Source organism: Leptospira inadai serovar Lyme str. 10 (genome assembly GCF_000243675.2).
Lineage (GTDB): Bacteria > Spirochaetota > Leptospiria > Leptospirales > Leptospiraceae > Leptospira_B > Leptospira_B inadai.
Map to the genome: position 1 here is coordinate 480,001 of NZ_AHMM02000015.1, position 57,671 is coordinate 537,671.

Here is a 57,671-nt window from a genome sequence, read left to right on the forward strand (position 1 = left end):
TTCGGGACGCCATATCTTTGGCTTATCGCGCACTGAGTGATTTTAATATCCAAGGTGTCAAAACGAACAAGACATTTCTTCAGAATCTTCTTCTGTTGCCGGAGTTGGAAAACTACTCCGTTTATACCAGGCTAGTAGACGAAATCTCCGGATCCGGCATATTCGAAGGTTCTAAAGTTCATAAAGAGTTCTCGTTTTTATCGGATAAAAACGGATCGATTCCGGAAGCGATCGAAATAACGGAAGCTCCATTAGGAACTCTGCAAGTTCCTTCTACGATTTCCGGACGTTTGACGGAAATTTGCGTCGCCGAAGGCGATATGATTCGAAAGGGGCAAAAAATCGCGATTATTTCCGCGATGAAAATGGAGCACGTACTTAATGCCGAGGTTTCGGGTCTGGTGGAAAGGATTCCGGCTTCGGTAGGTTCCATCATCGCGGCGGGGCAATCTTTACTTTTTGTCAGGCCCTTCGAAGTAATGGACTCGCCCTCGGAAGGAGAGGGTAGGATGAATTTGGATTCGATTCGATCCGATCTCCAGGATCTCTTGAATCGATTGTCGTTAAACGAAGATAGTTTTCGACCTCAAGCCGCAGGAAAGCGCCATAAAAGAGGGCAAAGAACCGCTAGGGAGAATATTGCCGATATCTGCGATCCTGGCACTTTCGCGGAGTACGGCGCGTTGGCGATCGCGGCGCAGCGTCGCAGACGATCCCTGGACGAATTGATCAAATTGAGTCCAGCCGACGGTTTGATTACCGGACTTGCTAACGTAAACGGGAAAATCTTCGACTCACATAAATCACGATGTGCGGTTTTGGCATATGATTACACCGTCTTTATGGGAACGCAGGGAGCGATGAATCATAAAAAAACGGATCGTTTATTGAAGGTTGTTAAGGAACTTAGACTTCCGTTGGTCTTTTTTACCGAAGGCGGAGGTGGTCGTCCCGGGGAAGTCGATATGCCGGCGGTAGCCGGTTTGGATTTGCACACGTTTCGTCAATATGCGAGTTTAAAAGGAATTGCTCCTCGCATCGCGATCACTTCCGGTCGTTGCTTTGCGGGGAACGCCGCTTTATTCGGTTGTAGCGATATCACTATCGCAACCTTGGGATCTAATATAGGTATGGGCGGACCAGTTATGGTCAAAGGAGGAGGTCTTGGCAGTTTCTCCGCCGAAGATATCGGCCCGGTCGATATTCAGACTAAAAACGGAGTAGTGGATATTCTCGTCAAAGACGAAATAGAAGCCGTTGAAACTGCAAAAAAGGCCCTGTCCTACTTTCAGGGAGATATTATAAATTTCTCATGCTCTGATCAGAGAGCTTTGAGAACGGCAATTCCTGAAAATCGATTACGTTCCTACGACATTCGTTCTTTAATCAAGATTCTCGCAGATGACGATTCTTTCTTAGAACTTCGGCAAAAATTCGCCGGGGGGATGGTCACGGCTTTTATCAGAATCGAAGGCAGGTCGCTCGCGCTTATCGCTAATGATCCTACTCATTTAGCCGGGGCGATAGATGCGGAAGGTGCGGATAAAGCTAGCGACTTTATAAAACTTTGCGATTCTTTTAATATACCGATATTATTTCTTTGTGATACTCCAGGATTTATGGTCGGTCCTGAAGTGGAGAAGAACGGCTTAGTGCGTAAAGCTGGACGTTTATTCGAAGAGTCTGCCGCTTGTAAGGTTCCGATTTTTACCATCGTTCTGAGGAAAGGATACGGTTTGGGCGCGATGGCAATGGCGGGAGGTAGCTTTCATGCTCCGGTTTTTACGATTTCATGGCCTTCCGGCAAATTCGGAGCGATGGGAATCGAAGGAGAAATTCGCACAGGATTTCAGAAGGAACTTGCTGAAATCAAAGATTGGAACGAAAGACAAAAATTATTCGATCGCTTAGTCGACGAAGCATATGAGAGAGGAAAAGCGATGAATATGGCTTCCTATTTGGAGATAGATGCCGTAATCGATCCGGCGGATTCCAGAAAATGGATTTTACGCGGATTGAATTCCATTCCAAAAGTCTCTTAACCCGGGACAATAAATTCAAATTCGGTTTTTCCCTAGAAAATAAATTATTTTTCTCACCAAGGCTAAAAAATTAGGGTCTTCTCTTTTGGAAATTTCTTGATTCCGGCAAGAGGAATCCGTATAATACGCAACCGTAATGGAGGCTTCCATGCCGCATAAATTTGGCCCAAAAATTTTGATTCTTTTGGCTATAATTAGCTTAGTTTTTTCTTTCACTTACGTTTCCGCTCAGGTCTTTAACATCGGCGGGACATACAAAGTTTCAGGAACGAATCCGAACGGATCAAAGTACAGAGGATCGGTGCAGATTCGACAAAACGACGATGGGTCGTATAATTTCGCTTGGACCGTCGGCAACAGTTACAGCGGAACGGGAACTCTCGACGGAAATGTTCTCACAGTGGATTGGGGAGATACGTATCCGGTGATCTACACCGTAACAAGCGGAGGGGCTAGACTTGAAGGGACTTGGGGAGACGGCACAGGGACGGAAATTTTAACTAAGTAATCCAGGATTGACTCCGAGATTACGAAGTCTCTTTGTGGCAGAGGTCAGAGGACAGAGGACTGAAGCTGCTTGATGTTGGGAAGGCAGCCGTGACAGAGGAAAATCCACTAAAACACAAGAATCTTTCTCTAGTAAGTGGAAATTTCGTTTATCAATGTTCTGTCCTCTGCAGAAGACAGAAGACAGTAGTGCTCGAGGTTGGAAAAGTTAGAGAAGCAGAGGAAAGATCCCCTGTGCACAGGAATTTTTCTTGAAAAACGTGGAAATTCCGCTCACCAATGCTCTGTCCTTTGCAGAAGACAGTAGTGCTCGAGGTTGGAAAAGTAATAGAGGTAGAAGAAAGATCTACTATAACGCAAGAATCTTCCTCCAGAACATGGAATCTCCGTTTATCAATGTTCAGTCCTCAGTCCTCTGAATGTCCCTCTGTGAACCGTAGAGTAGAATTTACTTAAAAAACCCCGCCCTTTGGGTGGGGGCCGGAGCGAAGCGGTGGAAAAATTCCTTTACCACAAAACGATCCTCCTGACAAGAACTTTTCCAAAAAGAATTTAGTAGGAGCTCCCGCGCAGAGGACTGAAGCTGCACGATGTTGGAAAGGCAGCAGAGGTAGAGGAAAGATCTACTATAACACACGAATCTTCCCCTAGAACAATGGAAACCAGGCTCACCAATGTTCTGTCTTCTGTCCTCCGTCTTCTGTTCTCTGAAAAGCTGCTATACAGCGGAAGACTATGGAGTTAATTCGAATGCAGTTTGTTCGATTGAAAATTTGACTTCACTTTGTTTAGTCACCCTTCGGGAATCTCGCTCTTTAAGTGTCGCTCGATTGAGTAGCGGAAGACTATGGAGTTAATTCGAATGCAGTTTGTTCGATTGAAAATTTGACTTCACTTCGTTCAGTCACCCTTCGGGAATCTCGCTCCCTAAGGGTCGCTCGATTGGGCAGTGGAAGACTCTGGAGTTAATTCGAATGCAGTTTGTTTGATTGAAAATTTGACTTCACTTCGTTCAGTCACCCTTCGGGAATCTCGCTCCCTAAGAGTCGCTCGATTGGTAACGGAAAACGCGCATAATGCGGCTGTAGCGTGGGGGAGACTTCCCCCGTTTGAGTCCCCTGTTTACTGTTCCTTGCAGATTATGATTTAAGTTACTTTTTCGAATTCAATCGGCTTCCGTCTGGATCGTGATTTCCGCGGTATTCCAGTCTTCGTCACGAATTTCAGTATTAATTTTTTTGATACCTCTTGAAATTACATCGAAGGGGTTCATTATTCTTCCGAAAGGAGTTCCCGGGACAGGAGTGGAATCGAAGAGATTTAAACTCTTTTTCGATGCTATTGCCTTAATCATGTCCGAGCCGAACGGTTCGCCCGCAGCCAAAATATATCCCGATTTTCCGTCGGGAATGAGAATAGTTTCTCCAGCTTTCGCGAAATTAGAGGGGGAACTGTCGTTCGGAAAGAGTAGGATCGATTCTCCATCGCTTTGTAATAATATTAAATATAAATAACAATCTTCCGAGACCCTTACTTCGAACGAGACAGGGTCGTTGTTTTTATACAGCTTTCTCGAAGAGCTCAAGCTTACTTTTATCGAGCTTTGCTTGGGCCGAAGTCCGCTTAGATTTCTGAGTAAAAGGTTTCTGGATAAAAACTCCACCAATTCCTGAAAAACTTTTTGAGAGCCGCCTTCGGAAAAGGACCGGTTAAAATCGATCTTGGATGTCTGCACGTCGACTAACTCCAGCGACCATTTGCGACCCGATTCTTTAATCTGAATCAGTTTTTGGGCCGATAGCAGCCTTCCGATTTTCGGAGCGTTTTCCTTATCGGCGATTCCTTCCAGGCTAAGAGTTATTTCATTCAGCGCCTCGGCGGTTTTTTTTCTGTCAATTACGATCACCTTTCCCGATTTGATTAACAAATCTTTTAGTTCTTCTTCGAGCGGCATGGCGCGATCGGAGGAATCCAGGATGGCTACCCGATATTTCTCCAAAAATTGAACATTTGCGTTTGTCGTATAAATTTCTTTGTTTTGGACCGTGGGAGCGGGGAGGGTCGCAGCGACCGTCGCACAGGAAAATTGGAATGCAAGAGAGAATCCGATAGCCGCGATCCGATTCAATTTGATAAGCGAATACCTCTCGTCGGCAAACTCCCTTATGGAGTCGGAGATCGAGAGCAAACTACCCATGATTGTTCTCCTTTTACGACACCGCCAAAGTGTCACACACTTCCGAATATATCTCATCCTAAGACCTAAGCTGAAAGGTAATGATTCCAATTTGTTAAAAAATTTCCAGTCCGGTATTTACGAAATAGCATCATCTAGTTCACTTTGAGCTACTCTTTTTCATGCGAAGGGAAAGAATTCGTCCGGCAAAATCCGATTATGAACTCCATCGGTGAGAGGGTCGTTCCTTTCCGATTTTAAGAAAGGACGAAGATTTACTCGCTCCTTTTTTTCGAAGGAGCGAGTCGAAAGATATCTATATTGCAAACACCGTTTGTAAAAAGAAATAGGATGCGTCCGGTTTCCCGGTATAAACCGAAGGAGTAGTGGAAGTCGGAACCGAAACATGCGCGTTTCGAATGGAGTCACCTGCGCGAACGAACGCGATGCCTCCCCATACGGAAACGTTTTCCCAGGGAGTTACGATATAGATTAAATCCAACTCCGATCCGATCTTTTTTCCCAAAGGTTGGGATGAATAGTTGTACTTTTGATTGTTGGAAAAATCTTCCGTACTACCCGCCAAACCGCCGGTAACGATTCCGTTATTATTATAATAAGCATCCTGAAGTTTCGCTTTATAATAAAAATGAGGATTGAATATGAACGTTCCCCATTTTCCGGTATTCCATCTGATGTGAACGGAATAATCCTTTGCGTTCTGCCAAAAGAATGCGCCTGCGATACCGTTTCCGCTATAGGGAATGAACCCGGTCGCGATTCGTCTCGTCGGAAACGGAGCGTTCCAGGTTCCTACAGTCGAATCGCTTCGGTTCGGATCGCCGGAAGCATATACGTATTGGATGCCGACTCTTACATCCTTGCTAGGACTCACTCCTGCCTGCAAAGTGAGGAAGTGGGCGTTATATTTTTGGTTTTCATTTTCGATCAAAAGATTCTTGTTATTAAATGCGTTGATCGCGCCGGCGCCCGTACTGCCGTCCGTCGCATTTTGAAGCCAGCTTGTGCCGACTCGTAGGCCGTCGTATCCTCCTTGCCAGGCGGCTTCGATGGTCCAATCGAATACTATTCCTTCGGGAAGAGCGTTGTTTTCGGTTCTATTCGTTAAACGAAAACCGTAAGTATTCTGTTGATCGGTCGGTTTATTTGTCGCAGTATTATTGTTAGCCGGATTATATTTTTTTAAAACCGTAAAATCGTATATGTCCAAGGCTAACCAGCTTGCGAATTTCGTAAAATTGTTGGCTCCCACCAAATAGGTATTCGGAAGCGAGGTATTCGCACTTACTAACCCGGAGGAATTGTACTGCGCCGTTACCACGCTTCCGAATGCATCCAACGTATTGTTCGCGTATTTTCCGGTGAAGCGGAGCCCATCCGTCGAATTCCCGATCTGATTATCGTTTGCTGCACCTAATATTCGTCCGTCTCCGAAATCGATGATCTGTCGTCCCAGGCGCAGTCGTAGGGATTGGTCCGGCTTACGAATGTCGAAGAACGCTTCCCGGAAGGAGGTGCTGTTGAGAACCGGGACCTGATTTTGAGACGTCTTAGTGGTATCATAAACCACGCCACCGTTCGTGCCTAATTCGAAACGGGAAGTTCCGGTATATGCCGGAGACTGTTCTCCTCCCCATACCCGGGAGTCCTGCAACGTCGCCTTAAATATTACATATTTATTAATATCTGCGATAAGATAAAATTGGGTCTGTCCGGTAAATACGTTAGAGTTATCCGCGGTCGTCTTATTAAAATCCATGTTATTGATCGACTCATATCTCGGTCGAACGGAAAAGCCTACTCTGAATCTGTCCTGGAGCCAGAGGTCCGAGTTGGAGCGGATGATCTTGTTTTGCTCGGGGGTTACTTGAAGGTTTCTGATATATTCACCTGGGATATTTCCGACCAAGGGACTTTTATAGATTTCTTTTTCTTTAGCGACGGCCGGGTTGCCATTGCCGTTGCTTTCCGCGCTATCTTGCGTAGGCTTTGCTACCTGTTTTTCCGGTGCCGGGGAAGGGAAAAGTGCCGGGTCCACCGGTTTTTGTTCGGAATGAATCCCTGGATCCAAGGTAGGTTGTCCCTCGGCCTTTGTCTGAATCGGAAAGGAGAATACGGCAAATCCGATCGCGAAGCCCGCTAATTTTAGTCCATTTTTCGACATTATATTTGCCTCCTGCGAAAGTATAACAGAAATATATGCGTAAATTAAATCAATTATTTTAATATATTGAATAAAAATATGATAAAACAGAAATTCTGTTCAGGCCTAAGAAAATCCGAAACACAATGGATACCCGTCTGGACGGGAAGAGGGAAGTTAGGCGACATGAAACGCTTACTATTTTTCTTTATCAAACATTTCTGAACGGCTTCGATTTACTAAACATATAAATAGTTTCCTTCTTGTTCAAAAATTATATAATGTGCAGATTGGTTGAATGCCCAAAGTTTTCGAAAGAAACGGATTTAAGTTCTTCTTTTTTGCTAATGAGGGCAATCCGAGAGAACCAGTTCACATTCATGTAAGAAAGGGAGAGAAATTAGCTAAATTCTGGTTAAAGCCGAATGTTTTATTGGGTGATAATTACGGCTTCAGTTCAAAAGAATTAAATTGGATTGAAGAAGAGATTGAAAAGAATTTAGATATAATTCAAGGTAAATGGAATGATTTCTTCGGTATCGGAAGCAAAAGCCCAAAAGATTTGGTTTGATGAAGATAATCTTTGGCTATCTCTCTATGATGGTAGAACTTTATCAGTCCCTCTTGCATACTTTCCTCGATTAAGAAAAGCCAGTAAAGAGCAGCTACAGAAGTTTGAAGTTAGCGGGGGAGGAATAGGGTTACACTGGGATGATATAGATGAAGATATTAGTGTCCCTGGCTTGCTTCTCGGCTATGGCGATCTTACTCAACGGAATAAGAGTGCATAAATTCATCCTATCTAAGCGTTTCACGGTCGCCTAACTTTCGGTGCTTCCGCGTCGCTTCGAGATCGCTAACGCGACTCTCGCTTGGGCTACGCCACATTTTGCTTTGTCACTCGCCTAGCTAGGCAGTCGCGCGCCAAGCGCTTGTGCACTCGCGAAACGTCGGAACACCGTGGCCGAAGGAAGAAAAATTAGGGCCGAGAGGGTCCGCTCTTATTTAGTACTATAGCGGGATCGATTTAAATGGAAAAATCTTCGACGTATACTTTCGCGTTTCGAATCCGAAGATAAACTTTCTCGCCCGGTAGTAGATTGAGTTCGCGGAAAGTGCTTTGGTCCAGAAGAGATTCGATCAGAGAGCCGGAATCTAATCTCTTTAGTTCGACTCGAACATTTCTGCCGGTCGAATGAATGTATTGAATTTCGGCGGGAATTCCGTTTTCGGCCAACCGTAGGATTTCCACATCGTAGGGACGAACGTAGGCGACCGCCTTTGCGTCTTGGATTTCGGAATGTTCGGGGGACTCGACGTGCTGGTCACCGATTCTAGCCTTTCCGTCCTGAACTCTTCCATGAAAAAGATTTACGTCCCCAAGAAAGTGAAACACGAACGGATTTTTAGGTTTGTTATAAACTTCATCGGGACTTCCGATTTGCTCGATCTTTCCCGCTCTAAGAATAACGATCGAATCGCTTACTTCCAAAGCCTCTTCCTGATCGTGGGTGACGAAGACGCTCGTGATATGGATCTCGTCATGAAGCCTTCGCAGCCAAGTACGAAGCTCCTTCCTCACTTTAGCGTCCAAGGCTCCGAACGGTTCGTCCAAAAGCAGGTACTTAGGCTCGATCGCCAATGCTCTTGCTAATGCGACTCGTTGCCTTTGACCTCCCGATAATTCGGAAGGAAAACGGTCGTGAAAATTCTCCAATTGGACTAGCTTTAAGAGACGAAACACTCGATCGCGAATTTCCACTTTGGAAGGTCGGGTCGCTCTCGGTCGAACTTTTAAACCGAATGCGATATTTTCAAAAATTGTCATATGGCGAAAGAGGGCATAGTGTTGAAAAACGAAACCGACTCCGCGATCTTTCGAATTCCTATTTTTCGTTTTCTCTCCGTTAAAATAAACTTCTCCCTCATCCGCCGCCTCGAGTCCGGCAATGATTCTGAGCAGAGTAGTTTTACCGCTTCCCGACGGTCCTAATAGCGCGACTAAATCTCCTTCCGGAATCGTCAGGTTAATGTCTTTTAAGGCTTGGAATTCTCCGAAACGTTTGCTCACATTGCGTATTTCTATGGACATTACTTTCTCCTTAAATGACCGGATCTGTGACGGTCGATGCATTTGCCTCGGACGTTTTTCCGGCTTCGGGTTCGACTGGATCTTCTTCGGGAGGTTCAATCGGCTTCGTTCGTAAATTCTTTTCTAAAATCGTCTTCACCAATAATGTAAGTAAAGATAGAAAGACGAGGAGAGACGCGGCCGAGAACGCTCCGACCGAATTGAATTCGTTATATAACATTTCTATTTGAAGAGGAAGCGTGTTGGTTTTTCCTCGAATATGTCCCGACAGAACGGACACCGCTCCGAACTCGCCCATCGCACGCGCATTGCAGAGAATGATTCCGTAGAGTAATCCCCATTTGATATTCGGAAGAATGATTTTAGCGAATAGTTTCGGAAGGGAGGCTCCCAATAGAATGCCGGCTTCTTCCTCCTCTTTACCCTGGGTCTGCATCAAAGGAATCAATTCTCTGGCTACGAACGGCAAGGTGATAAATAGGGTCGCTATCACTAAGCCAGGCGTGTTGAATACGATTTTAATTCCGTATTCGCCCAAGGTATTTCCGAACCATCCCTGTCTCCCGAATAGAAGCAGAAAAATCAAACCGGAGATAACGGGCGAAACCGCAAACGGAGAATCGATGACCGTTAATAGCGCGTTCTTTCCCGGAAATTCGAATCTTGTGATTAAGAAGGCGGCAATAACTCCGAAGAACGTATTTAAGGGAACGGCTATCCCTGCGACTTTCAAAGTCATTAACCAGGCGGAAACGGTATCGGGATCCTGCAAGGCGGTAATGTAACCGTCGAACCCGCTTGCGAAAGCTTCCGTAAAAACCGTTACGATGGGTAATACGAGAATCAATCCCGCTAAAAAGAAGGCGGCGCCGATTAGAGTGATTCGGATCCAAGTAGGTTCTGTTCTCATCCTAATCTCCCGGAAGACCTACTCTGGAAAAAATTAATCGTAAACATTATAAAAAAAGAAAGTAGTAACATCAATAAAGCGATTCCTGTCGCCTTCGAATATTCGTACTGCTCCAATTTTGTGACGATCAAAAGCGGAAGGATTTCCGTTTTTCCGGGTAAATTTCCCGAGATAAAAACGACCGACCCGTATTCACCGATTCCCCTCGCAAATGCCATCGAGGTTCCCGCTAAAAGAGAGGGCCAGAGTTCGGGAAAAAGAACCCGCGTAAACGTTTGTAGACGATTCGCACCGAGGCAGTACGCGCTTTCTTCCAACTCCTTGGGGAGTTCCTCCAAAACCGGCTGAACGGTTCGAACGACGAAAGGAAATCCGATAAACACCAGAGCGACTACGATGCCTAGAGGAGTATAGGCTACCTTGATCCCAAGCGGATCCAAAAATCTTCCGATCCACCCGTTCGAAGAATAAATCGCGGTGAGAGCGATCCCTGCGACTGCGGTAGGAAGAGTAAACGGAAGGTCGACCAGTGTGTCTAAAATTTTTCGACCCGGAAATTCGTATCGAACCAATACCCAAGCGAATAGAAAGCCGACGAATAAATTGATTATCGCGGCCGCGGTTCCGGCGCCGAAGCTTAACCATAATGCTTTTTGTATTCTATCTTCGGAAAATACCGCGATTAGACCCGACCAACCCAGATTTGCGGATTTGAAGAATATGGCGGAAAGCGGAATGATAACTAATAGGCTGAGATAAAATATTGTCGTACCTAGAGTGAGGCCGAAACTAGTTTTAGAATAGGGGCGAATGATGACTTTCAATTTCAGATTCCGCGGTTTAGGGAGTTCCCACCGACGATTGTTGTAAGAAGAGGAAATTCGTCAAACGAAGAGCCGTTTTTATTCGGCTCTTCGGCGCGACATTACTTCTTTGCGTCGTTATAGATACTATCAAAGACTCCGCCATCGGCAAAATGCTTTTTATGCGCCGCTTTCCAAGAACCTTCCAAATCACGAACATCGAATAGTTTTAATTTCGGAAATTTAGATATGTTGGCCTTTAACACCGCCTCATCGGTCGGTCTGAAGAAATGCCTCGCGATCGTTTCTTGCCCTGCCTTCGTGTACAGAAAATCCAAATAAGATTTGGCGATTTCCTTGCTTCCTTTTCTCGCGACCACTTTCTCAACGATCGCGACTGGAGTTTCTGCAAGAACACTCGTACTCGGATAAACGACTTCGAATCTGGATTGACCGCCGTTTGCCTTACGTGATTCGTCCAAAGCTAGTTCCGCTTCGTTCTCCCAAGCGAGAAGGACGTCCCCGATTCCTCGTTGAGCGAACGTAGTCGTGGATCCGCGTGCCCCGGTATCCAAGACGGACGTGTTCCTATACAAAGATTTTATGAAATCCTTCGCTTTTTCTTCCGATCCGTATTTCTTCTTTGCAAATCCCCAAGCGGCAAGGTAATTCCAGCGAGCTCCGCCGGACGTTTTCGGATTCGGAGTTATCACTCCGATACCGGGTTTTACAAGATCGTCCCAATCTTTCAGTCCTTTCGGATTTCCTTTTCGGACTAGAAAAACGACTGTGGAATAGTAGGGAACCGAATGATGCGGGAATGCTTTCTCCCAATCTTTCGAAATCGATCCGCCGTTTTCGGCAATGCTATCGATATCATACGCGAGTGCCAATGTCACGACATCCGCGTCCAGTCCGTCGATAACCGCACGTGCTTGTTTACCGGAACCTCCGTGCGATTGTTGGATTTGTAACGTCCTTCCGGTTTTCTTTTTCCAAAGATTTGAAAACTGCTTATTGATGTCTTCATAAAGCTCGCGAGTGGGATCGAACGAAACGTTGAGAAGGACATCCTCTGCAAGAACGGCCGTCGAACCAAGGCTTATCAAGGCGATCGTTACTACTAAAAGAAGGGCGGAAAACCGCCGGGTAATGCGCTGGTTTCTGGTAATTTGCTTCACTTTCACGTCCTTTTGGCCAATAAGCCGGATAAAAGATCCAATAAATTAGATCTTTTTCTGTTATAGTCGGAACATCCTTCTCAATTGTCAATTCAGGTTTTAAGCTAGGATCTATTTTTTTCTTAAAAAGCGTGAGTTTTTTAGGTCGAAAGCATCCGGATCGTCGTGCAAGCTCAAAATACGTGTTTTTCTTGATTCGATTTCGGTTTTTTTTTCGAAAACTACAGGGTTTGTTCCGGGAGTTCGGAATCGAGTCTATTCGTATTCTGCCCGTTCCGTCTCCTAGGCTATTTGGGAAAAAGAAGGGTTGGGGATTTTTTTGCCATTGCGTAGGGCCGCTTCTCTTAGTAAGTCTTTCCAACTGCTCGCCTTCCATTCTTCAAACCGATTCGAATCGACCGTATGCGACCGATGGGAAAATCGATTTAGGAAAATATGATCTACATCTTCGTGACCCTATTCTTTTAGCCGGCCTCTGGAAATTTCACTGGTTATATTGGAAGGGAGTCGGAGAAGAAACTCCTGTGGAAGAGTTAAACGTACCTTCTTCTTGGAACGGAAAAAACGGAACAAGAATCGGCGAAGGGTACGGAACCTATGAACTAACGGTTAAGCTGGATCGGAATTACAAGGAATTAGCCTTACTCGTACCGGAGCAAAGTTCCGCATACAAGCTGATGGTCGACGGGGACACGACGGTAGAATGCGGCTCCGTCGACTTTCTTTCCGCAGAGGATAGAACCGCCTTTCGAGTAAAGCCGGCCTGGTGCAACAGATTCGTACGATTCGTACCGAAAGGAAATGAATTTCATATAGATATGTTGATCGCTAATAAGGATCATCGATTAGGCGGCTTTTGGTCTCCTATCCGCTTGGGTGAATCCGAATCCTTGCATAAGGCTTGGGAAAATGAGCGGTATTTGGATATTTTCCTGGCCGGAGGGCTTTTTTGCGTCGGAATGTTGCATTTGATTTTCGCGGTTTTTAGGAAAGGGGAGCCTTCCTCTCTCTACTTCGGAATTTTTTGTATCGTAATGGCGACCCGAGGAATTTTTGCGGGGACTAGAATCGCAGCCGAATATCTGCCTTTTTTAGGGTTCGAGCATTTTATAAGAATTGAATATATTACTTTCTATCTGGCGATCCCAGTATTTCTGAGCTATATCCTATCGATTTTTCCTAGGGAGTCCAAAAGAGTGCTCGTGGATATCGTCTGGTGGATCGCGATACTCGCTACGATTATCGTGCTCGTGCTCCCTGTCAGAATTTTTACATTTACGATTACGATTTATTACTTAGTCGCATTTTTGGCCGGAGCGCTCGGATTATATTCGCTAACGAAGGCAGCCGTCCGCCGCAAACAAGGAGCGATCACGATTTTGGGCGGTTTTATTTTTATTTATGCGGCTATGATTCACGACCTTTTTTATGCCACATTCTTTTTAGATACCGGATACTTCGCGCATATCGGCGCGTTTGTCTTTCTTATCGCTCAGTCCATTTTTCTTTCCATCCGAAGTTCCGAGAATCTGGATAGGCTTATCGATCTTTCCAGAAACCTGGAGAAACGCGTGGAAGAAAGAACTAAACAATTGAGAAATGCGCTCAGACTGATTCGAAACGACTTGACGGTAGCCAGGGAGATTCAAAAGGACTTGTTGAACCTTAAGGACAACGAGAGAATTACGATTTATGATCTTATATTCGAGGTTTTGCATAAACCCCTCGCGGAAGTCGGAGGGGACCTTTACGATATTTTGGAATTGCCCGACGGGCGCGTAAGGATCTTTATCGCGGACGCGACAGGGCACGGAGTGCAGGCCGCATTACTGACCATTCTAATCCGGCGAGCATACGAAGACCACCGGACAAAGGAAGTTAGTCCGGGCAAATTAATGTCCGCTCTTAGCGGGGAATTTCATGGAACGTATAAGAACGTGGGAACGTACTTTTCCGCCTCGATACTGGAAATTTCAAAGGACAGAAGAATATTACGATATTCTCTTGCCGGATCCCCGCCGGTTATCGTGCAGACCGAGGACGGGGAAAAATTTTTGGAATGCGAAAATCCTTTGGTCGGACTTCTGAAAGACTTCGTTTATACTGAACGGGAAACCGAACTGCCTAACGAATTTAGAATACTTTGCTTTACCGACGGGCTAACCGAAGCCGCTCGGGAGATGGGCGATTCCTTCGGCAACGAACGAGTTTTGGGGCTTTTACGCCAAGGAGGAGAAACCGATTTAAACATTTTGATCCCTATGATCTACTCGGAATTACTTAAATTTCTCGGACTCGAAGGTCCGAAAGACGACGTACTCCTAATCGGATTCGAGCTTAACCGAAAGAACATACCGAGCCGAAATTAAGTAATCTTTTTGTGGTTTAATTGTTTTGCACTTCAAAATACATGGTATAGACAGGTGGCAAACGGCAGGTATCCATTAGGACCCACCGAATAGAAGCCATGAGAGGACCGTTTATGGCCTATAAGCTCGACGGGGCAAAATTTCCCACATTGGAAGAGCTCATCACTGCGCTTTATCCACTCTATGCGGATAAAATGAGTGAAGCGGAATTCAGAAAATATGTACAGGAAAATGTCAAGGAGGAATGATCTCCTCCTTGTCGTTGTTTTTAAGCTGCGACGAATGAACTTAAAGGTGATTTCGTCCTCTTTTGCTTGTCAATCTAGGCGGTTCTGCGTACCTTCTCGCCATGTCTTTTCAATTTAAGAAGTGGAGACTCGCTCCGGCGTGGCGAAGGCCGCTCCTCCTGCTTGCTTCCTTTTTAGTAATCATCATAAAACTCCGATTTTTGCTGACCTCCGAGGCCTTATCAGGATGGAGTCTTCACGCCCAAACTCATCTAGCCGATACGTATGATTCGCTTCTTTCCGGCGGCGAATCCCTCGGCTACGATACCCGATGGTTCTCCGGGATGCCCGTTTTTTTCTTCGAGCCGCCTTTCTTCTATTTTACCGTCGCGCTTTTACATAAGACTATTCTGTTTTGGTTCCCTCTGACTCTTTCGTTCAACATCGGAATTTTACTTTCCGTTCTGCTTTTTACCTACGCTTTCATAAAATTCAGTCTCCTTCTTTTGAGCGAAACCAACCATAGAGCGAACACGGTCATGCTCGCGATGTCCGGCCTTCTTTTTTTCTTTCTCTGTTCGGGGGAGGAACCGTTCGGGCTTTCCTTGGTAGGTTTGTTTAGCGGTACCGTAACGGGATTTTTCGGATTGGCCTGGAGTTTATTAGGTTTTTATTATTTAGAAAAATATAGAACTAGCGGCAAGCTTTCGGCTCTTTCCAAATATATTGTCGTCAGCGCATGTGTTTTCTATTCCGATTTTCCGTCCTCTTTGTTTTACGTAATTTCGCTGCTTATTTACTTCTTATTTCTGGGTGAGGAGTTGGGCAAACGCGCTTTCTCTCTGGTTTTCTTTCTACCTATCATAATCGCATCACCCGTTTGGTGGAATTTTCTAAAGTATTCCTCCTATAGAGCGGAAACGTTTCCTTTGGAGGCCAATCCGGGTTTGATTTCCATTCTGGGTTCGGGAGCGCTGGCGCCGATCTGGGAAGGCAGAGGGGTAATCGCCTTTTTAGCGAATTTTATACTAGGCTTGCACTGGATTCAAGCCGTCTTTCCGATCCTATTCCTGTTCGGAATTCGATCCGTTCTAAAACGCAAAATCTTTCCGCCTGCGTCCAGATTCGTTTTTTTTGCCAGTTTGATTTTTTATTGGATGGGTGTCGATACTTCCCTATCGAAGTTTTTCCCGGGATTGGGATTTCCTTGGTACAGGGCCCTGGATCTTTCTCTCTTATTTCTCACTTTGTCGGCGCTTGAAACAGCCGTTCATTTGTTAAAGAATTTTGAATATAAGACGATAGGTCAATATTGTATAGGCGGGCTTTTATTCTTCGCTTTAATCCGATTTTTTCTCTGGCATCCGGAGCTGGAATGGAAGGAGAACTCGGCATTCTTAAAAGAAAGCCTTTCCGCCTTGGAAATGCAGGATGTGGAAGCTACTCTTTCCGCTCTGCCTAAAAATTCGAAAATATTTCCGGAAACGAATGCTCGTAAAAAATGGGGTGATAGCCCGTTTACCCTGGGATTATTGATTCGTCGCGCAGGCCATCGAAACCTGATCGGCATGGAAGCGGACGCCTCCCTTAGCTCGATTGCTGTCCAGCCGTATCTTAGTAGATATCTCCCCTGGACCGCTTGGAAAAAAGACGGAACGTACGAGGAGGAACTTTCTCCCGAGGAGGCCGGTAAGGGATTGCACAGGTTTTTGCAATCGACCGGGACTTCCTACATTTTAGGTTCCACTAACAAACTTTATAAAATGCTAAAATCAAATCCGGACAAATTCCAGTTGGTGGAAGGATGGGTCAATTCCGAAGGTCTTCAACTCGTCGACGGAGTGGAGCATGCCAATAGAAAATACGAGAAGGAGATGGAAGATCGGATTTCCCTTTTTCTCTTCTCCGTAAAAGGAGCAGGGAGCGATCTTGCTCGATTGAATGATAAACCCTGGGCGGTCGCGGATTATAAGGAATTAACCGGAGGAAAAAGTCTGAGGCCGAAGCGTTTTCTTTACAGTACGAACGAGGCCATTCTATACGAAGGTCTGGATGCGGGAATCGTATTTGCGAGACTCGGAAAATACGAGCTCGAATCGAAGGGATTGGGTTTAACAAACTGGTTTAAAGGAATCGTAGTTCTAAATACTCCTACGAATAAAGAGGATTGGAAACACGGATTGAAAGAGAAGTACGGCGAACTTCCGTTTTTGGACAGAACCGAATTTTTGGGTCTCTTTTTTCCTGTACCCGGAAAGCCGTCCCAGGAAACCTTATCGCTGGCGGAAAATCCCGTTCGACCTAGGCTTATGTCGGATGAAAGGGTTTTATCGGAAGGCGAGCTTTCTTTCGGGGGACCTCGATCCAACGGGAAGGAATTGCTTCACGCTCCGAAAGAATGTTTTTTGATTCGTAGAAGTTACTTTCCGAAGTGGATCGACGCGGACGGAGGAACGTTATTTCAAACCCAACTGAACGAAATCTTACTATGTTCTAAGGAAAAAAAATTCGATCTTTATTTCGATAAAGGAAATTCAGTAATTCTTACTATCGTAATGCTTCTGCTGCCTATATTATTCATTTTTTCCTCCCTAGTCAAGGGGAGGTGGTTTTTTCGTTGAGCGAGGATATGCATAAGGAATCCGTCAGAAAGCCTTATGCCGGTCTGCAATTATTCTCCAATTCGTTATTGGCGATTTTCGGAATCCTGCTTGCTTGGGGTTCGCTCAGCGAGTGGAGCAGTTCCACCTGGGGGAGAGTAATTCTTCACGGGTTGGAGGGCGGCTTGGTCGGAGCGGTCTGCGATTGGTTTGCGGTTTGGAAAACGTACCGCGCGGTCGAAATTGAGAGCGAGACTATCGCCGAAGAAATTGGTAAATGGGTCTCCTCCGATCTTGTGAATGAAGATAAGTTAAAGGAATATATGGATCGTATTTTGGACGATCCCGACAATATTTCCGCGCTCTCCCGTTTGATCGAGATGCACCTGGGGGGAGAGCCGGAAGTTAGGAAACTTTTGGATTCGATTTGGGATAAAGTGGAGGAGGATATCGTCCGCTATCTTAAGAACTTCCGTTTTTCCGGATCCGATCAGGAAATTTTGCGGGAACTGAATCGCCGCAAGGAAATTTTCGGAACGGTCCGTTTCTTAGTCGGAGAAGCGCTAGTCAAGGCGACCGATCAGGCGGATTTTAAAATGAGAATGGATCGAATTACGCAAAGCTTATCCTTCTTTGCAAAACCTTTAGTTTGGCTGATAGACCCTCAAAAAAGGATACGGGAATTCGGGGAAGGCCTTAAGGACGGGAAAGAATTCGATTCCGAGGACGAGGGGATTTTGTACGAAGTATTTTCCCTATTCTCCGATTGTGCGGATTTGTATATAGGTTCTTGGAACGATTTGCCCGAATCGACCAAGGAAGAAGCTGTCCGCGCATTGACCGATTTCGGCAAGGACCAATTGAATCGATTGGTGACGGACGTGATACTTCTACATATGGAAGACATCAAGAAGTTGGGAAATTTACGGGAGTACGGACCGGCGCGCTCGATCCTAGAATTCTTGAGGTCGAGGACGAATGCGGGTGTGTCCCGATACGTAGGCGAACAGGTCGCGAGAGGATTGAAACTTCTCGAACCTAGGCAATTTCGGATCAATTTAGAGGAAAAAACCCGGAAGGTTTTGGAGAAAATTCGAATCAACGGAAGTTTGCTCGGATTTGTTTGCGGAATAGCGATCGGCATCGTAGATTTTCTATTCTAATTTCGCGCCTTTAATTTGGAAAAATCTTGCCAACCGATCCAAACTATCGTTTGATAACCTCCTTATGAGCAAGCGAGCATCGTTACTCCTATTCCTTGCCCTGTTTACGACAGGATGCTACTCATCGACCATATTCTTTTTTAATAATATCCGAATGAAGCCGGTTCCGGTCGACGTGCGAAAGGGGTTGTATAAGCAGGAAGAACGAAGCTGTAGCGAAAAAGTCCAGGATCTCATGTACAAAATACATGAGAAAAATTCTCACGCCACTCATATTCGAGATTTGGAAGTCTATAAGGAGGACGACGGGGCCTGGGGAAATTGCTATCGCCTCAGATACGGATTGGAGATTACCAGATGAATAGAACGTTCCTTCTCGGTTTTTCGATATTGACCGTCTTGACCTTGATTTCCTCCTGCACGGGAGGAGAAAAGCTTCTCTTTCAAATCGACCGATTAAAACCCGCAAAAGAGAGGCCTGCCTTTTCGAAGAATCGTATCGAGGGCGAGAATTGCGTAGGTTGGTTCTTTCCGGTTTACTTCGGAAAATTCGAACCGGATCTTCAGGCAGCGTATGATAATGCTTTGGAAAGAGCTCCTGCAGGAACGCAATCTCTCTCCGACGGAGAAGTATTTACCCGTTTCTTTCTTTTACCTCCTCTAGTTTATATCCGATGTATCGCCATCGTCGGGACTCCCAGTATGGAATAATCGTAATCGTTAATACTCCGTTTTCGATTCAGGTAGCTCGCTGTCTTGAGTCGATCTTGATTTAACGTCATTCGATAGTCGCTTACGAATCCGAATTTTGTTGGATGAAAAAAAGAGGTGCAGTTGAGATAAATGCTTTATCATTGAACTATTGTCTACTTCAATCGTCTAAACAGTATCCTCGGATGAAAAGGAGGGTAAGGAAGGATTTCATGGAATCGGTAGTGCATAAGTCGGGAACAAGGGGAAACGTAGATTTTGGCTGGTTGAAATCCAAACATACGTTCAGCTTCGGTTCCTATATGGATGAAAGCCGGATTCATTTCGGGGCGCTCCGAGTGTTAAACGACGATGCTATTGCAGGTGGGACGGGTTTTCCTATGCACCCCCATCAAGACATGGAGATCATCACGATTCCGTTGGAAGGGGCGGTCGAGCATAAGGATAGTATCGGTACCAACGGTGTGATTCATGCAGGGGAAGTCCAAGTAATGTCTGCGGGAACAGGAATTAGGCATTCGGAATACAATCACTCGGAGTCGGAATTGCTGAGCTTGTTGCAGATTTGGGTAATCCCGAATAAGAGATCCGTTTCCCCGCGATACGCCCAGAAAAAATTTTCCGAAGAAGAGCGCAAAAACCGTTTTCAATTGCTGGTCTCCCCGGACCAGAACTCCGACGGGCTTTGGATCCATCAAAACGCTTGGTTTTCATTAGGAAACCTTGATAAAGGAATCGAAGTTTCTTACGAACCTAGGAATAAGAAAGGAGGGGTCTATGCATTCCTGATTTCGGGTAAGGTCGAGATCAACGGAACTGAACTTTTTTCGAGAGACGGAGCCGGCTTTGCGACGGGGGAGGTTCTTCAGGTAAAATCCCTGGAAAACTCCGAGCTTCTTTTGATAGACGTACCTGAACTTTAAGAAAGGTTTATTTTAGTTCCCTGGGTTCCACGAAAATGGTTCTCAGGGAGCCGTCTCTTAACAAACGAATCGTCAACTTTTTACCGATACTGGACTCATCCAAAACCTTATGAAGATCGTCCACTCCTTCGATGTTCTTTTCGGCAAGTGAAATTACTATGTCTCCGTTCCGAATGCCTGCCCTGTTTGCCGGCGAATCGGTTTCCACGCTCTGGACTAAAACTCCGGATTCTTGGCCGACTCGATTTGCCCCGCGCACCGTTATCGGGATCGTTTGATTCTGTCCCCCGATACCAAGGTATCCTCGTTTCACGCTTCCGTGAGTGATCAACCGAGTGATGACATATTCTGCCGTACTCGAGCCGACCGCGAAACAAATTCCTTGGGCCTGCAAAATGATTGCGGTATTGATTCCGATAATTCTTCCTTTCGAATTGACTAACGGACCTCCCGAATTTCCCGGGTTCAGCGCGGCATCCGTCTGGATCACGTTATCGATCAGTCTACCGGTTCGTGAGCGTAACGATCTTCCTAAGGCGCTAACGACTCCGGCCGTCACTGTGGATTCGAAACCGTACGGATTTCCTATCGCTATGACCAACTGACCGACTTTCAATTTTTGAGAATCTGCAAAGATCGCATGGCGATAACCGTTTCCTCGAATTCTAAGAACCGCGACGTCCGTATACGGATCATCGCCTACGAGTTCGGCCTCCGTTGTAGACCCGTCCGATAATCTGACTCGGATTTTCTTGGCGTCGCTTATCACATGACTATTGGTGGCCAAAAAGCCGTCAGGAGTGACTAAGAAGCCGGAGCCGCTACCGCCCTCTCCTTTGGAATGATTGGATTCGACTTGTAAATGAACGACGGCCGGTCCGACCCGATCCACCGCATTGACTACCGATCTAGAATATGCATCTAGTAATTCCGAATCGTCGATGCTCGAGGTATTTTCATTCCGTAAAAGAGGACGACCGTTTTCAACGGGATTCGTTTCGTTCGAAACTAGTGTGGCTTTGGAACCTGTTATTCTTACCATTCTATTTCTTGGACCCTGTAAATTAGGGAAAAATCAAAAATGTAACCAAAATAATTACGATTACGCAACTCGAAAGCCCACGATCCTCTTTTCGGTAATGGAAAATCGCGGGTCCAGCGTCCTTCTCGAAGGTCCCGTCGAAGTCGATTTCGTTTATTATAAAAACGATGGCTCCATAATTATTTATGGAAAAGTTTATATTAGGTTCGTTTCCAGTCCGACGGTTTCGGATAAACGGGCTTATACTGTACGGTTGTGGTTCCTTGGGAAAACATATCCGGAACCGTTCTTCTCCAATTTAGAAAATGCGGGGTCTCCAAATGCGATCTTCTAAACCCTTCCGTTTCGTACGCTTCGATTAACAAAAATCGTCCCTCGTCACCCTCATTTTGGAGAAAGTCGAATCGGTAAACGCCGTTCTCTTTTATGGATTCCTTTGCGAGATCGGAGCTTATTTGCAGAAATTCTTGGATTTTTTCCGGAAGAATTTTGTAGGAAGAAACCGTTACTATCATAATGCGTTCAATACTAGATTTCGATTTCTAGACAGCCAGAAAAAAAAGATGGATTCGCTGGCTGATCGGTAAAAGCTTCTCTTCATGAAAATACGTACGTCCATCACTGATATGCTCGGAATCGATTTGCCGATCATCGGTGCTCCAATGTTTCTTGTTTCGTATCCGGATCTGGTCGTCGCCGTATCGGAAGCGGGGGGACTGGGAACATTTCCCTCTCAAAACTATAGAACCATCGAAGAATTGCGGAGAGGGTTGGAGGAAATTCGCTCCAGAACCAAAAAACCTATCGGTGTTAACTTAATTTTGCATAAGGATCACAATCCGAATTGGGCTAAGCATTTGGAGGTCCTCTTGGAATTCAAAGTGGAACTCATCATTACTAGTTTGGGAAGTCCCCGGAGTATAGTTGGAGAAGCCAAATCCGTCGGAACGAAAGTTTTTTGCGACGTCACGACTTTAAAGCATGCAAGGATCGTCGCGAAGTCCGGTGCGGATGCTCTTGTCGCGGTCGCGCAAGGAGCGGGTGGACACGCAGGAGCGATCTCTCCGTTTAGTCTGTTTCCATATTTAAAAAAGGAAGTCGGATTACCCGTTATTGCAGCGGGAGCGATCAGCGGAGGCGCGCAGATGGCCGCGGCACTTTCGCTAGGAGCGGACGCCGTCTATATCGGAACCAGGCTTATAGCTTCCAAAGAGGCTTCCGCCTCCGAAGAATATAAGCAAATGATTGTGGACTCTCCTCCCGAAGAAATCGTATACACCGAAAAAATTTCCGGGATTCCCGCAAACTGGTTAAGACGATCCGTCGAGAAGGCCGGAGACGATTTTCATAGCAATCGAACCCATAGTATCGATCAGGAATTTAAACGCTGGAAAGATATCTGGTCCGCGGGTCAGGGAGTCGCCCAAATCGAGTCCGTATTGCCTGCGGGTGACATCGTTCGAAATATGGCGAAAGAATACGGCGAAATCATAGGTAAATTACCGAAGCCCGGATAATCCGGATCTCGGTAATTTACGAATCCCGGCCTTCGTCGTTGTATTAAGGATTTCGAAATAACTATGAGCCGAGAATTTAAACCTAGAGGCGCCGATTATAAGAAAAGAGTTAAACAGATTTTTCTGGAGGCTAATTTTATTCGCTTATTAGAAATCGAATTGCTCGAGATCGAACCCGGTTTGATTCGAACTTCGTTAACGGTTCAGGATAAGCATAAGCAACAGAATAACTTCGTGCATGCCGGAGTGATTTCCACATTAGCCGATCATAGCGCCGGAGCTGCTGCAGGAACTCTGATCGGAGAACAGCAGGTTGTTCTTACGCTGGAATTTAAGGTTAATTTACTCAGACCTGGCATCGGAGATCGTCTCCGATGCCAGGCTAAAGTTATCTATCAGGGGAAGACGATAATCGTTGCCGAATCGGAAGTCTTTGCGGAGCATCATAAAAGGGAAAAATTGATCGCAAAGGCTACCGTAACTCTGGCAGTCCTAGGAAAGCTATACGGTTAGACTAAAGCCGAATGCTTCGATTCATTAAATGAAATTCGCCGGCCTAGCTTTAAATGCAAAGTCAAGACGAGACTTGGCGAATCGAAAAGACCTCATTTGTTGTTCGAAAAGCTGACAGGAATCAGATGAAAAACGCCGAAGATAAAAACTTGAGCGGCATCCGATATTTTAAAGCCGCCTCTCTGCGGAGCCCTTATCGTATAGATAATCGTCTCAATTACATGAGCCGCTAGTATCACCCAACCGAAAAGTATAATGATTCCATCATATTGCGGGATCAGTCGAATCATTTGAAATAAAAGGGCGATCCATGCGATCCAGAATAGGCCGGTTACGGTCTTAGAAATCGAATTGATTGCGTTCATCAAACCTCCAGGGAAATCCCCAATTCGTCGCTTATCCGAACCTGTAATCCGAAAAGGTCAAGAAAAACTTAAAGCATTCGAAGCGAACGCTATTAGCGTTGTCTAGGATTGGGACTCTATTTCTATCTTTTCGTCCTGTTCCGCTTCGTTCAGAACCGGACCCGTTAATTCATCGAATAGGGCCCGGAGTAAATGATAATAAGGGACCGCTTTCTGCGCTACGGATTCTCCGAACTTTTGCGTATACGTTTTGCGAAGCGATTGCTCGTCTTCCCCCTCCGTCGAATAAGTGGCGGAAGCCAGCGCCTCCCAGAGAATAGCGTTGGAGGAGCAGTTCTTTAATTGTCCAAGAGCCGAGAGCCGAATTTCTGATTTTCGAGACTCTTCCGTGAGTTTCAGCATAAGGATTCCCTGGGCTTTTCCAGGTAAACCGGTACAATCGGCGCCCTTATTCTTCGGATTCGGATAGACGATGAATTCCTTATGATGAGCTAGATATTGTTCGGACATCGACTTTGCCATCCCGGATTCGGGTAGACCGATCGAAGACGTCGAATCTAGGATTACGACGACTCTTTTGAATTGTGTTAAGGATTTTTCAAATTCGGGTGAAGATTTCACATAACGCACCGTGCAATTTGAAACAAGGCAGAGGACAAAAACGAAAAGTAAGGCTGTTATCTTTCTGAAACGTATCATTTAGATTTCTTTTTCGGGATTTTTTTCTTGAGTGGAATCTTCGGTTTCACGTCGCTCTTCGCTATTCTTGGCTTCGGCTGAATCGGGAGTGCCTCGGGAATCTTCGCTTCTAACGTCGGTTCTTCCGCTTCCTCAGGCCCAAGACCCAAAGGAACCGTTTCGGATTCCTCGGACTTTCTGGATCGGTATGCCAATTCTAAGATTGCCGGCAAAAGAGTTAAGGCGATTAAGAGGCAGGCGGCAATTCCGATTGTCGCCACTTTCCCGATGGAGTGCAATCCTCTTTGGTCCGCGAGTAGTAATGCGCTCCATCCTACTAATGTAGTTAACGTGGAAGCAATCACTGCCGGCCCGACCATTGCCATGGCTCTGACGATATCGTGATCCTCTCTAAAGCGATAGTAGATGTAGATTCCGTTTTGGATTCCATATCCGATCACGACGGGAAAAACAAGGACGTTCATAAAATTGAGTTTTAAGCCGATCAAAGCCATAAAACCAACCGTAACTAAAATTCCTAAAAGCAAGGGAATCAAAGATAGAACGGCAGGCAAAAAAGCTCTATAAAAAAGAATTAATACGATAATCACTAAAAACAATGTGATCAAAAATGCCGCAAATCCCTCTTTTTGGACGATCAGGATCAAATTTGCAAAAAGCATCAAACTTCCCGCAGTGCTCGTCTTGAACGTATACGATCTTGCTTGCGCGACATTCTTATAGGGTCTATGTTCGAGGATCGTCTCGACGGTACCGGGTAGAATCTTTAAGGAAAGAAATTTTTCCTTAGTATAAGAATTCAATGCGGCAAGAAGGGCCCTCTCTTCCGACTTTGAATACGTTTCTTTACTTGGTTCAATAAATCCTTTTCCGGCGATGCCCGTGGAATATAAGATCGTATTTAAATTTCTGCGGGAAATTTTCGGTACTTCCAGTTGTCCGACTGCGGCAAAGAATTCCAATAGCTTTCCGCCATGCCATAGAGCCACTTTCGGATACAGGAAGACTATATGACCTTTTTCTTTCGAAGTAGGAATTTCCTTAAATTGAGTTGCAAAATAATCCGGAACTTCCCGGTATCCGTACGGTTTTACCGAAAGAAATACTTTGGCTTTAGGAAGATACTTTCTCTGTTCGGGTTTTAGAAACGCCGGTTTGACGGGCTTCATATCTTTCGAAATCTGATCTAGAATTTTACGATTTGCTAATTGTTGCCCATAGGGTGGAACGAAATTCCAAAGCGAAACGACTTGGTCCACGGAACCGGAAATTTCCTCCGGGACCGGATTCATATAGTCGAATACGGCTTCGGATTCCTCCAAAGTATTCACGACTATCGCTTGCGGATCCGACGAAATATCGAACCGATCCGAGATTTCGTCGTAGAGGTTTACGGATTCTTGATTCTCGACGAGTAAGTTTCTGCCGTTCACGTCGAACTCGACTTTAGGAGCGAAGAATCCCAGAAAGAGGACAGCCAGTACGACTACCGTCGCAAGCAACCCGGGTCTGGAATAAAATTTTCTCAGTATTCGGGAGGGTGTCTGTTGTGCTTCGTTTAATAGAAAAACTTTCGATAAGCGCGGGAACCATTTTAAAAGTAACGTAATCTGTATTGCCGTAACCGCGTACATCGTCACGGCGATTACGAGAGTTCCGTAGGTCGCTATGATTCCGAATTCGCTGAAGCCCCGAAACTCCGAAAAGGAAAGCACCACGAATGCCGAAGTGGTCGTTAATGCCGAACTTAAGGAGGCTACTCCCGTATGATAAATCGTATCCTTGATGGATCGAATTAAATCCTGCTTTTTGGTGAATTCTTCCCTAAATCGATACAAGAATTGAATTCCATAGTCGATGCCTAGACCCATTAAAATGGACCCGATGATGCTGGTGATGCTATTTAGCTCTCCGATAAAAAACCCTGTGATCCCGAAAGTTATCAATAATCCCGAAAAAAGGGAAAAAAGAAGCATAGCGATGAAAAGAGGGTTTCTGAAGAACAGCAAAAGTAAAAACGCGATTCCTGCAAATGATGCAATTCCGATCGGCTTCAAGGCGCCTATCAAAGTCTCATAATCGTCTTGGTTAAGTTTATAGGTTCCGGTATAGCCCGCGTAAACGCCGTCCTTTTCTAGATGGGATTCCTTTACTATGGTTTGGATTCTTTGGTCCAGCCGTTTGTCAAAATCGATATCTACGAAAGATCCGGTCGGTTTGATCAATAATAAGAGCATTCCCTTGTCGGGAGAAATATTATATTCGTCGAATATATCTCGCTTAGCTAAGCGCTGGTATTTGGAAATAATATCGTTAAAATCGGGGTTATATTCCTCGTCGGTCAGCTTTATGAAGAAGGGGTTTGCGCGTTCAACTTCCTCTTCGATTTTTCGTTTGACTCTTTTTCGTATTTCGCTCAAGTCTTCCGTTTTTAAAAATAGAGGAAGCCTATCTTGCAAAAAGGAAACGTTATATCGGTACGATACGAATCGAACGAATTCCTTATCCGCCAAAAATAATTCGGCGAGTTTTTCGGAGGACCGTTTGAGGACCTTTTCCCTCTCTTTATAATAGGCTAAATGCTTCCGTTTTTCCGCATCGGCAAGATCGAGTTCTTTTTTTTGCAGATCGACATTGCCGTCCCGCTTAGCTTGAAAGGCTTTCACTAAGTGGGAGGTCATTCCCTTCTCGTCCTTAAACTTGAGAACTACGGTATAAAATCCGCTTCCTCCGACCATTTCGATCACTTTACGCGTTATGACGACCGAAGGGTTTTCCGGAGGCAATAGTTCCAGATTGTTGCTATTGATCGATAATCGAGTCGTATAAAATGCGGAAACGAAGAGGAAAATCAATAGGCAGATTGATGACGTTACCGGACGAGTCAGTACTGCGTCAGTCGATTTAGAGAGAAATTTTCTCATCAATTTTTAGCCGCTTTCTGAACTAAAGCGATGGTTCCTTTGACTCCATTTTTTTTTAAGGACGGTTCTATATTTTTCGTGCGATTAATGTCGGTCGCGAGCTTTCCTTCAGTTTCAAAATCCGTAATATACCAATTCCCGTCGATTTCGGAAAGAATCCATGCGAAGGAAACTTGATCCGAACCTTTATACAAAATCGAGGAACCGATTCTGATTCGCTTATCTTTAAGGATCGGTTTTTCGTAGGTGATATCTATCTTATCGAAATATTTTACCGCGATCGGAAAGGCCTTATTCACTATATACTCGGCGATCGCATCTTCGAATTCCTTTCTTTCCGCACTCGAAAATTTAGACGCGCCGATTAGCGATTCTGAAAAACGACCCACATGGATCAAAGCGAGGGCCTTGTCATTTTTTTTATATCGAATAAAGCCGACCAACTTTTTAACCGCGGAAAGAGACGATTCCTCCGGTGAGACCGCTGTTTCCGTCGGAGGTGGAGTTGTAGGTTGAGCCTCTTCGGAAAACAGAGTAGTATTTGCGAAGAGCAGGATGCTGATTAGAAAAATTCGGGTTTGTTTCACGAGTCGTACCTGATATCGGAAGGGTCCGAGGAGTTTTATTTACGTCCGAAGGTTGCCGATGGCTGAATGGATCGAACTTTTCGTACAGTACCCGGTGGGGAAGTTCTAAGTCAACGGAAATACCCTCCGCAAACTTACGTTTCCATCTAAATAAAGGTTTATCCGTTTACGAAGGGAATTCCTTCTTTTTTTTCGTAAGAATCCGATACGATTTCTCGATCAAATTTGGTCCAGCTCCAAGTATAAAGAGGAGAGAGCAAATAAAATAAGAGAACTGCAATTTGAGTATTCCAATTTCTGCAAATTTCCTGGAAGAAACAATTATACAAGAGTCTAAAACGTTAAAAGAACTGATCTTACGAATTCTCCGAACGATCTCCGAATCCTCCATTAAATTCCAATCTTCTTGGAACCCTCCGCATTTTGAAAAAATCTCCGTCGTCACGAATAGTCCTTGATCACCGAACCTTAATAGATTTAAGTTCCTATCTTTGTAAACGGCGTTCAGCTTCAGCCAACATTTCTTAGAATCGTAGCGAATCCGAAAGCAACCTGCCGGTTTCCCTTCCTCCACGCTGGATCGAATGGCTTGGAAATAATCTTCCGGCGGAAGACAATCTGCGTGGAGAAAGAATAGGATTTTTCCATTAGAGAACTTTGCACCTAGGTTACATTGAAATGCGCGACTTTGAACGGGTGAATCGATTAACGTTACTCTATATTGGGAAACGATCTGTTTTGAATTGTCCGTACTTTTGCCGTCGACCACGATGATTTCAAGATTTTCATCCTTTCGATTTAAGGAATCAAGTCGTTCCAATAGTATGGGAAGAAAATTTTCTTCGTTATATACAGGGATAATAACGGAAATCTTTGAATTTAAGAGGAAGTCCTTCTCCACGCCAAAATCCCTTTTGCTTCGCATTCTTGCAGATCTTTTAAAGTATCGATGTCGCTTAAAACGGGAAGTAAACCGACATTCCTTCCTGCCTGTCGAACTTTCTCTAAGCTTGCATGCAACACAGTGCTCGTACTCCATTGGATTCCGTGGAAGAGTTCCGGAAAGTCTTTCTTCAATCCGATCAAATAATAGCCCCCGTCTTTTGCCGGACCAAAAACGACCTCCTTCTCATGTAAAATTCGGAAAGCCTCTTTTATATGAAACTCTTGGAGTTCCGCACAGTCGCTTCCGATTAAAACGGCCGAGGAATATCCGTTATGAAACGAGTATAGGAATGCGTTTCTCATTTTTTCGCCTAAATCTCCGCCCTGTTGCACTTTTGTAATTAAGGGGGAGTTCCCCCAAATCTCCGATTCGCTCGAATCGGGAAGAAATGAATCGAACCATAAAATCTTGGGAATATCGAGAGGGAGCACGCATTCTCTGGTCTTTTTCACTAAAGCGAGGTAGACTTCCAATGCCGCTTTTTCGCCGATGTGCTCTGCAAGTCTCGTCTTTACCCTTCCGGCAATCGGATTCTTTAAGAATATATGTAAAATCGGATTTGGCATTAGAGCTAGTAAACCGACACTTGAGAAGTTACATGTTTCATACTTATTCCTGTCTAAAATCGAGCAATTAATTTACATTCCACGGAAGCAAAAACATGCCGTCGCCTTTTTCCCGTATCCGAACAGATCCTAGAGCCTTGCTGCGGTCGTAAATCTTGAATGAAAGTTTGCGATAGTCGATTGAAACCGTTTTTCGATAACGGTGGAGGATCGCTGGATTTTGTAGAATTAGTAAATTATAAAAAATAGATATACTTTCTGTATTCCGGTGTACGGATGATCCGGTTCTTAGGAATTTTGCAGTCGATTTAAATCTGCGGAAACATTCGAAAGACCGAACGAATCCGAACGGCAAAGCCTTCATCTGGACTGTTGCCGGGTGGGCTGTAGGCGTTCCTCCCTCGATTGGGAACGAAAAGCGGTTCGATAACGGCCTGAATATTTCGCATAGTGAATATCGAAGAGAAGGCTCTCCTTACCAACCTAAGATTGTGACCGACAATTTTTAAGAAAAGGAGAATCTCTTTTCCCAGGATCTCCTCACCGACTGGCGACGGAAAGTATAGAGGTATCTCGCGCAAGGAAAACGCCTAACAGCTAAACGAGATCAAAGTTCCTCCCTTCCGGCGCAAAAGACGCTGATTGCCTGAACGGAATTTAGGACCCGTCCTTCGGTTACTTGATCTCTGAGAGAATCTATCTTATCCGCATTCCCTAACAAAGCCGCTTTCAGTTGCTGGGCAGTAGCGTTCGGTTGGCATTTCTTCATTTGGACGAATGTGGCGGCAACCAAAGGAGTGGCGTAAGAAGTTCCCGCTGCCACTTCAAAATTCCAGAGAACCGGACGATCTGCAAGTCCAAGCTTCACAGGGTTCATATTAGGAGTATTCACTAATATATCTTCCCCCGGAGCCGCAATGTCGATCTTACCCGCACCAAAATTGCTAGAGTGCCGCAACTGAGGAATCTGACCGGTTCCTAGAGAACCTTGAGACAGGGCAGCAACTCGGATCACAGGATCATATGTTCTATCCAGATCGGTTGCTGGATTATAACATCCTGGGCCTGTTAGCTCTTCACAAACCTCACCTAACGGTCGACCTTCATTTCCGGCGGCGGCGACGAGGATGCTCTTGTTTTTCCGTCCAATGAGACGGATTTTTTCGTAATACTGATTTTGAAGTAACACACGTCCTGCCGGTGGAAAAAGCTCCTCTTTCAATGCCAAAGAAATATTTACGATCGGATCTTCCTCGGCAAGGACATCATTCCACATACTGATCCAGTGCGCGTAACTATGTTCCTTAAAAATAGTTGGGGTCAAATGGCGTACGATTACAGGGGTTCCGGGCGCAGCTCCGGTCACTCTATCTGATATCACGGATGCAACCCTGCTTCCGTGAGTTAGTGCCGAAGGTGAGAATGAACTTCGATCGTTTGTGTCGTTATTATAGCCTACTCTTTTATGCTCTAAAGATTGGTCTTGTAAATAAACGAAGTTGTCGACCACCGTTACGGTAACCTCCGGATCATGTTTTTTCGAATAAAACGCGGATAAATAATTCCAAACCTGTTTGGCAAGAGTCTTAAACAATAACGCCTTGGCACTGCTAGTAAACTCGCAATCCGCTTTTTGATATCCAGTTCCTCTTTTTTGTCGTGAACTCGTTTGATCCGAAGGATCGCACTCTTCTGCATCGTTCACTAACGGGGTCCCTTCCTTTCGGACTAATTGGCATATGGTTTGCATCGTTTTTTCCTGCCTTACGCAATGCATCGGATATCCGGTTTCCGCTGTCGGCTGGATCCATTTTTCGTTCTTAAAGAAATCCACTCCCAACAACGCCAGCTCTCGATCAGAGTACGGTTCGCTTTTGTAGGAGCCTGGTTCGTCTACTCCACCGAAGGATGATCCCAAAGAGAGAGTGCAGGTGTAATAATAACCTCCGCCGGATATTACTCTCCTGCAAAAATCCGTTTTACCGTCATTGTTCGCATCGATCCATCCTCGCGATGTTTCAAGTCCCAATTCTAAACTTCCCGATTTGACTGGGGATGCAAAACCGTTCCCTGTCGAAGAGAGACACTGGATGGTGCTCGTATCCAATGCATAACAAAAATCTGATTTTCCATCCCCGTTCCAGTCCGTCCACCAGCGCACCGTACTCGGATCATACACTTGCAATCTAGATTCAACAGGGTCGCTTGCGACCTGGGATCCGAACTTACCTCCCTCGTTTTTCATGAATAAGATCCTGATCCTTCCCTTGGTTTCTTCGATCCAAGTAAGATCCTTGTCAGTATCTCCGTCGATATCTACCCAGCTAGGAAAGGTGATCCTTGCAGTTTGGCTTGTATAATTCAGTTTCACCGTGTTCATGGGAACGAATTTATTTCCTTTGGAAATTTGACAGGAAGCCTCCTCGTGGCCTGTGGCAAATTTCCCGGCATAACAATAATCCGACCGTTTGTCTCCGTCGATATCCACCCAATATACGTCGGATTTAATGGAATCAAATCCGCGAGGAAGAGTTCCTTCGATTATGGCTCCTCCAACATACTCTCCCTTTTTGTTTTCTAGTATACTAATGCAGCGAACACCGTAGTTGACATTTGCGCCAAATAATTGAATATAGAGTCCGCAATAATCCGGAATTCCGTCTCCGGTAATGTCGGTAAATTCAGGTTCTAATAAGTCAAGAATGTCTGCGGAAGAAACATTTATTTTGAATAACGGATTGAATTTGCCGTAATAATTTACGTAACAGCTTAGAGAGGAGGACAGATCCATTCCGATCGTTTTTTCACAAAGGTCGTCTATTCCATCACTATTTGCGTCTACCCAATATTGCTTATTGAGTCCAGAGATTTGATTCGTCTCAAATCGATCGTTTTTCGTTTCGGGAGAAAAAAGGATGCGTATTGCCTTCGAGGAGGATCCGGTATTTCCTGCGGGAGGGCAATCGCCTCCTAAAACAAAAAGGATTAGTAGGCAGGATAAAAAAGCGGAGTGTAACTTTTGCTTTTTGACTATATTAAAAAATGGAAATGAAGGGATGGCAGACATGCCTATTATTAGTATTTTAAGGAAAATGTACCGAAAAAAGATCTTTGATCGAAGCCGGAGTTGCCGCAGGCGTCGATCTCTCTTTATAGATTGGAGCTGGAATGAGTCTTTAGAGGAAATCCCGACCTAGCGAATCTAGATTGAAATTAATAATTAACCCCCGAAGATTGTTCAGGGGGTAACTAACTCTGTTGATCTTGCCTTTTACAATTCTTCGCGAATACAAAATGCTTGGATAGCTCGCTGGGCATTTAAGACCCTGCCATTGATGACCTGAGTTTTCAGTCCTTCCACCACATCCGCATTATCTAATAGTCCTTGTTTCAGTTGCTGAGCCGTCGCTTTAGGTTGACAGGATTTCATCGTAGCCAGGACGGCTGCTACAATAGGAGTTGCGAAAGATGTCCCCGATGAAACATGATTATGCCATTCGTCAGGACTCGGGTTCCCGTCGTCGTATGGGGTGCGAAAGAAGGGGCCCCTTACATCTATTCTTTCTCCGGGAGCAGCTATATCCACTCGGTCGGATCCGAAATTGCTCGAGAAAAACAATTCAATTATTCCATATTCTGGCCTATTGGGATCATACTGTGAAAGAGCCGCGACTCGAATAACGGGATCTCTATTTTTTCGTACCGGATCATTCGGAAAGTAGCAGGCCGGCATCTCGAAGCTTATGCAATGATCATTCATCGATTTGCCCTCTGGGTTCGAGTTTCCTGCAGCGGAGACTATCAAAGATTTATTTTGAACTCCGATTGCATCTATCCTATCGTCGAAATTAGAGTCCGGCGTTCTGCGTATGGATCCCGTTACGACAACGATCGGATCTTGATCGTTCAATATATCATCATATATTTTTCTCCAAGTATCTGCATGCGAATGAGTAGCTGTGTTCATGATCTTTTCCCGAATCCCGATTTTTGTCCCAGGGGCTTGGCCGAATTCGTAATCATATATAACGGAAGCGACCTGGGAACCGTGCGTCAAATGTACAGGATTGCTGCTGAAAAATGAGTTAATCTCGGCGACCGGAGTGTTTTCATTATAATCTCTTTTGAATTTCTTGAGAGATCCATCCATTATAAATACTTTATGATCGACTACCGTAACGTAAACATCTTTACGTTTATATTTTTTAGCCAATTTGTATACACCAACATCCATATGCATAGCTGTCCTATACCATAGTGCGGCGCAGGCTGCTGCGACAGCGCCGCTATTCTTGTATCCACTGCTCCTTTTTTCCCGGCTCAGTTCCTCATCCAAGGGGCATTCATCTTGGTCTACGAGTGGGCTTCCTTCTTTTCGGACCAATTGGCAAACTGCTTTGTCTAACAAGCCTTGTACTGCACAGTGCATCGGATACCCTGTCTCCCCCGTAGGCTGGATCCATTTTTCGTTTTGGACCATACTTTCTCCCAGCAACATTTCTGGATCGGTGTATAGGTCGCTTTTGTAGGAGCCTGGTTCGTTGACTCCGCCGAAGGAAGATCCCTGAGAGAGTGTGCAGATATAATAATAACCGCTGCCGCCGGACATGACTCTTCTGCAAAAGTCGGTTTTACCGTCGTTATTCGCATCGATCCAGCCTCGTGATGTGCCCACTCCCAACTCCATGCTCTCCGATTTAACTGCGGATGCAAAGCCGTTCCCTGTCGAAGACAGGCACTGGATGGTGTTCGAATCAGAAGCATAACAAAAATCTGATTTTCCATCCCCGTTCCAGTCCGTCCACCAGCGCACGGTGCTCGGATCATCCGCCTTTAACCCGGCTCCAATGGGGTCGCTCGCGACCTGAGATCCGAACTTACCTCCTTCGTTTTTCATGAAGAGGATTCTGATCCTTCCGTTGGCTTCTTCGATCCAAGTAAAATCCTTATCAGTATCCCCGTCGATGTCCGCGAAACTCGGGAAGGTAATCTTGGCAGTTTCACTTGTGAAATTTAATTTTGCTGTACTCTTGGGAACGAATCCGGTCCCGCTGGAAATTTGACATGCAAGCTGATAGCCCAAGCCAACGTTTTCGACGGAGCAATAATCTGATCGTTTGTCCCCGTTGATATCTCCCCAATATAAGTCGAATTTACTAGGTTCAAATCCACGAGAAAGGGATCCTTCTATGATCCCTCCGGTAGAATATTCTCCCTTTTTATTTTCTATTATACTCACGCAACGAACACTGTAGTAGCCATTTACGCCTGATACGTGAAAATCGAGCCCGCAATAATCCGGAATTCCATCCCCAGTTACATCCGTGAATTGCGGTTTCACTAATAAAAGTTGATCATAGGAAGAAGAACCTATATCGAATAGCTTACTGAACTTGCCGTAATAATTCGTATGACAACTTAGAGTTGTTGACAAGTCTATGTTTGTCGTTTTGGAGCAAAGATCTTCAACCCCGTCGCCATTTGCATCTATCCAATAACTTGTAGTAAGCCTGCCCAGATCGTGCTCAAATCGATCATTTTTCGTTTCGGGGGAAAAAAGGATGCGGATCGCCTTTGCAGACCCGGTATTATCTTTTGGAGGGCAGTCGCCGCCTAAAACAAAAAGGATTAGCAGGCAGGATAAAAAAGCGGAATGCACCTTAGGTCTTTTGCCTACAGTGAAAAATGAAAATGAGGAAATGTTTCTCATACTCATTCATTGGTTTTTAAAAAGAAAATGTATCTGAAAAAGGTGTCAGAGGAACAGAAGACAGACGACTGAGGTCAGACGCGTTCGCTTTCAGAGGACAGAGGTCAGACGCGTTCGCTTTGCTCACGCTAGACAGAAGCTGCTATACGTTGGGAAGGCAGCCGTGACAGAGGAAAATCCACTAAAACACAAGAATCTTTCTCTAGTACATGGCAACTCCGCTCATCAATGTTCTGTCCTCTGCAGAAGACTGAAGACAGTAGCTGCTCGAGGTTGAAAAAGTTACAGAAGTAGAGGAAAGATCCCCTGTACACAGGAATTTTTCTCGGGAAGATGGAAACCCTGCTCATCAATGTTCTGTCTTCTGTGAACTGGAGAGTAGAATTTACTTAAAAAACCCCGCCCTTTGGGTGGGGGCCGGAGCGGAGCGGTGGAAAAATTCCTGTACCACAAAACGATTCCCCTGACAAGAACTTTTCCAGAAAGAATTTAGTAGGAGCTCCCACGCAGAGGACAGAGGACAGAGGACTGAAGACAGAAGCTGCTAGACGTTGGAAAAGTTACATAGGACGGGAAAAATCCACCTTAACAGAAGGAATATAGCTCCAGAACATGGAAACTCCGTTTATCAATGTTCTGTCCTCAGTCCTCCGTCTTCTGTTCTCTGAAAAGCTGCTATACAGCGGAAGACTACGGAGTTAATTCGAATGCAGTTTGTTTGATTGAAAATTTGACTTCACTTTGTTCAGTCATCCTTCGGGAATCTCGCTCCCTGCGGGTCGCTCGATTAGGCAGCGCGGGGGAGGCGTCCCCCCGTCTGCCGTCGGGTTTTATTCGTTTATCATACTCCATTTTAGAGTTTCAGCATAACTCCAGCCCGTATTGAATACCGGGTTCCCCGGCGATAATCCATCCGCCCAATTGCTTGGGGATGCTATGACTCGGAGCATCGAATTCGTGTCGCTTACGTTACGGATGTAACCGTCGCCGATCAGAAATTGCTGGTTCGGGCCGGTATTACATTGCCAAACTACCAGTCGGCCCCCATTTAAATTTCCTCGGTTGTCCAGACAATAATTCGGATCCGTCTTTACGTGTAGTCGTTTCGTTTCCGGGTCGTACCACCAGAGCTGATTTCCACCTCCATTCTTATACCATTGAACGAGCGGCTTTCCGTTAGACATGGTTCCGTCCCCATCCACATGCAGATAATATCCCGATTTCTTATTTTGCAGGTAAATATAGCCTGTCCCACTGTCCGAACATTGTGAGAGAAGAGAGCTGGGATCTTGAGCCGCGTTTCCGACCAAACGAATCCCGCCGAAATAATACGGCGTATCCGTTTGCGGGGTATCTAATTGGAACAACTGGATGGAGTCGCTTCCTGATTTCAAGGAGCAACCGAGGTCTTGGAGCGAATTCCGCAATTTCGGAAACGTTACCGTCGGCGGTAGAGGGATCTCCTTGAGCACACTGTTTATGAACGGAATGATCATGGTTTGAACCAACGGAGTCATGACTTCCTGGAGAGCCTCCGGATCCAGGGAATACGGATTGTACGTGTCTCCTCCCAATACCTCGACCGTATAGACCGCCGAATTTGGATCGGAAATAAGCCCCTGAAGCGCATTCAGATTCGCATAAGCAGGATTGTTAAGCGGATTGGAGAACGTTTTGAATGTGAAACGTATCCCTGCCTTCAACGATATGCGCACCGCACCCAAATTATTTTGACTTCCGTTCGGTCGGGAATCGGAATTGCATCGATTGAGCTCATCACCGGTTAGTCCGCTGCAAGAAGCCGGTTTTTTCGCAACAAGGACGATCTGCATTTCGGGAAGGGAAAGCAGAAGCGAGGGAACTCCCGCCGAGGTCATAGGCTGGAATTGCAGAGAAGGAGCGAGTAACGGCTGCAAAACAAATGAGACAGTATCGTACGATGCGACACCGGGAAGGGGATTTCCGGATGAATCCACTCCGTTTAATGTCGAGACCGTCCGATCCGGAGCGATCACGCTCAAGAGGTTCGAAACTCTCGATATGTTCGTTACGAATTGATAGAGAGGATCCCCGCTTCCGGTGATGCTCTGCATCGTATTTATGAAGTTTTGGTCTACGGTTACATCCAGACCTCTTCTTTGCCAGAGTTGAAAAGCCGCCTGCGTAATCGTGTCCGAATGCAAGGACAATAGAAAACCGGGATTATTCGACGACTGAGAAAATTGGTACGTTTGTTTAAACGACGCCGACGGATCCTTAGTGGAGATCATTCCGGTCTTTCCTTGCTGCTGCCTTAGACCTTTCCCGTTCGGATCCGTATAATTACTGGTGATTCCGATATCCAAAGAACTTGCGATCCCCTTATTCGTGCCGTCGTTTTTTACCGACGCATCATCGCTTAAATTCAACCGGATCGTCATCGGAAAATTTTGTAAAGGGGGAGGTAGGTAATCCGGCAGGGTCATGGTGATACCCTGATCGCGAAATCCCGAAATGATCGAATTGTTCATCACACTCGGTAGAACCCGACGATTCACGTCCCGTAGCATATCCGAAGTGACTGCGGCTTTGACCTGCTGGACGGCAGTGTTCGCCGCATTGTCCATTAAGGAAGGCGCCACTATTTTTAATAACCATACTAAAAACTGGTCTAGAACGGAGTTATTACTTCCGTTATACGTAATATCGGAGATAGTCAAATGATCCGACCAATCCGAGGTTTGAAAACCCGAAGATCTAGGAGAAAGGGAAATGTTCCCGTACGAATCCGTTTTAAAATCCGATTGAGAAAGAAATTGCCGAGGAGTCGCGTCCTGCAATTGAATCTCGCTCCCTACATACTGCCCATTCACCCAGTTTAGTCTGGCCGTCGCATTATAGAATAAGAGGGTTCCGGTAGGAACGTAACAGAATTCGAGTCCTAAACAGTTTTCCAAACGGGTTGTGATAAACAGATCCACTTCCACATATCGAGATTCCAGATCCAGAGCAAGCCCTGGAGAATCGCTTCCGGAACTTTGCGTGGTGTTCAGATTCGCAGTAGCAACGACTTGCTTTACGGTTCCCGAACCGTCCCATACATATCCTGGCACTTTGATATCCGTTACGTAAACATCGAGGGTAACATAGTGGTCCAGGGAAATACAAGTAGTCCTCCCTGGACTGCAAGATACATCCGGATTGTACGTTGCTTGCTGGTATCCGACAAAGGATCCCGCATCGATTTTCGCGCTGTATTTGTTAAAGTTCCTAGGGTTTTCGGTGAAGGCCGTATATTCTACATATTTGTGACCCGTGCAATACGTTTGGGTATAGGTTCCTCCGCGACTGCAGGTTCCTCCCGCGCAACTGCTGGCAGTATATTCATTTCTGCAAGAGGTACAGTCGTACCAACCGTCCGGAAGCTGAGAAGGACAGGACGTCGTGACAGCGCCGGAACCTTTGGCAGGCGCCTTCGGATCCTTAAACGTCCAATGAGCTGCCTGAGTATAATAACGGCCGTAATCGTACCAGTCCTTGTATGTTCGGCCTCCACTATCTGTGGGCGGAACGCTCGTTGGATACGTAGTGGAAGTTGCGGTCGGCAGCCAGCAATATCCTTTTCCTTCCGAACCCGGTTTGGAACCGAAAAAAGAAATATATTCCAGATTCTTGAAATAATCCAAGTTGAAGGTTTGACCTGAAGCCGCGTCCCCGGGGCGCATGCAAGCTTCTCCGATGTTCCACTGTCCGTCGGAATAGAATTTTTTCTTACGCAATTGCGGAAGACCCTTGAGCATGTCCTGAAATGTAAGTAGGTTTCCGTTCGCGTCCTTTACTCGGAAAGCGTTCTGCGTATATTTCTGGACCAATTTCGCGAACAGCGGAAGAACTTGCGATTGATCTAATATTCCTCCGCCTACGTTTTGCACCGAGCCGTCCGCATTTGCCAGCGCTCCGTAATTGAAGCTGAAAAATTGGGTATAGGTCTTCCCGGACGAAGCGGTAATCGTGTAAAAGTAGGTGTTTCCTCCGGTAGAGGGGGGCAGATTCGATTGGCTAAGGTTCAAAGAATTCAGGCTAACCAATGAATCGGAGCAGGAAGCAGTAGCTGCGCCTCCGCAGATCGGGTAGTTTGCACTCGTACCGCTTCTATTGAGAACGATAGAGGATACTCCGGACGCGGCGGTTACGAATTTCGAATTTAAATATAGATCCGCGGAAGGGTCCAGGGTTATATCATTCTCCCCGTGTAAAGCGTAACTCGCATTGCCCTGGAGAACGGAATGCTTCATGTCGAAACTTCCTTCCGTAGTAAACGAGACCGAATACGCTTGCAAGGCCTTACCTCTCGTAGTTAACGCCCCCGAACTTATGGTTAACGTATAGGTCTGGTTAGGTAATAACGTGCGAAGAGGATTTATGACGAGAGTTGTCCCGGAAGTCCAGTTTAACTCCACTCCGGAAGGACCACCGTTCGCGGAAGACGGCCCTGGTAGAGGGGTTTTTTGCGTCCCGTATGTAAGCGAGATATTCTGATTGGTCGAAGTCTGTTGCATACTCTCGGAAAATATAACCATCAGATCTTTGTATCGATCCACGTTCTGTAGCGAATTTATCAGCAAGTATCCCTGAGGACCATTCTGCCCAAAACCGGCGGGAAGAGTGACCAGATCGGATTCGGTGTTCTTGTACTGATAGGACTTCCCTAAAAATGAGATTCCTAAAAGTTCCGCCAGACTGGAAAAGCCATTGTTCAGTCCACGTGTGCAGCCATTAAAAATTAACGACAAAACGAAAACGGCAAAAACGCTTTTCGTTTTGTTCCAACTGATACGGTTCATGGTAATAATTCCCTCACTTCTTAATGATTCCCGAAAGAGTTGAGAATGTACCGAAGAAATGCCGAGAATTCGGGAATTCTTTATTTTATAACAACTGTTATTATAAAAAAGTTTCTAAAATCGCCAAGCCTTCGGCAAACGGAACGAAAAAGAAGGCTCTCTTCGGTTTTTAAGGTACAGTTTTCGTTTCTCGGACGGATAGGTGCAGAGGTCTTTTCATGGAAACGAGAGAATTGAAACGAGCCTGGTCCAAATTCATTTTTGTTCTTTTATCTATCTTTTCATTTCAAAATTGCGCACATTCCGGCGAGAGCTTCACGTTGAATTCCTTTTTCGATCAGCAGAACATAGGAGGATTACGTCTTTTTAATATTTTCGATAACTATCCTTCCATAAAAGCCGGCTTCCGGAGTTTGGATCCGATCGAGTTCAATCAAAAAATGCAAAGTTCCTTCGGGCAGCCCGACACAGGGAGTATGATCGGATTCCTAAGAGGTAGTTCCGGGTTATTACTGAAAAGTTATTCTAGCAATATTGCCAATGCGGACATTAGTTCCGGTTCGAGCGGGAATTCGGATACGGCACCGGTTCTAATGATACAGGATATCCTAAGAGATAGCAATTTCTTACTCGGTCGCGTGCTGAATGCACCGAACAATTCTCTCTCCGGATTAGAGCCTTGGTTGGAAAAGGTCCGCTATTCTAGAATTCCGATCTTACGGAATTTATCCCCGATCAATCAATCGGGTTTATTTTATATGAACTCCCAGTATGATAAACAAAAAGCGACGGACGGATACACCGGCCTTGCAGCTTCCCTAAGTTATTCGGGAATTCAGGTGATCTTTTCGGAAACGGAAGACGTACTAAACAAGGCGCTTACATTGAATTCGAATGCCAGGTCCGCCCTTCAAAATATTCTCCTAAGGTTGGCGGATCCGACAATGTTAGGAGATTCCACGTTGGTGGATTCGATCGTGTCGACGATCGGAGAGTTCGGCAGGTCCTTTAGCTATAACGCCGGATTTAACGGCCAAAAGACTTCGCAAACGGTACTAAAGGACTTAGTGTATAATTTCAGTCTTTATTTTACCTCTTCCGGTTTGCAGAACGGAGCGGCCATTTTACGGAATTATTATGGATCGAGCACGAATTTCAATACCTTGATGTCCGATGCCTATTCTCTTATGCGTAACGCGTTAGGAAGAGGAGGGCAATTCACCAAGGATCCGAACGTACTGCTCGCGTTCGAATTTTCCAAAAATTTATATTCTCTAGGCTTTCTTTCGAATTCTTACGGGATCGATGCATCGGTTGGCAAGATGATCCGAAGCGATTTTTCGGGAAAATACAGAGATGCCGACTCGAATGCGCAACCGCTGAGCGCCTTGGAAACTTTGATCATGCTTCTTGTTGCGGCGGATTCGTACGGATATAGATGGGCGAGCCCGAGCGATTCTAACACTCAGGCCCTGGAGTCGAGCTCGGCCAATGGGGGCCCGATGACCGGCGGGGTCTTGACCGTCGGGGATGCCATTTACTCCTTGCATTCCAATATGACGGGTTCGTTCGGCCTTAAATCCTTTTTGGATCAGAGTTCCAGTTCCCAAAAAGTCTTTAAGAACGGTTCCGTTTTTAGTTTCAGCATCAATTCACCGACCGTTTCCATGATCGAATCCGGAGTCGGGGGTATCGTTCCGGATTTAAGCGATCCGGTGTATACAAAGACGATCCCATTCATGATGCGTTTGATGAGAAAGGTGGTTTTTTCCGGAGCGGGTCCTTATTATAATAAGAATCGAAAAGATGCACAGGGAAATTTTCTCACGATAGATGGAACGCTCTATAAGACGGCGGATGGAACGGATCAAGTCTATCAACCTACCTGGAATTCATCGGAGTACAGGATTCAAGTACAGTATTCTTCCTCTTCCCTTTGTAAATGGGTGGGGCCGGGTGGAAGGGAAGCGATCTGCGCGAAGGACGGAGGATTCTCCGCAGTGTCCTCGGGGACGAATCAATCCGGAACGAACGGTTGGAGTATTCCGGTTTGGGAAATCTCTAAAACGGATGATGAACGAGCGGTTAATTCGGACGAAGAAGCTCTCTATAAGAATTATCAATGGCTACTTTATGAAAAGCGCATGATTGTCGTCGTCCCGATTTTAGCCTCTCTTGGACCGAGCGTACCGTACAAAATGGGAGCCTTCGTTACCGTGGCGGCCAACGGTCTACAGGGATTGATAAATTCAAAACCGATCTTAAGCGCATCTAGCATTTGCAGTTTAAGGAAGAACGCAGTTTGGAGTATTTCCGGAGGGAGTTGGAAGTCTCCGTTAAACGGAGGGTCTGAATGTCCCACGTCTTCCTCGAATCCTAGTTGGAGGACTCCCGGTATCCCCGTGACCCAGGCTAGTTATTCCTCCAAGGCCGGGGATAGCATGTTTTACTTGGAAGTCTGGGATTATGGAATCGCCGGGACTTCTTCCATTTCGTTTAACAGCGTGGGGGACCAAAGTCTTTTTAATATCTTCTATCCGGGCAACTCGGTACCCAGTCTCGTTCCTCCCTCAGGAGTGATTCCCGGCGCAATTGCCGCAAATTTTCCGGTGATCGGACAGTTGGGATTTTTGACCCCGGCAGCGGTCGTTCCCGAGAATGTAAATGTACAATGGGAGAATCGGAATCGTCTTTTGCCGATTATCCTGACCCTGGCTCGAACATTAGATGATCAATCGGATGCGACACATTCGAAAAATCCGTTCGAGATCCTAATCGGAATTAGTCGGATTCTGATTAGGCCTTTGGTCCAAACGATTTCCGATCAGGCACCAAACTCCGGAAATACGCAGATCACGGTCGTATTGACCGATTCGCTTATCATGTCCGGCACGGATAACTCGGGTGGCAATTCAGGGAACCAACTCTTTAGCGTGCGGAATAATTTAGGTCAAATCGATCAATTCTATTTCAGATCCACGGATATGACGTCCACGGCGGAAATTCGCACCCCTTTATCCCTTCTGATCGAAAGCGATTTCAGGTATCAGGACGGCCTGCTGAACATTCTCTCGCAATCCATTTTTTTCTCCTCTTCTTTCGATTCACTCGCAAGACTGGGCAGTCCGACTCGAGCTGCCAGCGCCGGACTTTTATTTTCGGCGCTGGCAGATTTTTTTAACGAAGTTAAAATTACTAGCGATGTGCCGGCACCGACTGCAAACCAATTCAATCTGCAGGCGTATTTCCTGGAAATCGAAGGGGACTTGGCCCCGTATTCGGATCCGAATTCGCATCCGCAAGGCGGATCTACTTGGAACCGCGTGGGGGATTGGGCGATTCGATTTAGGGATTATCTTTCCGATGATTCGGTGTTCTCGATCCTCCCTACGCTTCGCCTGCCTTTAGACCTATTAGGCAGCGTTCCTCCCGATTCGGGACAGATTTCTTTCATTCTCGATATGGTAGCTAGTTTATTAAAAAATTCGAATGGAGCTCAGGACTATCTGATCACCAAATTTCTATCGAAACATACGCCCGATATGCTTAATCAGCTAGCCGGGAACGCCTCTTCAATTAACAACGTTCTTTATGCGATCGTAGAAAACGGGTTATTCTTTTCCTACTTGGAAGATCGGATGAGCGCCTCTCCATATTCGATCTCGGATCTTTTGAAGGACATTAACGGATTTTTGATCTCGGATATGATCCAGAGAAAACAGAACGATCTTTATTCCTTGCCGTATTCGATCGGAACATTCCTGGGCCAAGTTGCGGATATACTAGAAAGAGGTCCTAGTCCATTCCTGTATCCGGGAGGGGCGACCTTTTACGACGACAAAAATGCAAACCCTTCCGGCTCATACTGGAATGTAATGTCTCAAATTTTGACAAGATAAGTGGAGTAACAAGTATGATCGAAAAAGAAATAACCATTAACGATTGCCCGTTTTGCGGAAATTCCGAAGTCGCATTGATAGACGATGTCGTGGAACCGACCTCGTTGGGAAGGTATCTTGCTTATTACACTTGTACGGTTTGCAATTGCAGGGGACCGCAACTTCTATTTCGTAGAGGAGTGAGAAAAACGGACGCGCTAAGACTTGCAGCGGAAGACTGGAATAAACGCGGAAACGATGAGAAGGTGAATATCGGTGCGATTGCGGGCGCGGAGCAGAGGACGGAAGACAGAAGACTGAGGACAGTACATTGATAAACTAAATTTCCACGTTATAGAGGAAGATTCTTGTGTTATATTAGATCTTTCCTCTACCTCTATTACTTTTCCAACATTCTCGCAGCTACTGTCTTCTGTCCTCTGTCGATCGACACGACGAGGATCAGAATTTTATCCGATTAGAAACTCACCATAACACGGAAATCTAAACTGTAATCAGTATTAAGGGTTGTCGTTCCGATCTGCCTCTCCGCGAATTTATATTCGGAGGGGATCAATTGAAGACGTATCGGTTTTTGGGACATTCCCATCGACGGACTCGGGCTGATCAAGTATACAGAATCGATTATATTTAAAAAATATAAAATACCTGTAAGCAAAAGAAACAAATTCACCCTGTTTTCCGTCTCGTGGTAACGATGCGATCTATCGGAACGCTCCGGTATGTTCCAGGCTTGCGCGGAATCCAAACTTTTCCTTTGCTCCTGGAGTTGCACATAACTTCCGATATCTAAAGCCGCGAGACCGTAAACAACCGAAGCCCAGGTAAGGCCGTTACCGAATTCGCCGGTGGCAAAATGACCTGCCCCGGGTAAATAAAAACTCCTCTGAATCCATGCGATCTTGGCCTCATACCTTTTTTGTTTAGCCTTTTCTTCCTCGGATTTCAGCTTCAGTGCTTCTATGACTTTCTGATTGGCATCTAAAGCCCGATCCGAAGCTCGTTTTTCCGCATCTAGGACGGTTTCGTTCTCTTTCGCTTGTTTTAACTCGTCCTTTAGAATCGAATTTTCGTGGTCTAACCGCCAATTCTTTTTTTTCAGTTCCTTGATCTCTCCCGATTTCTCGACACTCCCGGAGTTTTCGGGTAATAGATCCGCGAAGGACGAGGAGAATATTACAAAAGTCGCAATTAAGAAGGTCTTACGGGTTTTCCAACGTTTCAATTCTATCTATCGCCTCGAAAGGGAGTTCCTCTACCCCGGCAGGTCCATGTATGTACCATTTTTCTCCTTTGGCATATACGAATCCTTTTTTAATACTGCCGTCTTTGAAATGAACGACCTGCAACGTTTTATATACTCCGATTATGGCTTTTTCGGAACGGCGCGCGGTTTTCGAACCCGATTCTTGGGTTACTCCCAATTCGGTGAACTCCACCAGTCTCTCTCTTGCTTCTGCGGAGATGGTATGAATGGAATTTGCCTTTGGTCGCCCATTTACTAGAGAAACTGCGACTGCCTGTCCGGTGGAAAGTCGTATTGGAGGTTCGTTTTCTTCCACTCGTACTTGGAATTCTCCCTCTAAAATGGAGAGAGTATCTCCGAGAGCCGTTACTTTCAATTCCGCAATCGTGCCTTTCTTTTCGTAATCGGCATAAGGAGTCCGAATCCTGAGAGCTGAAGAGGAACCGGACGCGCTATTCCAAAGTAAGGTTCCGCGGTCCAACTCGATCGCCAGAGCTTCCGGATTACTTTGGTCCCACTTTAAGATACCGGGTCCGATTAGTACGAAGGTGCTATTATTCTTCGAAATAAGAGCCAACCTTCCGGAAGCGTCCAATCGAATGCTAGCCGATTCCGGCATGACTGCACCGGGGGAGAGTTCCTTTTCGCCTTCCTCCGTCCATAGGAACGTTTTACTCGAGTGGCCGATTTGCCAGAGATGCGAAACGGAACTCCGTTCCCCGGATCGATATAAATACGAACCTAGAAGCGCTAGCAGAAGGGCTGCGGCTACCGAATATGCGATTCGGATCACTTTGGGGCGAATCGGGACGACCTTTTTTTCGCTACTCTGCGATTCTCGAAACTCCCTGAATAATTTCCTTTCGGCCTCTATCCCGCGGTCGGAAAGGAAAGAGGAAAGCTCCGCCTCTTGCTGAGCTTTTATATTCTTAAATGCGGCCGGCCATTTTTCCGGATCCTTCCGCTCCAATACCTTGATTATCTTTTCCCATTCAGATGAATTATTCATTTCAGACTCTCCGGGGTTATCCCTTTTTCCGACAGCGTTTCTTGAAGAATCTTCATTCCGATTCGAAGATCTCGATAGAACGTCTGACGCGAAATATCCAATATTCGCATTATCTCCTTGATAGATAATTCTTCGATCAGGCGCAGTCTGAGCACCTCCCTAGTCCTTTCCGGGATCTTAGGGTCGGACAAAGCTACCTGGACCGATTTGTATATCAACGAGCTTTGGTCTTTCTCATGCGGTTTCGCTTCAATAAAAGAATCCGATTCGAAATAGGTAACCGGTTGGCGGGCCGCTTTCCTACGATGATTTTTAACTTGCGTATAGGCAATGGTATACAAGAAACTCCGAAAGGTTCCCTCCCGTATCTCGACACCCTTCCGAAAGATCCGTAGGATCTCCATGATAGTTTCTTGTAGAACATCCTCTGCCAGTTCAGGATCGTATGTCTGAGAAACTATAAAGCGGAACACATCCGGACGTAGCTGGAAATAGCGTTCCTCTATTTCATGAATATCCAATCTCTTCCCCCATAATCCGCTGTAATCGGTTAATTGTACCGAAAATTATTTCAGGGATCTAAAAAAATGCAATCTTTTACGGTTTCCCAAGGAAAGGAGAGGGTGCGTTCGCCCGATTGGAAGACTAAGACATTGGAATCTGCGCTCTTAAATGTGTACTGAAAGGATTCTCCCGTATTGAGAGTGACTAGTACAGGCAAGCCTTCCACATTCTTGATGGAAAAAATGTATTTGACCGGGATTCGGAAATCGCCCAGGTAGGAAGTCACTAACGCGTAGTCGTCATACATTCGTATGATTTTTCCCGAAAAAATATCGCCGTTCTTGATCAGGATTTGCTCGGAATGAAGGGAATACGAAAAACTTAATAAAAAGGTTATAATTGCGAAAAAACGGCTCATTAATTAGAAGTTGGAGAAGTAGGATCTTTAGGGAAGAGGATTTTTCTTAGGTTCAACTTCAAGAAAAAAACATAAAACCGTAATTTTAATCCCAAGTTATTTGTCAAGGCGAGAGGGCGCCGATTTTTGCGATTTGTTCTATAAATTTATAGAAGAACTAGTATGGCAAATAACGTCCTTCCGGCAAGCGGGTTTTCGGAGATTTTGCCGTGAAATAACTTTTCCGCTTAAAAATAATAGGGCTGATCGCATGCCGGAAAAAAGGAATATTACGTCCCGAAGATGCTCTAAAAAGAAAGATGCTTGTTTGTGAGGAGGCTGCTATGGCAAATAACGTCCTTCCGGCAAGCGGGTTTTTCGGAGATTTTGCTCTGAAATAATTTCTCCCCTAAACAATCATAAAGCCGATTCGGTTCCGGATCGAAAGAAGGAATATTGCCTTCCTAAAATCCCCTAAAAAGAAGGATGATTGTCGGCGAGGAGGCTGTTCGTGAGATTTCCGGTAATGATCTTTGATAACAGAAATCGTCTGCCTTCCCTATACGCAATTTGACGCAGCTCCGATAAGTACAGATCGCGTTCTTGGGAGGTCTTGAAATGTAGCCATCGATCTTCTTCGTCCTTCAGAAAAAAGGAAAATTCCGCAGAGGGAAACGGAGAGCATTGTATCGAGTCGAGTAGTTCCGACTCGGACTCTTCCGGAGGATATTTCATTTCTGCTTCGCGTGAAATTTCAAGAATCTCTGTGCAACTCATGATCTCAACCCTTCCTTGCTGAATCCCGTAAGCTGATCGAGATTCATGTATTATGGGTCACGTATGTACGGATGTATCAGAAAAAATTCGCGTAATAGAGAAAAACTGGAAGGCGGTTTCGGGGATACAGAGGAGCGGCTCCCCCCGATTTGTTCGTTTAATCGAAGGGGACCGCTCCTGTTTTTCGGAAATATCGGAATTACTCGGGCATTGAATCCCGACTAGGATCCTCGTTTTGGAGGTTACCGGATCTACCTAGTTTATTCTCCGTAGACGATAACGCAATTCCTGGCGATTATGATCCCGAGTATCGAGAATGTACTTTTATCGACCAAAACCACTTTAGTAATATTACCGTTCTTTACGGCTTCTTCCAGGTTTCCTTCTCCGTTCGAATAGAATAGCCATGTGAAAATGGAATTGAATCCGCAGGATTTTCCGCTTTTTAGGATCTTGGCATCCGAAGGGCCACTGTCCATTACGCCCGAGGCATGGTACTCGGAAGAATTGTAAAATAAGGCAGGGAACGGACTACTCGCGCAATTCCACAGCGTAAAGGATAGAATTATAAAGAATAAATAATATGCTTTTTTCATCGGTCATTCTCCTGCAATGATAGTACAATATTTTCGGATCAATCCGACATAGGATTTTGTGGAATGGTCTATCGTAGAAATACGGGTGATCTTGTTTTCCAAAGCGAGCTTTCCGGCTGACGAACTTCCCCAGGTTACGAGTCCAGCAAAGGATGTCATGCAGGACTGCCCTTTTTTAGCCGGTGTGACTGCGTTCGATACGTTTAGTTCACCGGGAAAGGAAGTCGAAGTATAAAGATATCCGTAGACGGGGCCCACCGCGCAGTTGGAAACCGATCCGGCGAATAAAATAAAAATCAGAAAAAGGATCATTCTTTCGGACAAGCGTATCATGGTTTTTTCCCCTCCGGTTTGGTTTGGGTGTTGGGCTGAGCGGGGGTACCGGGCTTCGTTTCGGTATTGGGTTTAGTTTGAGCATTGGGTTTCGTCTCGGGCAATTCACCGGTTCCGAATCCGTGTACATTCGTGCAGAAACGATGATAGGCCCAACCTGCCAGGATGCCGAATTGTTCGTAGTCTATATACGCCACCTTGGTAATTTTCGCGTTTTGCTTTGCCGTCTCGAGACTAGAATCGCCTATCGCTATCGCACCTAAAAAACTTTTAGAACAGGCGGTCCCCACTCGGGTAAAATTCGTCCCCTGACCGATCGGGCCGGGAATGACTGCCTTATGCCAAAAGAACCCTCCTTTAACCACCATATAATTCGGATTGGAATAATCTTTGGCCGGATTGGTATTCGGCGAAGCGCCGTAAGCGTAATGGAAAGCGTTAAATCCCGTACACGAGCAAACGCTTAGAATGATAGAAAAGAAAAGGATTCTATACTTCATTTTTTACTCCGTTTATAAACTGGTGAATGTTGGAAAAACATAATTTGCTCCGATAGCTTAACGATTCTAGGTTTACGATTTTCTGATATACAAGTTTGCATTTAGGTTCCTGTTCTTTAGTGAGTAACCGTAATCGGCGGGAAATAAAGAGTACGGTTATTCCCCGCATCTACGACATACATTCCTCCGGAGGAATCCAGCGCTATACTTCCGGGCTGCATCAGGAGAGTAGGGCTGGTTCCAAAAGCGCCGGAAGTAAAATCCCCGCCCTTGCCATAGACTCTCGTTGCAGTCGTACTTCCGGGAGGATAATACAAAACACGATCATTGAATTTATCCGCTACATAGAGACCGCCTTGGGTATCCATGGCGATACCCTTAGGAGAATTTAACGAATTTGCAGTCCTTCCACCGTTGTTTACACCGCTGGATGTAAGGTCCGGTTGACCGTACACCCTGGTAGCGGTAGTGCTGCCCGAAGGAAAATACAGGACTCTGCTGCGTGCATAGTCCACGGCATACAAACCACCATTCGAGTCGACTACTACGTCAGTCGGATAGCAGACGGAAGTAGCATTGACGGCGCCACAGGAGTTACCTTCATAGCCTGCGCCGTAGATCCTTGTTGCGGAACTACTGCCCGAGGGATAATAGAGGATTCGATTATTGTAATAATCCGTAATGTAAACGTCGCCGGCGTTGCCTGCACCGATCCCCCATGAATTCCAAAACGAGTTGGTTCCGCTTCCTGAGACGGCGTTCCCGGTGTTAAAATTCGGTTGTCCGAACACTTTCGTAGCCGTGGTACTTCCGGAGGGAAAATACAGCCCTCGGTTGGCGTAGGCGTCGGCAACATACAGGCCCCCGCTTGCATCAATGCTCAAATGTACCGGAGCGTTGAGGGTATTTTCGGTAGGTATTCCTCCCTTGTTTGGAATATTCGTAGTGAAACTTCCTGTCTGCCCATAGACGGTATCGGCCGTAGTGCTTCCGAGGGGGAATCTCAGAATCCGATTATTGCTAAACTCCGCAATGTAGACGTTTCCGGAGGAGTCAACGGTCACGCCCGTCGGGTTATTGGCCGAGGTGGCACTAACTCCTCCGTTATTCGCTGCATTGGAAGTAAAGTCAGGTTGTCCGTAAACCCTGGTTGCGGTAAAGCCCGGGTAGGTTTCCGTAGTGAGGGAAGGAGTCGTAGGAGTGGAAACAGTAGTAGTAGGGGATAGTAGGAACAAAGGAATGCTAGAACTTCCTCCCTTTCCTCCGCAAAGGACACCTGACGCGCAAAGACTTGCCGCTTCGCCCATACAGGAAACGGAGATGAAAACGAAACTCATTAAAAAAAATATCGGCAAATTGCACGAATCCATACGGATCTGTGCGCGTTTTCGCTCCGAAAATCCTAAACTTACGGCCATTTTTTTCGAAATCATCCTTGATCCTCCTATCATCGGTCCTAGATTAGGAAAGTTAGACGAAATATTGATAAAAATAACACAAAATCATGAATTAAATATACTTGACGTTAGTTTTCTTTTATAAGAACTTTTATTTTTTCAATTGTCCATAATCGGCTTTTAAAATTCCTGGTCCTTCTACGAACTGTTCTAAATATTATGTTCTTATTGATTAAGAAAAGGCACATTATTGGGAAAAACCAGGTTCGATCCGATTCCCCTTCAATGGAAAATAACGTTCCGCCGACATAAATTCGAGAATGGTAACTGTGGAGCATGTTCGGTTCATCCTGTACTCCTATCAAATCCGAGACTCGGTTTCCTGTTCCTTAATGGGTGACCGTGACCTGCGGGAAATAAAGAGTGCGATTATTCCCCGTATCTACGATATACAACCCTCCGGATGAATCGAAAGCTAAGCCTTCCGGCCCATTCAAGGAGGACGAATTTGTTCCGGAGTTGGCAGTCGTAAAATCACCATTTTGTCCGTACACTCTGGTTGCGGTGGTGCTTCCAGGCGGATAATACAAAACACGATTATTGAATTTATCCGATACGTAGAGACCACCTTGGGGATCCAAGGCGATGCCTTTTGGCGCGCTTAATGAGTTTGCGGTGCGCCCGCCGTTGTTCGCAGTATTGGAAGTAAAGTTCGGCTGACCATAAACCCTGGTGGCCGTTGTGCTGCCAGAGGGATAATACAAGACTCTGCTATTCGTATAATCAGTCGCATATACGTCCCCGTTGGAAGCGACCGCTACGCCGGTCGGATAACAGATGGTAGTCGCGCTAACAGGGGGACACCAGTTATTTTCACCGCCTGGCCCGTAGATCCTCGTTGCAGAACCACCCCCTGAGGGATAATAGAGTATCCGGTCATTATAATAATCCGCAATGTAGACGTTGTTGCTGCCGTCTACCGCAATGCCCCAAAAGTTCCAATCCGAGTTGGTTCCGCTTCCTCCTACGAAGTTCCCGGTGTTAAAATTCGGCTGTCCGAATACTTTCGTAGCCGTAGTACTTCCGGAGGGGAAATATAATGCTCGATTGTTATAGGCATCGGTAGCATACAGACCTCCGCTCGCATCCATGCTCAAATGCACCGGAGCGTAGAGGGTGCTGGCGGTAATCGATCCTCCCTTGTTTGCGGTATTCGTAGTGAAACTTCCAGCCTGTCCGTAGACGGTATCCGCTGTAGTACTTCCTGGCGGGAATCTCAGAATCCGATTATTGGAAAACTCCGTAATATACACGTTTCCGGACGAGTCTAGAGCTATACCCGTCGGGCTATTTGCGGAGGCAGCTGTGACCCCTCCATTATTCGGTCCACTGGAGGTGAAGTCAGGTTGGCCGTACACCCTGTTTGCGGTAAAGCCGGGATAGGATTCCGTGGTAAGGGTGGGAGTGGTCGTAGTGGGAACAGTCGCGGAAGAAGAGGGAAGTATAAGTGCTGGAATGCCGGAACTTCCTCCTTTTCCTGAGCAAAGAGTTCCTAACGCGCAAAGATTTGCGACTTCGCCCATACAGGAAACGGCAAGTAAACTGGAAATTGTTAAAAGAAATATCGCCAAATAGTCCGAATGCGTACGGACTTTTGTGAATCTTTTTTGCTCTGCACATTCTCGTTTTTTCGAAGACATTCCTGAACCTCCGGTCGGTCTTGTTTGGAAAGACAGACGAAATATTTTTAAAAATAGTACAAAATCATGAATTAAATATTCTTTAAGCATATTTGACATTTATCAGCTTCCTTTTTTTGCTTTACAAGAACCTAAAGGTCGAATAGATACGAAACCTTTGCGTATCTTACCCTATGAATTGGAACGGTATGACCTTTTTTCCCGAAAACATCCCTGAGCCCCCTAGTCGTCGGATTTTTTTGGAAAGTTAGACGAAGTATTGGTAAAAATAATACAAAATATGGAATTATAGATTCTTGACGTTAGTTGACATTTTACTCCTTTTTTTCTTTCTTTTTCCATTGCTCAAAATCGGTTCTTATAATTCCTGGCCTAAAGCGGATCTGCTCTTAATATTATGTTCTTATTGATTAATAAAATCAAAATCCTTGCGAAATGCCGGGCTCGGTCCAATCTCGCTCCTGTAGGAAATAACGTTCTACCAATACAAATCCGAGACCCTATCTCCTGTCCTTTACTTAGTAACCGTAATCGGCGGAAAATAAAGAATCCGGTGATTTCCCGTATCTGCAACGTACATTCCTCCGGAGGCATCTAAGGCTATGCCCTCAGGCTGAAGCAAGAGTGTAGGGCTAGTTCCCCAAACGTGAGAGGTAAAATCTCCGCCCTGACCATAGACTCTCGTTGGAGTAGTGCTTCCGGGCGGATAATACAAAACACGATCATTAAATTTATCTGATACATAGAGGCCGCCTTGAGAGTCCAAGGCGATACCCTTCGGTTTATTCAATGAACTTGCAGTGATTCCGCCGTTGTTTGGGCCGCCGGATGTAAAGTCCGGTTGACCATACACCCGGGTAGCGGTTAGACTACCGGAGGGAAAATATAAGACTCTACTGTTTGCAAAGTCCGTTGCATACAAACCACCATTCGAGTCGACTACTACGTCAGTCGGATAACAGATGGAGGAAGCGTTGACGGTGCTACACAGGTTACTTTCATTGCCTGCCCCGTAGATCCGCGTCGCGAAACTACTACCCGAGGGATAATAGAGGATTCGATTATTGTAATAATCCGTAATGTAAACGTCGCCGGCGTCGCCTGCCCTGATTCCCCAAAAGTTCCAATCCGAGTTGGTCCCGTTTCCCTTGGTGCCGTCGCCGCTCCCGGAATTAAAATCCGGTTGTCCGAACACTTTCGTGGCCGTGGTACTTCCGGCGGGAAAATACAAAGCTCGGTTGTTGTATGCATCGGCAACATACATTCCTCCGCTCGCATCAAAGCTTAGATGTACCGGAGCCTTGAGGGTATTTTCGTTAGGCATTCCTCCCATGTTTACAGTATTCGTAGTGAAACTTCCGGCCTGTCCATAGACGGTATCCGCCGTAGTGCTTCCGGAAGGAAATCTCAGGATCCGATTATTATAAAATTCCGCAATATACACGTTTCCGGAGGAATCTAGAGCCACGCCTGTCGGGTCATTTGCAGAGGTAGCACTAATTCCTCCATTGTTCACAGAATTGGAAGTAAAGTCAGGTTGTCCGTAAACCCTGGTTGCGGTAAAGCCCGGGTAGGATTCCGTAGTGAGGGTAGTAGTCGTAGGAGTGGAAACAGTAGTAGTAGGGGATAGTAGGAACGCAGGAATGCCGGAACTTCCTCCTTTTCCCTCGCAAAGAGCGCCTGACGCGCAAAGACTTGCAACTTCGCTTATACAGGAAACGGACAGAAAACTGGAAATCGCTAAAAGAAATATCAGCAAATTGCCCGAAACCGTACGAGCTTTTGCATATTTTCGTCCTGCCAATTCGAAAAGTTCGCCCCTTTTTTTAGCAAACAGTCCTGACACCAGGTTGGCTATTTTTGGAAACGTTATGCGAAACATTCCTGAAAATAGCGCAGAAGCGTGAATTAAATATTCTTTACGTAGAATCGACATTATCTACCTCTTTTGTAGTTTGATTGTCTCAAATCGCTTGTTGGAATTTCTAATCGCCTCTTGAACGGTACGTTTTTATTTATGAAAAAATGGAATATACTAGTGAAATACCTGGTTTGCGACAATTCTCCGGTCCTTCTGCCGATCGGAATCGGATTCTTTTGAGCTAAATGCGCGTGCGGTGGCTGTCCGGGAATGATCCGATACGCATGGACGGATCGGATTTCGTAAAAACGGTAGAAGAATAGAAAAACAGAAAATGCGAATATTTCTTTCGACGAAACTCCCGAATGCGCAGGAACTTCTGTTTGTGGTCGAAGACCAAGCTGCTGAAAAGCCAAACCATCCGAGCCCATTCGGAACCTCCTCTTAGGGACTATCTGCCATCCTGTTATATCTTCCGCCGTCAGCGGAGAAATGTACCGATTTTTCGGTACATTTTCCCCATTCGAACGGAAGAAATAAGAGAAAAGGGTGGTTACAAAATGGAAGCTATATTAGGAAAAAATTCGCACTTAACTCGCTTCGATTTCGCAGAAGAAGCTATGGATGTTTTCATGGAAGCGAACTGTATTCCGGTCAATTTTTATAATAAGAACGGACAGATCCTCATCCACAAAAAGATCAATGCAAGCCCTGAAGATATTTTTCGTTTAAAGAAATTCGAGGAACAAGGCATTTATTATCTGTCTGCCGACCGGGGAAAATTCCTCGTTCAAGAGGAGCCCGCACCGGAAGCCGACGTACAGCCGAAACCCGCTCAAACGATGGACCCTTTCCATATGCAAAGACTTGCGACGGAAGCGGCATCATTATTGAAGGAACTGAAGAATACCTCCTTGAATGGAGGCCATATCAATAAGGTCAACAAGGAGATCGATCATATACTTACGGACTTTACGCAGTGCAGCGATGTGACCTACGGTTTGGGAAGCATGATGAACGTATTCAAGAACTGTAAAGTGGATGTCGATTCCGAAATTCTGACGAAAAGGACCGTCCTTGCCATGGCTCTGAAGCTCAAAGGAATGAAGATGCTTACGAAGAAGGACAGCGAGGAAAATCGATTAAAGCCCTTCAATCTTATGCTGGCTTCCTATTTAACGGATATCGGGAAGGCTAAAATGCGCATCCCCAATAGTCCTAAATTGACGGATGAGGAACAGAAATATATGAGGTTTCTCCCCATCGTGAGCTATCTGATGATCGCTAATTTGCCGAATATCGACTCTTCGGTAAAATCTACCGTGCTGAACGCGAAAAGGACCTTTCGGGGAGACGGACCGAGCAACAATTATCCGAATGTCGATACGATCGTTAAAATACTTTCGGAAAAGATGGATCTTTGCAAGAAGGACCCCGAGCGGATCATTCAATTCGAGGATATGCGGAATCAACTGAAAGCTTTGCAATCCCTCTCGTATTCGACGGAAGATGCTTCGATAATATCGATAGCCGGTGAATTTGCCTCGCTCACCTCGCCGCAGAATTGGAGAGATGCGTACGACGAATTAGATGCGATCCGATTTATTCTGAATCAAAGTTTTTTCAGTTATAATGACCGAACCATCCGCGACTTTATGAACTTGATGGCTCATTCCTTATCGATGAACGTTTTTCGCAAAGGTGATTACGTGGTGGTTACTTCCATCGATACGGATAAAAAGTTCCATTTCGAATTATGTATGGTCCAGGCGATGATGACCAACCAAAGTAGACCCTTACTAAAAAGGATCGGAAGTCTCAGACCGATCATAACGAATAACGGAAAGCTGAAAATATCCGGTTTCGATCTGAACTCTTTCGTTTTAGACAATCGGATGGCGGAATTCAATCTTTCCGAAGTTATGGATCCTCGTCGTATAGTTTACGTAATCGATCGTAAACTAGATCCGGGACTGTATAGTAAGATCGAAAAGATCTGCATAGCTAGATTTTCCAAGTCCGTTGCTTAGAGGCGTTTTGAAAGGAAAGTCGACTAGTATATTTTATCAGATTTATGGAGAAAATTCTTATGACGGAAATGATTGAATTTGGACCTGGAATAGTCTTGGGTTTTGCGGACGCGTTGATGGATCAACAATTCCTAAATTTACTCAGCGTTAGCCTAGTGATCGTGGGATGCGGATTATTCTTAACTCTTCGGAAAAAGCCCAAAACCGACAAGGAGATTAAGACCGAAATCAACTCGATGCTCGAAAGGAAGAGGAAGGCAAGAAGGTAATGTCACCGCAAAGAATATATTATTATTTTAATAGTTAGATAATGAATTATTCGACTAGAATTCTTATAACCGATTCGGAATTCTACTCGGACGCTATCCGACGGATCCGTAAGGAAGTTTTGCGGAATATCGGGCTCAGTCCCGCAGGAATTGACGTGGAGCCGATTTCCTATGCGACTTATTTATTCGGTTTCAGGGAAGGCGTTTCTCGACCGGTTTCGATGTTGGAGACGTATTTCTATGCGCAAAGATTTGCATCCTTCGAGGATAGCGCATATTCTCAGGCAGGCGATCTTGGCTCGCTCGGAACCCTAGAGAATACCGTTCATCTTCGTACATGCTTTGTGGATCCCGAGTATCGCAAACGAAGTTCTTTGTTTTTATTGAATTGTTTAGCGGCTGCTTGGGTTAACTTTCAACTAGGTGCAAGGGGAGCTACAACCGGAACATCCGAATCGAACGATTACGTCATTTCTCTATTCCTAAAAACGGGATGGCGCCGGATCGGTACGTATTTTATGGAAGGACGGCCGCATGTTCTCTTTTTTACGGATCTGAAACGGTTCTTTAACCATTCTCGGATCCAAGATGCAATTCATCTTTTATTCCTTTCCGACAATTACGCGGGAGAATCTCGCTCATTACTCTCCCGGTCATTGCTTAAATATAAGAATTCTTCCGTTCCGCTAAACGTAAAATGAATCGGAAACCTAAATCGGACTCGCCCTGGTTGATCTACGGTTCTGGAAACGCACGGGAACATATAACCTATGAACGATTATCGAGCGAGCTCGGAACGAGGGTCGGTTTTTTGCTTTACGGTCCTAATGCGCTGTTAGCGGAACTGCCTGGCGTGATTTCCATCCGAGGGATCCTGGACGCAGAGCGGGTGGCAAAAAAAAAGAATGCGAGCGTTATCTTCTTATTAAGTCCCGGAGACTTACTGAACGGTGCTCCCGATTTCTTTCGAGAAAGAGGATTTACCGTATTCGCTCCGAAACCGGAAGCGATTCCTTTGGAAGGCAGCAAGTTGTTTGCGAAAGAATTCATGAGACGGCATTCCATCCCGACTCCGAGAGCGACCGTCTGGAATGAATTCGGCTCCGCTTCCGAGTTTCTCAGAACTAGGTGGGCCGTCGGCAACGAAGGATTCGTATTAAAGACGGATAATTTTCTAATAAACGCCGCGGAACGAGTTTTGGTCCCGAAGACGTTAGAAGAGGCATTAACGGATCTGCAGGGGATGTTTGCGAGATCCGCGGAAAAAAGGATCTCCTCGGACGTTCTGCTCGAAGAGAAAATTAAGGGAGAGGAATATTCGATTCATCTGGCCGTTGCGAACGGGAAGTATGCCGTTTTTCCGCTTGTTCAGGATTACAAAAAGCTAAAGGAGGGAGGTACGGGGCCTAATACCGAAGGGATCGGAGCGGTCGCTAGTACGGATCCTCGATTTCGTACTTTTTTGGATGAGGTGGAAGATCTAATCGTGCGTCCCGTGATGCACGGACTCATATCCGACGGTTTAGAATATAATGGTATTCTTTACATTGGAATAATGGATACTGCGGAAGGTCCTCAGTGTCTGGAATTCAA

At 45.6% G+C, this 57,671-nt stretch carries 46 protein-coding genes and 1 pseudogene (2 of these 47 only partly in view); 19 read left to right on the forward strand and 28 right to left on the reverse strand.

What is annotated here, in order from left to right:
* Nucleotides 1–2,042: the 3' portion of an acetyl-CoA carboxylase family protein gene (locus tag LEP1GSC047_RS06005; RefSeq protein ID WP_010411799.1), read on the forward strand. It extends 1,210 nt beyond the left edge of the window; only the last 2,042 of its 3,252 coding nucleotides appear in the window; its start codon lies off the left edge, out of view; it ends in the stop codon at nt 2,040–2,042.
* 148 nt (nt 2,043–2,190) lie between these two features.
* Entirely contained in the window at nt 2,191–2,550 is a 360-nt protein-coding gene (gene lfb1, locus LEP1GSC047_RS06010) for an LIC10280 family protein (protein ID WP_010411796.1), read from the forward strand.
* A 1,164-nt stretch (nt 2,551–3,714) separates the two neighbouring features.
* On the opposite strand, the gene LEP1GSC047_RS06020 is transcribed toward lfb1, so the two are convergent.
* Both LEP1GSC047_RS06020 and LEP1GSC047_RS06025 read right to left on the reverse strand, forming a co-directional pair.
* Nucleotides 3,715–4,746, reverse strand: coding sequence for a DUF4384 domain-containing protein (locus LEP1GSC047_RS06020; protein ID WP_010411790.1), 1,032 nt, complete (start codon nt 4,744–4,746; stop codon nt 3,715–3,717).
* 295 nt (nt 4,747–5,041) lie between these two features.
* On the reverse strand, nt 5,042–6,910 hold the full coding sequence (locus LEP1GSC047_RS06025) for an alginate export family protein (RefSeq protein WP_010411787.1): 1,869 nt from the start codon (nt 6,908–6,910) through the stop codon (nt 5,042–5,044).
* A 277-nt stretch (nt 6,911–7,187) separates the two neighbouring features.
* On the opposite strand from LEP1GSC047_RS06025, the gene LEP1GSC047_RS06030 reads away from it, so the two are divergent.
* Nucleotides 7,188–7,460, forward strand: coding sequence for a DUF4160 domain-containing protein (locus LEP1GSC047_RS06030; RefSeq protein ID WP_010411784.1), 273 nt, complete (start codon nt 7,188–7,190; stop codon nt 7,458–7,460).
* A pseudogene (locus LEP1GSC047_RS21130) lies at nt 7,414–7,581 on the forward strand (DUF2442 domain-containing protein); the annotation flags it as partial. The gene LEP1GSC047_RS06030 and the pseudogene LEP1GSC047_RS21130, both read left to right, overlap by 47 nt.
* A 335-nt stretch (nt 7,582–7,916) precedes the next feature.
* Here the strand turns inward: LEP1GSC047_RS21130 and LEP1GSC047_RS06035 are convergent.
* From LEP1GSC047_RS06035 to LEP1GSC047_RS06050, 4 genes are all read right to left on the reverse strand, one after another.
* Complete coding sequence (locus LEP1GSC047_RS06035) at nt 7,917–8,981, reverse strand: sulfate/molybdate ABC transporter ATP-binding protein (protein WP_010411779.1); 1,065 nt, start codon at nt 8,979–8,981, stop codon at nt 7,917–7,919.
* 10 nt (nt 8,982–8,991) lie between these two features.
* Nucleotides 8,992–9,891, reverse strand: a complete 900-nt coding sequence (gene cysW, locus LEP1GSC047_RS06040; protein WP_010411778.1) for a sulfate ABC transporter permease subunit CysW — start codon at nt 9,889–9,891, stop codon at nt 8,992–8,994.
* The gene (cysT, locus tag LEP1GSC047_RS06045) at nt 9,888–10,715 is read right to left on the reverse strand and encodes a sulfate ABC transporter permease subunit CysT (RefSeq protein ID WP_010411776.1); all 828 of its coding nucleotides are present in this window, start codon (nt 10,713–10,715) and stop codon (nt 9,888–9,890) included. The genes cysW and cysT overlap by 4 nt, the downstream gene beginning before the upstream one ends.
* 101 nt (nt 10,716–10,816) lie before the next feature.
* Complete coding sequence (locus LEP1GSC047_RS06050; RefSeq protein WP_010411773.1) at nt 10,817–11,875, reverse strand: sulfate ABC transporter substrate-binding protein; 1,059 nt, start codon at nt 11,873–11,875, stop codon at nt 10,817–10,819.
* A 131-nt stretch (nt 11,876–12,006) separates the two neighbouring features.
* Here LEP1GSC047_RS06050 and LEP1GSC047_RS06055 point away from each other — a divergent pair, with 131 nt between their 5' ends.
* The 7 genes from LEP1GSC047_RS06055 to LEP1GSC047_RS06080 all read left to right on the forward strand — a co-directional run bounded on the left by LEP1GSC047_RS06055 (nt 12,007) and on the right by LEP1GSC047_RS06080 (nt 19,868).
* Entirely contained in the window at nt 12,007–14,244 is a 2,238-nt protein-coding gene (locus tag LEP1GSC047_RS06055; protein WP_010411772.1) for a PP2C family protein-serine/threonine phosphatase, read from the forward strand.
* A 113-nt stretch (nt 14,245–14,357) separates the two neighbouring features.
* Nucleotides 14,358–14,492: a hypothetical protein gene (locus LEP1GSC047_RS22330; protein ID WP_020988308.1), complete on the forward strand. Its 135-nt coding sequence runs from the start codon at nt 14,358–14,360 to the stop codon at nt 14,490–14,492.
* A gap of 101 nt (nt 14,493–14,593) precedes the next feature.
* Nucleotides 14,594–17,092: a hypothetical protein gene (locus LEP1GSC047_RS06060; protein WP_010411766.1), complete on the forward strand. Its 2,499-nt coding sequence runs from the start codon at nt 14,594–14,596 to the stop codon at nt 17,090–17,092.
* An 8-nt stretch (nt 17,093–17,100) separates the two neighbouring features.
* Complete coding sequence (locus LEP1GSC047_RS06065) at nt 17,101–18,234, forward strand: DUF445 domain-containing protein (protein WP_039934332.1); 1,134 nt, start codon at nt 17,101–17,103, stop codon at nt 18,232–18,234.
* Between the two features lie 64 nt (nt 18,235–18,298).
* Nucleotides 18,299–18,595 carry a hypothetical protein gene (locus LEP1GSC047_RS06070; protein ID WP_039934169.1) on the forward strand — a complete coding sequence of 99 codons (297 nt, stop codon included), beginning with the start codon at nt 18,299–18,301 and terminating at the stop codon, nt 18,593–18,595.
* A complete protein-coding gene (locus tag LEP1GSC047_RS06075) occupies nt 18,592–18,945 on the forward strand; it encodes a hypothetical protein (protein ID WP_010411758.1) in 354 nt (117 codons plus the stop codon). The genes LEP1GSC047_RS06070 and LEP1GSC047_RS06075 overlap by 4 nt, the downstream gene beginning before the upstream one ends.
* Nucleotides 18,946–19,157: 212 nt before the next feature.
* Entirely contained in the window at nt 19,158–19,868 is a 711-nt protein-coding gene (locus LEP1GSC047_RS06080; RefSeq protein WP_010411755.1) for a pirin family protein, read from the forward strand.
* Nucleotides 19,869–19,875: 7 nt separating this feature from the next.
* Here LEP1GSC047_RS06080 and LEP1GSC047_RS06085 read toward each other — a convergent pair whose 3' ends face one another.
* Nucleotides 19,876–20,910, reverse strand: coding sequence for a S1C family serine protease (locus tag LEP1GSC047_RS06085; RefSeq protein ID WP_010411752.1), 1,035 nt, complete (start codon nt 20,908–20,910; stop codon nt 19,876–19,878).
* A gap of 200 nt (nt 20,911–21,110) precedes the next feature.
* Nucleotides 21,111–21,425 carry a putative quinol monooxygenase gene (locus LEP1GSC047_RS06090; RefSeq protein WP_010411749.1) on the reverse strand — a complete coding sequence of 105 codons (315 nt, stop codon included), beginning with the start codon at nt 21,423–21,425 and terminating at the stop codon, nt 21,111–21,113.
* Between the two features lie 84 nt (nt 21,426–21,509).
* Here LEP1GSC047_RS06090 and LEP1GSC047_RS06095 point away from each other — a divergent pair, with 84 nt between their 5' ends.
* Together LEP1GSC047_RS06095 and LEP1GSC047_RS06100 are read left to right on the forward strand one after the other, a co-directional pair.
* Nucleotides 21,510–22,427: an NAD(P)H-dependent flavin oxidoreductase gene (locus LEP1GSC047_RS06095; protein ID WP_039934171.1), complete on the forward strand. Its 918-nt coding sequence runs from the start codon at nt 21,510–21,512 to the stop codon at nt 22,425–22,427.
* A 63-nt stretch (nt 22,428–22,490) separates the two neighbouring features.
* The gene (locus LEP1GSC047_RS06100) at nt 22,491–22,940 is read left to right on the forward strand and encodes a PaaI family thioesterase (protein WP_010411743.1); all 450 of its coding nucleotides are present in this window, start codon (nt 22,491–22,493) and stop codon (nt 22,938–22,940) included.
* Between the two features lie 92 nt (nt 22,941–23,032).
* Here the strand turns inward: LEP1GSC047_RS06100 and LEP1GSC047_RS06105 are convergent, their stop codons facing one another.
* The 9 genes from LEP1GSC047_RS06105 to LEP1GSC047_RS06150 all read right to left on the reverse strand — a co-directional run bounded on the left by LEP1GSC047_RS06105 (nt 23,033) and on the right by LEP1GSC047_RS06150 (nt 39,560).
* Nucleotides 23,033–23,305: a hypothetical protein gene (locus LEP1GSC047_RS06105; RefSeq protein WP_010411741.1), complete on the reverse strand. Its 273-nt coding sequence runs from the start codon at nt 23,303–23,305 to the stop codon at nt 23,033–23,035.
* A gap of 102 nt (nt 23,306–23,407) precedes the next feature.
* The gene (locus LEP1GSC047_RS06110; RefSeq protein ID WP_020988438.1) at nt 23,408–23,926 is read right to left on the reverse strand and encodes an MXAN_6521/LA_1396 family lipoprotein; all 519 of its coding nucleotides are present in this window, start codon (nt 23,924–23,926) and stop codon (nt 23,408–23,410) included.
* A 74-nt stretch (nt 23,927–24,000) separates the two neighbouring features.
* Nucleotides 24,001–26,928: an efflux RND transporter permease subunit gene (locus LEP1GSC047_RS06115; RefSeq protein ID WP_010411736.1), complete on the reverse strand. Its 2,928-nt coding sequence runs from the start codon at nt 26,926–26,928 to the stop codon at nt 24,001–24,003.
* Nucleotides 26,928–27,515: an ABC transporter substrate-binding protein gene (locus tag LEP1GSC047_RS06120; RefSeq protein WP_010411732.1), complete on the reverse strand. Its 588-nt coding sequence runs from the start codon at nt 27,513–27,515 to the stop codon at nt 26,928–26,930. The genes LEP1GSC047_RS06115 and LEP1GSC047_RS06120 overlap by 1 nt, the downstream gene beginning before the upstream one ends.
* Nucleotides 27,516–27,681: 166 nt before the next feature.
* Nucleotides 27,682–28,440: a TIGR04283 family arsenosugar biosynthesis glycosyltransferase gene (locus tag LEP1GSC047_RS06125; protein WP_052580633.1), complete on the reverse strand. Its 759-nt coding sequence runs from the start codon at nt 28,438–28,440 to the stop codon at nt 27,682–27,684.
* Nucleotides 28,395–29,027 (reverse strand): TIGR04282 family arsenosugar biosynthesis glycosyltransferase, encoded by a 633-nt coding sequence (locus LEP1GSC047_RS06130; RefSeq protein WP_010411726.1) that lies wholly within the window; start codon nt 29,025–29,027, stop codon nt 28,395–28,397. The genes LEP1GSC047_RS06125 and LEP1GSC047_RS06130 overlap by 46 nt, the downstream gene beginning before the upstream one ends.
* Nucleotides 29,028–29,634: 607 nt before the next feature.
* The gene (locus LEP1GSC047_RS06140; RefSeq protein WP_010411722.1) at nt 29,635–32,094 is read right to left on the reverse strand and encodes a S8 family serine peptidase; all 2,460 of its coding nucleotides are present in this window, start codon (nt 32,092–32,094) and stop codon (nt 29,635–29,637) included.
* A 204-nt stretch (nt 32,095–32,298) separates the two neighbouring features.
* The gene (locus tag LEP1GSC047_RS20785) at nt 32,299–34,737 is read right to left on the reverse strand and encodes a S8 family serine peptidase (RefSeq protein WP_052580635.1); all 2,439 of its coding nucleotides are present in this window, start codon (nt 34,735–34,737) and stop codon (nt 32,299–32,301) included.
* Nucleotides 34,738–35,567: 830 nt separating this feature from the next.
* Nucleotides 35,568–39,560: a ricin-type beta-trefoil lectin domain protein gene (locus tag LEP1GSC047_RS06150; protein ID WP_010411695.1), complete on the reverse strand. Its 3,993-nt coding sequence runs from the start codon at nt 39,558–39,560 to the stop codon at nt 35,568–35,570.
* Nucleotides 39,561–39,778: 218 nt separating this feature from the next.
* Here LEP1GSC047_RS06150 and LEP1GSC047_RS06155 point away from each other — a divergent pair, with 218 nt between their 5' ends.
* Nucleotides 39,779–43,459, forward strand: a complete 3,681-nt coding sequence (locus LEP1GSC047_RS06155; protein ID WP_010411692.1) for a hypothetical protein — start codon at nt 39,779–39,781, stop codon at nt 43,457–43,459.
* A gap of 14 nt (nt 43,460–43,473) precedes the next feature.
* A complete protein-coding gene (locus tag LEP1GSC047_RS21600; protein WP_010411690.1) occupies nt 43,474–43,773 on the forward strand; it encodes a Lar family restriction alleviation protein in 300 nt (99 codons plus the stop codon).
* 143 nt (nt 43,774–43,916) lie between these two features.
* Here LEP1GSC047_RS21600 and LEP1GSC047_RS06165 read toward each other — a convergent pair whose 3' ends face one another.
* The 11 genes from LEP1GSC047_RS06165 to LEP1GSC047_RS06225 form a co-directional block, all read right to left on the reverse strand.
* A complete protein-coding gene (locus LEP1GSC047_RS06165) occupies nt 43,917–44,684 on the reverse strand; it encodes a hypothetical protein (protein ID WP_010411688.1) in 768 nt (255 codons plus the stop codon).
* Entirely contained in the window at nt 44,662–45,714 is a 1,053-nt protein-coding gene (locus tag LEP1GSC047_RS06170) for a FecR family protein (RefSeq protein ID WP_010411685.1), read from the reverse strand. The genes LEP1GSC047_RS06165 and LEP1GSC047_RS06170 overlap by 23 nt, the downstream gene beginning before the upstream one ends.
* Complete coding sequence (locus LEP1GSC047_RS20790; RefSeq protein ID WP_010411682.1) at nt 45,711–46,235, reverse strand: RNA polymerase sigma factor; 525 nt, start codon at nt 46,233–46,235, stop codon at nt 45,711–45,713. Before LEP1GSC047_RS20790 ends, LEP1GSC047_RS06170 begins: the two co-directional genes overlap by 4 nt.
* A gap of 50 nt (nt 46,236–46,285) precedes the next feature.
* Nucleotides 46,286–46,636 (reverse strand): hypothetical protein, encoded by a 351-nt coding sequence (locus LEP1GSC047_RS06180; protein ID WP_010411680.1) that lies wholly within the window; start codon nt 46,634–46,636, stop codon nt 46,286–46,288.
* A gap of 453 nt (nt 46,637–47,089) precedes the next feature.
* Nucleotides 47,090–47,392 carry a hypothetical protein gene (locus LEP1GSC047_RS06185; RefSeq protein ID WP_010411679.1) on the reverse strand — a complete coding sequence of 101 codons (303 nt, stop codon included), beginning with the start codon at nt 47,390–47,392 and terminating at the stop codon, nt 47,090–47,092.
* A gap of 260 nt (nt 47,393–47,652) precedes the next feature.
* Nucleotides 47,653–47,988, reverse strand: a complete 336-nt coding sequence (locus tag LEP1GSC047_RS06190) for a TRL domain-containing protein (RefSeq protein ID WP_010411678.1) — start codon at nt 47,986–47,988, stop codon at nt 47,653–47,655.
* A gap of 3 nt (nt 47,989–47,991) precedes the next feature.
* Nucleotides 47,992–48,312, reverse strand: coding sequence for a TRL-like family protein (locus LEP1GSC047_RS06195; protein ID WP_039934340.1), 321 nt, complete (start codon nt 48,310–48,312; stop codon nt 47,992–47,994).
* A 5-nt stretch (nt 48,313–48,317) separates the two neighbouring features.
* Entirely contained in the window at nt 48,318–48,821 is a 504-nt protein-coding gene (lsa14, locus tag LEP1GSC047_RS06200; protein WP_010411672.1) for an adhesin Lsa14, read from the reverse strand.
* A gap of 116 nt (nt 48,822–48,937) precedes the next feature.
* A complete protein-coding gene (locus LEP1GSC047_RS06205; protein ID WP_238325525.1) occupies nt 48,938–50,254 on the reverse strand; it encodes an NHL repeat-containing protein in 1,317 nt (438 codons plus the stop codon).
* Between the two features lie 353 nt (nt 50,255–50,607).
* The gene (locus tag LEP1GSC047_RS06220) at nt 50,608–51,918 is read right to left on the reverse strand and encodes an NHL repeat-containing protein (protein WP_238325526.1); all 1,311 of its coding nucleotides are present in this window, start codon (nt 51,916–51,918) and stop codon (nt 50,608–50,610) included.
* 514 nt (nt 51,919–52,432) lie between these two features.
* Nucleotides 52,433–53,854 carry an NHL repeat-containing protein gene (locus LEP1GSC047_RS06225; protein ID WP_020988350.1) on the reverse strand — a complete coding sequence of 474 codons (1,422 nt, stop codon included), beginning with the start codon at nt 53,852–53,854 and terminating at the stop codon, nt 52,433–52,435.
* A gap of 485 nt (nt 53,855–54,339) precedes the next feature.
* Here LEP1GSC047_RS06225 and LEP1GSC047_RS06235 point away from each other — a divergent pair, with 485 nt between their 5' ends.
* The 4 genes in view from LEP1GSC047_RS06235 to LEP1GSC047_RS06250 are tightly spaced (at most 59 nt apart) and all read left to right on the forward strand, a layout consistent with a single transcriptional unit that may run on beyond the window.
* Nucleotides 54,340–55,809 (forward strand): HD-GYP domain-containing protein, encoded by a 1,470-nt coding sequence (locus LEP1GSC047_RS06235; RefSeq protein WP_010411657.1) that lies wholly within the window; start codon nt 54,340–54,342, stop codon nt 55,807–55,809.
* Between the two features lie 59 nt (nt 55,810–55,868).
* Nucleotides 55,869–56,078 carry a hypothetical protein gene (locus LEP1GSC047_RS06240; protein WP_010411653.1) on the forward strand — a complete coding sequence of 70 codons (210 nt, stop codon included), beginning with the start codon at nt 55,869–55,871 and terminating at the stop codon, nt 56,076–56,078.
* A gap of 41 nt (nt 56,079–56,119) precedes the next feature.
* Nucleotides 56,120–56,779, forward strand: coding sequence for a GNAT family N-acetyltransferase (locus LEP1GSC047_RS06245; RefSeq protein WP_010411650.1), 660 nt, complete (start codon nt 56,120–56,122; stop codon nt 56,777–56,779).
* Nucleotides 56,776–57,671 carry the 5' portion of a phosphoribosylamine--glycine ligase gene (locus LEP1GSC047_RS06250; RefSeq protein ID WP_020988520.1) on the forward strand. 454 nt of this gene lie beyond the right edge of the window, so the window shows 896 of its 1,350 coding nt (coding positions 1–896); the start codon lies at nt 56,776–56,778; the stop codon falls past the right edge of the window. Before LEP1GSC047_RS06245 ends, LEP1GSC047_RS06250 begins: the two co-directional genes overlap by 4 nt.

What these genes read in the sequence shown, in the direction of transcription:
- lfb1 (WP_010411796.1), top strand. Translation starts at nt 2,191, where the DNA reads ATGCCGCATAAATTTGGCCCAAAAATTTTGATTCTTTTGGCTATAATT.
- LEP1GSC047_RS06020 (WP_010411790.1), bottom strand. Translation starts at nt 4,746, where the DNA reads ATGGGTAGTTTGCTCTCGATCTCCGACTCCATAAGGGAGTTTGCCGAC.
- LEP1GSC047_RS06025 (WP_010411787.1), bottom strand. Translation starts at nt 6,910, where the DNA reads ATGTCGAAAAATGGACTAAAATTAGCGGGCTTCGCGATCGGATTTGCC.
- LEP1GSC047_RS06030 (WP_010411784.1), top strand. Translation starts at nt 7,188, where the DNA reads ATGCCCAAAGTTTTCGAAAGAAACGGATTTAAGTTCTTCTTTTTTGCT.
- LEP1GSC047_RS06035 (WP_010411779.1), bottom strand. Translation starts at nt 8,981, where the DNA reads ATGTCCATAGAAATACGCAATGTGAGCAAACGTTTCGGAGAATTCCAA.
- cysW (WP_010411778.1), bottom strand. Translation starts at nt 9,891, where the DNA reads ATGAGAACAGAACCTACTTGGATCCGAATCACTCTAATCGGCGCCGCC.
- LEP1GSC047_RS22330 (WP_020988308.1), top strand. Translation starts at nt 14,358, where the DNA reads ATGGCCTATAAGCTCGACGGGGCAAAATTTCCCACATTGGAAGAGCTC.
- LEP1GSC047_RS06060 (WP_010411766.1), top strand. Translation starts at nt 14,594, where the DNA reads ATGTCTTTTCAATTTAAGAAGTGGAGACTCGCTCCGGCGTGGCGAAGG.
- LEP1GSC047_RS06065 (WP_039934332.1), top strand. Translation starts at nt 17,101, where the DNA reads ATGCATAAGGAATCCGTCAGAAAGCCTTATGCCGGTCTGCAATTATTC.
- LEP1GSC047_RS06070 (WP_039934169.1), top strand. Translation starts at nt 18,299, where the DNA reads ATGAGCAAGCGAGCATCGTTACTCCTATTCCTTGCCCTGTTTACGACA.
- LEP1GSC047_RS06075 (WP_010411758.1), top strand. Translation starts at nt 18,592, where the DNA reads ATGAATAGAACGTTCCTTCTCGGTTTTTCGATATTGACCGTCTTGACC.
- LEP1GSC047_RS06080 (WP_010411755.1), top strand. Translation starts at nt 19,158, where the DNA reads ATGGAATCGGTAGTGCATAAGTCGGGAACAAGGGGAAACGTAGATTTT.
- LEP1GSC047_RS06085 (WP_010411752.1), bottom strand. Translation starts at nt 20,910, where the DNA reads ATGGTAAGAATAACAGGTTCCAAAGCCACACTAGTTTCGAACGAAACG.
- LEP1GSC047_RS06090 (WP_010411749.1), bottom strand. Translation starts at nt 21,425, where the DNA reads ATGATAGTAACGGTTTCTTCCTACAAAATTCTTCCGGAAAAAATCCAA.
- LEP1GSC047_RS06095 (WP_039934171.1), top strand. Translation starts at nt 21,510, where the DNA reads ATGAAAATACGTACGTCCATCACTGATATGCTCGGAATCGATTTGCCG.
- LEP1GSC047_RS06100 (WP_010411743.1), top strand. Translation starts at nt 22,491, where the DNA reads ATGAGCCGAGAATTTAAACCTAGAGGCGCCGATTATAAGAAAAGAGTT.
- LEP1GSC047_RS06105 (WP_010411741.1), bottom strand. Translation starts at nt 23,305, where the DNA reads ATGAACGCAATCAATTCGATTTCTAAGACCGTAACCGGCCTATTCTGG.
- LEP1GSC047_RS06115 (WP_010411736.1), bottom strand. Translation starts at nt 26,928, where the DNA reads ATGAGAAAATTTCTCTCTAAATCGACTGACGCAGTACTGACTCGTCCG.
- LEP1GSC047_RS06125 (WP_052580633.1), bottom strand. Translation starts at nt 28,440, where the DNA reads ATGCGAAGCAAAAGGGATTTTGGCGTGGAGAAGGACTTCCTCTTAAAT.
- LEP1GSC047_RS06130 (WP_010411726.1), bottom strand. Translation starts at nt 29,027, where the DNA reads ATGCCAAATCCGATTTTACATATATTCTTAAAGAATCCGATTGCCGGA.
- LEP1GSC047_RS06140 (WP_010411722.1), bottom strand. Translation starts at nt 32,094, where the DNA reads ATGTCTGCCATCCCTTCATTTCCATTTTTTAATATAGTCAAAAAGCAA.
- LEP1GSC047_RS20785 (WP_052580635.1), bottom strand. Translation starts at nt 34,737, where the DNA reads ATGAGAAACATTTCCTCATTTTCATTTTTCACTGTAGGCAAAAGACCT.
- LEP1GSC047_RS06150 (WP_010411695.1), bottom strand. Translation starts at nt 39,560, where the DNA reads ATGAACCGTATCAGTTGGAACAAAACGAAAAGCGTTTTTGCCGTTTTC.
- LEP1GSC047_RS06155 (WP_010411692.1), top strand. Translation starts at nt 39,779, where the DNA reads ATGGAAACGAGAGAATTGAAACGAGCCTGGTCCAAATTCATTTTTGTT.
- LEP1GSC047_RS21600 (WP_010411690.1), top strand. Translation starts at nt 43,474, where the DNA reads ATGATCGAAAAAGAAATAACCATTAACGATTGCCCGTTTTGCGGAAAT.
- LEP1GSC047_RS06170 (WP_010411685.1), bottom strand. Translation starts at nt 45,714, where the DNA reads ATGAATAATTCATCTGAATGGGAAAAGATAATCAAGGTATTGGAGCGG.
- LEP1GSC047_RS06180 (WP_010411680.1), bottom strand. Translation starts at nt 46,636, where the DNA reads ATGAGCCGTTTTTTCGCAATTATAACCTTTTTATTAAGTTTTTCGTAT.
- LEP1GSC047_RS06185 (WP_010411679.1), bottom strand. Translation starts at nt 47,392, where the DNA reads ATGAGTTGCACAGAGATTCTTGAAATTTCACGCGAAGCAGAAATGAAA.
- LEP1GSC047_RS06190 (WP_010411678.1), bottom strand. Translation starts at nt 47,988, where the DNA reads ATGAAAAAAGCATATTATTTATTCTTTATAATTCTATCCTTTACGCTG.
- lsa14 (WP_010411672.1), bottom strand. Translation starts at nt 48,821, where the DNA reads ATGAAGTATAGAATCCTTTTCTTTTCTATCATTCTAAGCGTTTGCTCG.
- LEP1GSC047_RS06205 (WP_238325525.1), bottom strand. Translation starts at nt 50,254, where the DNA reads ATGATTTCGAAAAAAATGGCCGTAAGTTTAGGATTTTCGGAGCGAAAA.
- LEP1GSC047_RS06220 (WP_238325526.1), bottom strand. Translation starts at nt 51,918, where the DNA reads ATGTCTTCGAAAAAACGAGAATGTGCAGAGCAAAAAAGATTCACAAAA.
- LEP1GSC047_RS06225 (WP_020988350.1), bottom strand. Translation starts at nt 53,854, where the DNA reads ATGTCGATTCTACGTAAAGAATATTTAATTCACGCTTCTGCGCTATTT.
- LEP1GSC047_RS06235 (WP_010411657.1), top strand. Translation starts at nt 54,340, where the DNA reads ATGGAAGCTATATTAGGAAAAAATTCGCACTTAACTCGCTTCGATTTC.
- LEP1GSC047_RS06240 (WP_010411653.1), top strand. Translation starts at nt 55,869, where the DNA reads ATGACGGAAATGATTGAATTTGGACCTGGAATAGTCTTGGGTTTTGCG.
- LEP1GSC047_RS06245 (WP_010411650.1), top strand. Translation starts at nt 56,120, where the DNA reads ATGAATTATTCGACTAGAATTCTTATAACCGATTCGGAATTCTACTCG.